This is a genomic window from Chryseobacterium gallinarum (assembly GCF_001021975.1).
GTDB lineage: Bacteria > Bacteroidota > Bacteroidia > Flavobacteriales > Weeksellaceae > Chryseobacterium > Chryseobacterium gallinarum.
Genome location: NZ_CP009928.1, coordinates 2936716 through 2994386 on the forward strand (window position 1 = coordinate 2936716; position 57671 = coordinate 2994386).

Consider the following 57671-nt stretch of genomic DNA (forward strand, 5'->3'; position numbering starts at 1 on the left):
GTAAGAGACGATTATGACTATATCATCATCGATTGTGCACCGAGTTTAGGTCTTATTACGGTAAATGCACTAACGGCTGCAGACTCCGTAATCATTCCGATTCAGTGTGAATACTTTGCATTGGAGGGATTGGGGAAATTGTTGAATACCGTTAAAAATGTTCAGAAGATTCATAATAAAGATCTTGGAATAGAAGGTCTTCTTCTTACCATGTACGACAGCAGGTTAAGACTATCCAATCAGGTCGTGGAAGAAGTGAATTTACATTTCCCTGAAATGGTTTTTGAAACCATTATCAGCAGAAACGTAAGACTGAGCGAAGCACCGAGCTTCGGGGAAAGCATTCTGAATTATGATGCCGAAAGCAAAGGAGCGGTTCAATACATTCAGCTCGCTGAAGAAGTTCTTTTGAAGAACGAAAATTTAGTAAAGAATTAAATTAATAATAAATGGCCAATGGGTGAATGCTGAGCGTCACCCGTCAAACATCATTTATCAATTATATCTATGAAGGACAAAAAAAGAGCTATGGGGCGTGGCTTGGGAGCCATTTTAAGTGCAGAATCGAAAGCGAGTATCAATTCGGCTACCGATGAAGGTGCAGATAAGTTTGTGGGGAATATCGTAGAAGTAGCCCTTGAAGATATCTATCCGAATCCAACGCAGCCGAGAACTTATTTTGATGAAAAAGCATTAAACGAACTGGCACAGTCAATCAAAAACTTAGGAGTAATCCAACCGATTACCCTGAGAAAAGATGGCGAAAAGTTTGAAATCATATCCGGGGAAAGACGTTACAGGGCAACAAAAATTGCCGGTTTAACAACGATTCCCGCCTATATCCGTTTGGTAAACGATCAGGAACTTCTGGAGATGGCTCTTGTTGAAAACATTCAGAGAGAAGATCTTGATGCAATAGAAATTGCACTTACCTATCATAGACTTTTGGAAGAAATAGGGCTTACCCAGGAAAACCTGAGCCAGAGGATAGGAAAGGACAGAAGTACGATTACAAACTCAATCAGGTTATTGAGGTTAAATCCGGATATCCAGAATGCGATCAGAAGTGGTGAGATTTCCGCAGGACACGGAAGAGCCATTATCAGTTTGGAAAATGAAGAAGACCAGCAGGTGCTGTTTGAACTGATCGTTAAAGAAAAATTAAACGTTCGCCAGGCAGAACAGGCTGCAGCTGCCTTGAAAAACCCAAAATCTCCCGCAGCAAAAAAAGCAAAAGCAGAGCTTTCCAATAATTATAAAAGAGCCCAGAAGACCATTGCTGATATTCTGGACGTAAAAGTAGAGATCAAAGCCTCTGGAAACGGTAAAAAAGGTAAAATTGTCCTGGACTTCAAAAACGAAGAAGAACTGGAGTATATTTTGTCTCACATTAAATAATGAAGAACATACTTTTCACATTTTTCCTATGCATCACTGCACTGGCTTATTCACAAGTCAGTCCTGCTGATACTGTTCGTGTACCTGATCTTCCAAAAGAAGAAGTGCCGGCAGTGAAACCTGGGAAAACAGAATCTAAAATTATTGCCGACCTTGAAAAAGCCAATGGCCCCACAAGAAAAACAATAAAATTGAATCCTACCAGAGCAGGATTATATTCTGCAGTTTTACCGGGATTAGGACAGTATTATAACAAAAAATACTGGAAAATTCCCATCGTATGGGGAGCCGTAGGAGCAGGAGTAGGTATTGCAGTCTGGAATGACAATCAGTACAAAAAATACCGCGAATATTATGTCGCTAAATTGAATGGTACCCCTAATGAGTTCGTAGACAGCCATCCCTGGTTGGACAAAAGAGCATTGGGAAATGCCCAGGACAGGGCAAAAAGGCAAAGAGACTATGCGATTGCCATTACGGGATTAATCTATATTCTGAATATTGTAGATGCAGTAGTGGACGCTCACCTTTACGAAAGCCGCCATGACCCGGATCTTACTTTTAAACCCGCGGTTATCCAGGATCAATATGGCTATGACCCTCCTAAAACAGGACTAAGTTTAAGTTATAGATTTTAAATATAAATCATAGCACTATAGGGCTGAACCTTTCGAGTCATTAAAAATAAATATATCCTAAGCAATAATTAGGATCACAGAAATACAAAGAATATATGAGAATAGCATTAGTTGGCTACGGCAAAATGGGTAAGATCATTGATGAGATCGCACAGAAAAGAGGTCATGAAGTAGTTGCCCGCCTGAAGGAAACCCCAACTGCTGAAAATCTTAATAATCCGGATGTTGTAATTGAGTTCTCCCTGCCGGAAGTTGCATTTGATAACATTAAAGCTTGTCTTGAAAATAATATCCCGGTGATCTGCGGGACGACAGGGTGGCTGGAGAAAAAAGCTGAAATTGAAAGACTGACGGTTGAAAATAATACAGCATTCCTGTATGGCTCAAATTTTAGTTTGGGAGTAAACCTGTTTTTTGCTCTTAATGAAAAGCTTGCTGATTTAATGAAAAACGTGGATGAATATTCCTGTCAGCTGGAAGAAATTCACCATATCCATAAAAAAGACGCACCTAGTGGAACCGCTATTTCCATTGCGGAAGGAATTATCAATAATAATCCGAAGTTTGAAGCCTGGAAACTGGAAGAAACACAAGGTAACCAGCTTGGGATTTTTGCCGTACGGGAAGATGAAGTTCCGGGGACACACAGCGTTTTCTACAGAAGTGAAGTAGACGAAATCGAAATCAAACATACCGCTTTCAACAGAAACGGATTTGCATTGGGAGCTGTAGTGGCAGCCGAATGGATTAAAGACAAAAAAGGAAACTTCGGAATGAAAGATGTTTTAGGGCTTTAATTTGTAACAAATTCTTTAAATTGCATACCAATAACAGGAAATGATGAATGGTAAATTGTACATAGCAACGCTGTATCATTTATTACTCATCATTTATATCTAGAATAGGCACAAAAAATTTATGAATTATTTTTTAACTTATACAGTATATGTTCTCATTTTATCCGTATTAATGGGGATTTCAACATGGAAGCTGTTCAAAAAAATGGGTTATAGCCCTTTATTTGCATTTATACCTTTCTATAATTATTTCATTATTCTGAAAGAAACCAAACATCCGAAATGGTGGGCAGTTCTGTCTTATCTTCCGATAGTGGGACCTATCATGATGTCTGTCTTTCATCTTTATTTAATGAAGAAGTTTGGAAAGACCCTTTTCAAAGACCAGTTTCTTACGGTAATCCTGCCGTTTATCTATATGGCTGTTGTAAACTATGCTAAAGATACAGAACTTGAAGACGAAAGTTCAAACGAACTGTTTCTTACCGATGAAGAGAAAAATGCAAAAAAGAAAGATACATTTTTTGGCTCTATTACTTTTGCAGTTGTTTTTGCTACCATCATTCATGTTTTTATCACACAGCCGTTCGGAATTCCTACAGGATCTATGGAAAGAACATTACTGGTAGGAGACTTCCTTTTCGTTAATAAATGGAGCTATGGGTACAGACTTCCGATGCGTCCGTTAGCCATTCCTTTCCTTCAGGGAACAATTATGGATACAGGACAGAAAGGAAATCCTAAGGATGATCCGAAATCTTATGTAGATGGAGTGAAACTGCCTTACACCAGAATATTACAATTTAATAAGCCTCAGAAAAATGATGTGGTTGTTTTTAACTATCCTCAGGATTCCGTACATACCGCGATCGATCGAAAAGATCCTTATGTAAAAAGATGTGTAGCGACTGCGGGTGATACTTTTGAAATGAGAGCCGGAAGACTTTTCGTCAATGGCAAACCGGAAACTGTTTTAGGGGATCAGGAGGTACAGCATAGATATATTGTAAATACGGGAAGCCAACTGGATATCCCGACATTGTACAATACATATGGTTTCTTACCTGTTCAGGAAGTACAGACTGATAAAGGATATCTTTACGCTTTTCAGGGCCTGACGGATAAAACTGCGAAAGAAATCAAAGAACTTCCTCAGGTGATTGATATGAAAGAAGAAGTCTCACCAAAAGGAGAAGCTGCAGTATATTATAGAGACGAAGCCAAAACAAAAATCGATACAACCCAATCTATTTTCCCGATCAACAAACCATGGAATCAGGACTGGTACGGACCGGTTAGAATTCCTAAAAAAGGTGATGTCGTGGCAATTAATGCCGAAACACTTCCAATGTATCAATGGATTATTTCTGAATATGAGCACAACAGTCTCGAAAATAAAAACGGAAAAATTTTCATTAATGGAAAAGAAGCTACTCAATATACTATCCAGCAGGACTATTATATGATGGTGGGAGATAATAGAGATGCTTCTTTAGATGCCAGATTCTTTGGTTTCGTACCGGAAGAGAATATCGTAGGAAAGCCCATGTTTACCTGGATGAGCCTTCAGGGAGCTTTCAAAGACGGTAGTTCCACATATCAGGCACCATTCAAGATCCGTTGGGACAGAATGTTCAAAGCTACCAATACAGGAGAAGCCAACAAAACATCTTACTGGTGGATTGCAGCTATGATCCTGATCCTGTTTTTCGGATGGGAATACTTTGTGAAATTATTCAGAAAGAAAAAGACAGAAGACGAATTATAAAATAAAATTAAACTTAAAATAGAATGAAGTATTTGAAAAAATACTTCATTTTTGCATTATGAATATGAAGAATGTATTATTGCCGGTATTTTATATGCCCCCGGTTTCATGGTTTTCAGTGTTTTTGAATGCTGAGAATGAAATTACGCTGGAACAGTTTGAAAACTTTCCAAAACAGACCTATAGAAACAGAGCCAATATTTATGGTGCGAACGGGAAACTTTCTTTGATAATCCCTATTCATCATAATGGAAAAAGGGAAATGAAAGATATTGAGATTTCCTATCGTGAAGATTGGAGAACCCTTCATTGGAAATCAATTAAAACGGCATATCAGAGTTCTCCCTATTTCGAATACTATGAAGACAAATTCAGGAAAATTTTTGATCTGAAAGAAAAATTTCTTTTGGATTTTAACCTTAAGGGGCTTGAAATTATCCAACAGATATTAAAAACAGAAAAGGCACAGTCTTTGAATGAAGAGTATATCAAAAATCCTGAATGCGTCAATTTAAGGGAAAAATTCTCCGCAAAACTTCCTTCGGAATTTGAAATGGAGGAATATTACCAGACATTCTCTGATAAGTTCGGATTTTTGAAAGATTTATCAGTTCTGGACCTTATATGTAACAAAGGCCCTGAATCTCTTACTTATATAAAAAATGTTAAACAATTATAGAAAGATGAAATCGCACGGAATTTCCTGTATGTATAATCCAAGAAGGGCGATGACATGATTTAATAAAATAAAATATCAATATATGAAACGCCTGTGCTCAATTGACGGTCAAGAGCTATGAGATGTGGCGTTATTCGACTTATAAATAATAATAAAAATATACGAATGAAAAAGGTATTGTTAGCCGCTGTTTTTTTAGCGGGTTTTAGTTTCTCTTACGCGCAGGAAGCTAAAGGAAAAAATACAGATCCGAAAGAAGACAAAGATCTGATGACCTGGTATCATAAAGACTTTTCCGCTACTAAAGTATATGGGGTAAATACAGAAAATGCATACAAATATCTGGAATCAAAAGGATTAAAGCCGAAAACCGTAGTCGTTGGGGTGCTGGACAGTGGAGTGCAGGTAGATCACCCGGGATTGGTGAAAAATATTTGGTCCAATCCTAATGAAGTTCCGGGAAATGGCAAAGATGATGATGGAAACGGATATATCGATGATGTACACGGATGGAACTTTATAGGAGGAAAAAACGGGGATGTTGATATTGATAATATGGAAGTAACAAGAGTAGTTGCTAAATATCAATCTGTTTTTGAAGGTGATGACTCGGTAAAGAACAAAGCCAACCAGGCTAAAATGCCGGAAGAATTTGCGATGTATATGAAGGCGAAAGAGCTTTTCAATAAAAAAAGCATGGAAGCCAAGCAAAACTTCAAAACTTATTCTATGATCAATGAGCTGGTTCCTAATATGGTGAAGTTGTTAGGCGGGAAATCAGTAACTGCCCAGAATATTTCAGCAATAAAAGCACCTACGGACCAGAAAGATGCCATTGCTTTAAATATTTTAGCTCAGGTCTCTCAAAGTCCGGAATTTCAGGGGAAATCATCTGAGGAATTTGAAAAAGCTATTAAAGAGCAGATGAAGGAGGCTATTGATTATTATGCACCACAGGCTAAGCAATACGATCTGAGTTATGACACCAGAAAAGAAATTGTAGGAGATAATTATGATGATTATTCTGAGAAGAATTATGGAAATAATCATTATGAAGGACCTGATGCCGAACACGGAACCCATGTGGCAGGCATTATCGCCGGACTTCCGCAAGGAAAAGAAGTCCAATATGGGGTAGCTTCCAAAGTAGCCAAGATCATGTCTGTAAGAACAGTGCCTAACGGTGATGAAAGAGATAAAGATGTTGCCAATGCTATCAGATATGCTGTGGATAATGGGGCTAAAATTTTAAATATGAGCTTTGGTAAGCCGGTTTCACCAGGTAAAAACGTTGTATGGGATGCTTTTAAATATGCGGAAGATAAAGGAGTGCTTTTAGTAAAAGCCGCGGGTAATGAAAATGAAGATGTTGCAGAGCATTTGGCATTTCCTACCAATTTCAAAAATGCTACCGATGAAAAACCGTTTGTAAGTAATGTTCTTGTAGTAGGGGCAAGTACCAATAAAAATAATGCATTGAGAGCAGATTTCTCCAATTATAACAAGAAAATGGTGAACGTTTTTGCTCCGGGAGAAGAAATTTATTCTACCGTTCCTAAAAATGAATACAAATACCTTCAGGGAACATCTATGGCATCCCCGGTGGTAGCGGGTGGTGCTGCAATATTGCTTGCTTACATGCCTGAGCTTAAACCTTATCAGATTATTGAAGCTCTTGTAAAATCCAGCAACTCCAATACAGAAAACGGATTTGCAGATTATTCCCAGGCTGGAGGTGTTATTGACCTGAAAAAAGCAGCAGAATATGCCTATACTAATTTTTATAATGGTAAGACGTCCAACAGTACAGGTAAAAAAGCTTCGAGACGTATGACCAATGAAGTCAAATCCGTAAAAAAGGCTGTTAAAAAATAATTTATCTTCCTGTGTTTAAGGAGAAACCATAAAAAGTCCGAATTTTTTCGGACTTTTTATTTTTTATTTTCAATTTTGGCACGGTTTTTTGTAACTTTATAATAACAAAATAATAAACAACAAAATGAAAAAGTTACTACTTGCAGGGATGTTAGGAACATCACTTTTTGCAGTGTCTTGTTCCTCCGTGAATAAAGCGGCTACATCTCAAAATCAAAGAGCAGAATTCCTTAAATTAAAAGGAGACTGGCAGATTGTGAGCGTAGATTACGAAAAAGGATATAAAATTAAACCTTTTGATGAAGGTGCAGATGCCCAGTGTTTCGTGGGAAGCCACTGGAGACTGATTCCTAATAACTGGACAGGAGCATATACTTTAAATGGAGGAGGAAATTGTCCGGCCATTACACAGCCTATCAAATTTGAAATAAAAAACGGTGATACGTTTATGTTTAAGAAAATTGCTGCAGGTACTAAAGCCAAACAAAATACAGCAGGGTATACTCTTACAGTAATCAATCAGACTACAGATCAGTTCTCTCTTCAACAAGATGTTCCTTTTGAAGGAGGAAGCGTAAAAGTTGTTTACAACTTCCACAGAACAGGAATGAAATAATTTATAACATAAAAGATAAAAAAATGAAATTTACTAAAACATATGTGAGTGCCCTTTTCTTGTCATCAGCATTATTATTGACAAGCTGTGAAGCGGTTCAGAATTCCAATCACCAACAAAGAGGTACAGCAGTAGGAGCAGCTTCTGGTGCAGTACTTGGAGGTATTCTTGGAAATAATGTAGGCAAAGGAGGTAATGGTGCTATTGGTGCTGTATTAGGAGGAATTATCGGTGGGGTTGCAGGTAATGTTATCGGTAACAAAATGGATAAGCAGGCCAGAGACATTAAAGAAACTTTACCGGGAGCTCAGGTAGAAAGAGTGGGAGACGGTATTAAAGTAACCATGAATGAAAGTATTGTCAACTTTGCATTTGACTCTTCAAACCTTACTTCCGTTGCTCAGGGTAACCTGGATAAACTGGCTAAGGTATTGAGCGATAACCCTGATACCAATATTAATATTTACGGACATACAGATAGTGTAGGTAAAGATGCTTACAATATGGCACTTTCCCAAAGAAGAGCGGATGCCGTAAAATCTTACTTAGTAGGAAAAGGAATTGCCGGAAGCAGAATGTTCACCAAGGGTGAAGGTGAAAACATGCCGGTTGCAAGCAACGATACTGATGAAGGAAGAGCTAAAAACAGAAGAGTGGAATTTGCTATTACAGCCAATGAGAAAATGATTAATGATGCCAAACAAGGGCAGTAATTAATTTTAACATATAAATATTTTCGTAAAAGACCGCCCCGGCGGTTTTTTTTGTATTTTTATGCTGTCAATTTTGAATTCATTATTTTTGTAATGAAACATCATAAGTATAACACAAAAACTATGAGGTTTCTGATAGCAATTAAAATAAATAAGATTTCGCAAGAAATAGCATAAATGAAGAAATATTTAAAACTGCTCCGCGTGGAGCAATGGGTGAAAAACCTCTTTGTATTTGTCCCTCTGTTTTTTTCAGGTAATATTACTAATATAGATCTGCTCACCAAGAGTATTTTTGCATTTATTATTTTCTCACTTGCTGCAAGTGTAGTATATATTCTGAACGATTATAATGATATTGAAGCGGATAAAAAGCATCCGGAAAAAAGAAGACGGCCGTTGGCAAGTGGTGTCATTTCAAAGTCAAAAGCTATAGGAATTCTCTTTACACTTGTTATTGCAGATATTGCCCTTGTATTTTTTGCCCAGCTTTATTTTCATCAGTATTTATGGAAATTCGGAGCCATTATTGCTTTTTATGTTGTGATGAATCTTGCCTATACATTCAGGCTGAAACATGTTCCGATTATTGATATTTTCATTATCGCCATAGGATTTGTATTACGGGTTTTGGCAGGAGGATATATTACCGGGATCAGTATTTCTCAATGGGCTATTTTACTGACTTTTGTTCTGGCATTGGTGCTGGCTATCGGGAAAAGGAGAGGGGAGCTTATCAATGCCCAGGTTTCCGGGAAGACCAGGAGGGCATTGGATGGTTATAACGTTCAGTTTGCAGATATTGCATTGTCTATTTCGGTTACGCTCGCTATTATATGTTACCTGATGTTTACATTATCTCCGGAAGTTCAGGCAAGGTTCCACACAAGAGTGTTTTACACTGTGGTTTTTGTTGTTTTTGCCCTGCTGAGGTATTTGCAGCAGACGCTGGTGTATAACAGGACAGAATCTCCTACAAAAATAGTATATAGAGATCGTTACATTCAGGTTACATTATTGCTTTGGGTAGCTGCATTTTTAATTCAAATTTACTTTAAAAAATGAAGCCGAATTTCACACAGAAAGTTACCAACTGGGGGAATTACCCGGTAGTAGAAAAAGAAATGAGATCTGAGGACAGCTTCAAAAAAATAAAAGAATTTGTACTCAGCCATAATGAGGTGATTGCAAGAGGAAATGGAAGGTGCTATGGAGATGCTTCCTTAGGAGAAACAATATTTTCTACTAAAAAGCTAAATAAATTCATCAGTTTTGACCGCTTAAACGGGATTATAGAATGCGAGTCCGGGGTACTTCTTTCGGATGTACTTGAAATAGCGGTTCCGCAAGGATATTTTTTATATGTAACACCCGGTACCAAATTCATTTCAATTGGAGGTGCTATTGCTTCTGATGTTCATGGAAAAAACCATCATGCCGAAGGCTGCTTTTCAGAATATGTCCTGGAATTTAAACTGATGACGGAGAACGGAGAAATAATAACCTGTTCCCGGGAAGAAAATTCAGAAAAATTCTGGGCAACGATTGGAGGGATGGGACTCACGGGAATTATTCTCACGGCAAAATTTAAGCTTAAAAATATAGAATCAGCTTATATCCGTCAGGAAAGTATTAAAGCAGATAACCTGGATGAGATTTTCAGATTATTTGATGAAAGTGAAAGCTGGACCTATACGGTGGCGTGGATTGACTGCCTTCAGAAAGGTAAAAATATCGGAAGGAGTATACTGATGAGGGGAGAACACGCTTTCCAGCATGAGCTTCCCCAGAGATTGGGAAAAATGCCTTTACGGCTAAAGAAAAAACTTCAGCCTACTGTACCTTTTTATTTTCCGGGATTTGTATTGAATGCCCTGACGGTAAAAATATTCAATTGGTTGTACTATAAAAAGCAATCCAAAAAAGAAGTGAAAAATTTTACCGATTATGAAACATTTTTTTATCCATTGGATGTTATTAATGATTGGAATAAAATCTATGGAAAATCCGGATTTATCCAGTATCAGATGGTAATTCCTAAAGAAGCAGGAAAAGAAGGAATGAAGAGGATTCTTGAAACCATAGCCAAAAGCGGTAATGGTTCATTCCTGGCTGTTTTAAAATTATTTGGAAAAAACAATCCACAGGCTTACAATTCATTTCCTGTGGAAGGATATACACTGGCGCTGGACTTCAAAGTCAATTCAAAACTGAAAAAACTGGTGGATCAGCTGGATAGTATTGTTCAGGAGTTTGGGGGAAGAATTTATCTTACCAAAGACAGCATGAGCAGGTCTTCGCTTACCAATTATCTGAAAAATATTCAAAATTCTAAATTTGTGTCTTTACAGCACAAAAGAATTATAAACAACAACTCATAATGATAGTTCTGGGAAGTACATCCGAAGTGGCTCAGGCATTTGTAGAAAAAGCCCTTCAGGAAGGAGAAAAGTTTGAAAAAATCTATCTTTTTACCTCAAATAAAGAGACTACAGAAAGGTTTGCAAGACATATTGATGTAAAGTTTCTGCAGCAGTCTGAAGTCATAGAACTGGACCTGATGAAAGAAATTGATTATAATAGATTTGATAATATCAATTCAAATGTATTATTTTGCGCCGTAGGATATTTAGGAGAAGGGACAGAGGAAGGACTATATGATAATAAGAATACTGAGCGTATTATTGACATTAATTATTCAAAGCTGGTTCCCGTAATGAATTATTTTGCCCATCGGTTTGAAAGCAAAAGATCAGGTACCATCATCGGGCTTTCTTCAGTGGCAGGAGACCGGGGCAGGCAAAGTAATTTTATCTACGGAAGTGCAAAAGCGGCTTTTACGGCCTATTTAAGTGGGCTGAGGAATTATCTTTTTGATAAAAAAGTACATGTTCTGACCATAAAGCCAGGATTTATGGCGACCAAAATGACGGAGGGGCTACCACTGAATCCTAAACTGACTGCTACTCCTAAACAAGCTGCCGCCTGTATTTACAGAGCTTTTAAAAAGCAGAGAAATGTGGCATATGTTTTGCCGGTTTGGAGTATTATCATGATGATAATCAGGAATATCCCTGAATTTATATTTAAAAAATTAAAGCTTTGAAAAATGAAAAAATTGTATTGTTTTGATTTTGACGGGACCCTTACTTATAAAGATACCATGTTTATGTATCTTAAGTTTTATGATTCTACAAAATACCGGATACAATTTTTGAAACATGTTCCTCTTTTTATTTTGCTGAAGCTTAAATTGGCGGAAACAGAGAAAGTGAAAAAAAGTTTTATAGGGTCTATTCTTAAAGGGCAGACTCAGGAAAAGATCGAACTGAAATCTAAACAGTTTTTCGAGCAGCACTATCCTAAAATTGTCAGGGAGAATGCTTTAGACTTTATAAAAAATATCGATAGGAATAATATACAGAGTTTATTGGTTACTGCTTCGCTGGATATCTGGGTAAAACCCTTCGCTGAAGAACTCCAAATGCAGCTGGTTTCTACCCGGGCAGAGTTTAAAAACGGGGTTTTCACAGGAAACTTTATTGGTAAAAACTGTAACGGAAAAGAAAAACTGATAAGAATAAAAGAAGAAATCAACAATTCCAAGTATGATAAAATTATCGCATTTGGTGATACTTCGGGTGATCGTCCAATGTTGAAATGGGCAAATGAGGGACATTACCAATTTTTTCATTAATTTTGGCTGATAAAAGTGAAAAAAATGAAAAGCCTGTTAATCGTATGGACTGCAATTCTGATAAGCTGTACAAGTACACCTTCCCACACATTGGCGGGTACGCAGAATAATGCTGAAATTCTTGTTTCTGAAGCACAAGGTGGCACAGACCAGATGGGTTTTAGAATAATAAAAGATGAAAAAGATTTCCGAAATACAATTAAAGGAAGTTTTGGCATTATAGGTCCGGAAGGAGATGGATCTTATATCAAATATCCGCAATTTCCTAAAAATAAAAAAGTTGTTTTATACAATCTGGGAACCTTCAGATCAGGAAGCCACACCATTGAAGAGATCAAAAGTGTATCTGTGAAAAATAAAATTTTATATGTAGAAGTTCCGGCCGGAGCACCCTCTGGTGGAATGGAAATTCAGGTGATTTCCAACCCCTGGTTTATTTTTACAGTTCCTGCAGATTACCAATTTACCTCCGTAGAATTAAAATATTCAAAATAATAATGGATAAAATATATTTAGATAATGCCGCAACCACACCTCTTGCAGATGAAGTAATAGATGCAATGGTGGGGACCATGAAGATGAATTTCGGAAATCCGTCTTCAACTCATAGCTTTGGACAGGAAGCAAAAATACTTATCGAGAATGTAAGAAGGCAGGTTGCAGACTATCTTCATGTAACTCCTGCTGAAATCATTTTTACCTCCTGTGGGACAGAGTCCAATAATATGATCATTAAATCATCTGTAGAACATCTGGGAGTAGAAAGGATTATCAGTTCTCCACTGGAACATAAATGTGTGTCGGAAAGTATTCTGGACATGAAAAACCGAAAAGGAGTAGAGGTAAACTATATCCGCCCGAACGAAAAAGGAGATATTGATCTTGCTAAATTAGAAGAGCTTTTAAAAGCATCAGATAAAAAAACTCTGGTAAGCTTAATGCATGCCAACAATGAAATAGGAAATATAATCAATCTTAAAAAGGTTGCCCAGCTATGTAAAGAGCATAATGCGTTTTTCCACTCGGATACGGTACAGACGATGGCTCATATGAACCTGGATTTCTCTGATATCCCTGTAGATTTTGCATCCTGTAGCGCTCATAAGTTTCACGGGCCAAAAGGGGCTGGCTTTGCCTTTATCAGAAAAGCAACAGGTTTAAAAGGCATTATTACCGGCGGACCTCAGGAAAGAAGTCTTAGAGCTGGAACTGAAAATGTCTGCGGTATTGTAGGGCTGGGAAAAGCATTGGAGCTTTCTCTGAATCATATGGAGGAGTATACCCAACATATGCAGGATATCAAAGATTACGCAATTGAAAGGCTTTCTGCAGAAATTGAAGGAATTAAGTTCAATGGAAGAAGTGCTGAAAAGGAAAACAGTCTTTATACAGTTTTAAGTGCGTTACTGCCTTACAAAAATCCATTGATAGGACTTCAGCTGGATATGAAAGGAATTGCAATTTCGCAGGGAAGCGCATGTTCATCAGGAGCGTCAAAACCTTCAATGGTAATGATGATGGTGCTTTCTGAGGATGAAATGGATCACTGTACGCCATTGCGTATCTCTTTCAGCCATATGACGACCAAATCGGATATTGATGCATTAGTAAATGCGCTAAAAGAAATTTCGAGCGATATGGCTATAGAAAAAACTAATGTTGAGCATAGATAGTCTTATGATGTAAAAGTCGTAATTTTGAATACTCAATAAGAAAAAAACAGAAATAATATTAATTTAAAATAAAAGAAACAAAAATGGCTTTAGAAATTACGGACAGCTCATTTCAGGATACGGTTTTAAAATCAGATAAACCTGTATTAGTAGACTTCTGGGCGGTATGGTGCGGACCTTGCAGAACTTTAGGTCCTATCATCGAAGAAGTGGCATCAGATTTTGAAGGAAAAGCAGTAGTAGGAAAAGTGGATGTAGACAACAACCAGGAAATTTCAATGCAATATGGCATCAGAAATATCCCTACAGTTCTTATCTTCAAGAACGGAGAAGTAGTAGATAAATTAGTAGGTGTAGCACCAAAAGAGGTAATCGCTGAAAAATTAAGCGCTCACCTGTAAAAAAATAAGTTTGATAATGAATACCTTCCATTGCTGGGGGGTATTTTTTTTGAAAATAATTTGCAGGGAATAAAAAAAGATGTAATTTTGCAACCACGAAAAAGAAACGAAGTTCTTTAATAATTTGATCCGGTAGTTCAGTTGGTTAGAATGCCGCCCTGTCACGGCGGAGGTCGCGGGTTCGAGTCCCGTCCGGATCGCAGAGTTTTCTCAATTTCTTTAAAAAATTGATCCGGTAGTTCAGCTGGTTAGAATGCCGCCCTGTCACGGCGGAGGTCGCGGGTTCGAGTCCCGTCCGGATCGCAGAGTTTTCTCAATTTCTTTAAAAAATTGATCCGGTAGTTCAGCTGGTTAGAATGCCGCCCTGTCACGGCGGAGGTCGCGGGTTCGAGTCCCGTCCGGATCGCAGAAGTTTTCTCAATTTCTTTAAAAAAATTGATCCGGTAGTTCAGCTGGTTAGAATGCCGCCCTGTCACGGCGGAGGTCGCGGGTTCGAGTCCCGTCCGGATCGCAACTACTATATCAGAATAGTATAAGATGCTGTAAAATAGATGTTTTACAGCATTTTTTGTTTTTATAGCTGTTCCAAAAAGTCGCTAACAAAAGGGGGGATCAAACGCAAAAGTTGTGGTCTTGTAATATTTAGATCTATTTAATTTTTAAAATTCACGTAAAGGTTTCTTTTTGATACTCTTTATTTTAAGTAAGCTAAGAAATGAATCGATTTTTAATTGCTTCTGATGAAGCGAAGACTTTGCATGCGCTTAGCCAGCAGCTATGCTGCCTTCTTTGCCTACTTGAAATAGACATTATTTTTTAAAACTTTGCGTGAAAAACGATCTCAATAATTTTGACGCTAATCAATAATGAACAGAATTTTTTATATTCAGACCCAGTTTATTATGTCCCTAACTTTGCTCCTGGTCCAAAATCCGGGGGCCAGGCAAAAGTTTAGTCAACCTAAATAGAAAAAGCGATTTATCTTTTACCCTTCTGGGCTGCATTCCGAAGTTTTTGATTTTAGCATTAAAAGATTCTGCTGCTGCATTGATATAGTGTCCATAAAGAATACAATTTTTCCAAAATAGTTTATTGCTGAATTATTCCCAAACACAAAATTCTTTTGCGGTTATTAAGAGAGCTTGGAAATATTTTATTTTTAAAAATAGTTTGAAAAAAAAAGTATCTTTGAGAATTTAGCGATCGGCATATATTTAATTTCAGATCCGGTTTTATTAAAAACATTAGTAGGAAATCAGATAACAGGAAGTTAAATAAATATTTTGATTCAGGAATTTTTATCAGAAATTAATTTATAAATGAAGAATTGGTCTTTTAAAAAATGGAATACCGTTTTAGGATGGGTAATGTTCAGTATTGCTCTTATCACGTATCTATCTACTATAGAACATTATTTGAGTTTCTGGGATTGTGGAGAATACATATCTTCTGCAGTGAAGCTGGAAGTAACCCATGCTCCCGGAGCAGCACTTTTTCAGATCGTAGGAGCTGTTGCCAGTATATTTGCTTTCGGAAATGAGGCTAATTACTCCATTGTGATTAATATGGTGTCAGCACTGTGCAGTGCATTTACCATACTATTTTTATTCTGGACCATTACTCATATACTTAGAGATCTGTTAAAAAAAGAATTTGAAGATATTTCCAAAGGCCAGCAGACCGCTATTCTTTTCGCAGGAGTAATAGGATCACTCTGCTTCACATTTTCAGATACATTCTGGTTTTCTGCTGTAGAAGGGGAAGTGTATGCTATGGCGAGTATGTTTATTGCGTTGCTGCTATGGCTCATCACCAAATGGGAAAATGAATATAAAGAAAAAGATAATGAGCGCTGGCTTATTCTGATATTTTATATCATAGGTCTTTCCGTAGGAGTACACATGATGTGTATGCTGGTAATCCCTGCAGTCTGCCTGATCTATTATGCTCGAAACTATACATTTACCTGGAAAAACTTTATCTGGGCGAACCTTATTACACTGCTTATACTGGCTATCGTATTTAAAGGTATTTTCCCGCTGATCATGACCCTGTTTGGTAAACTGGAAATATTCTTTGTAAACGGGTTGGGGCTGCCTTTCCATTCAGGAACTATTGCAGCATTTATTTTAATGGTAGCGATCTGTTATTTCCTGATCAAATATGCAAGGAAAACTAAAAAAGGTATATACCAGACGATTACATTGTCCATTGTTTATATGATGATTGGTTTTTCATGCTGGGTCGTAATTCCTATCAGGGCAAATGCCAATCCGCCAATGAACCTTAATGATCCTGATACCGCCATTGGTATGCTGGATTATTATAACAGAGAGCAGTATGGAGACTGGCCTACCATTTACGGGCAAAACTATACTGCATTCCTTGATGCGAATGGGATTGAGAAAAATGAAGACGGAAGTTTTAAAACACAGAAAACCGGGGAAATCTTTGAAAAAGATGAAAAAACCGGAACGTACAGGAAAATCGGAGACCGTTTTAACTATGTTTTCAGTAAGTCTCAGGTAAGCTTAATGCCTAGAATGTTCAATGAAGATAAGGATGTCATGGCTAATTATATATCAATGTATGGTGCTCCGGATTTTACATTCAATTATGGTAACGAGGACATTGCAGATAACCCTGAAGCCAAAAAAATATTTGATGAATTAAGAGCAAAGTATGAAGATAAAACAATCACGGCTTCAGATTATTTAAAAGTAAAACCTTACAACCTAATTAATGTTCAGAGACCATCTTTTGCCCAGAATATGGAGTATTTCATCAGCTTTCAAAACGGATATTATTTTGTGAGATATCTTATGTGGAATTTTGTAGGAAGGCAGAATGATCTGGAAGGACATATGGAAATTACTAATGGGAACTGGATTTCGGGAATTCCGTTTATCGATAATGCAATGTGGGGAAATCAGGATAAAATGCCTGCAAAATTCAAAAATGAAAGTACGGTTGCCTTCTTTTTTCTACCCCTTATTTTAGGTCTGATTGGTTTCTTTTTCCAGCTCAATAGAGATTTTAACCGTTTTTATGCAATACTGGCGCTGTTCATTACGACCAGTGTAGGGATTGTTTTTTATACAGGAATAAAACCTTTTGAAGTAAGAGAAAGAGATTACGCTATGGTGGGGTCATTCTATGCTTTTGCCATTTGGATCGGATTGGGAGCAGGAGCTTTATTATGGTTCTTACAGTCTAAAATCAAATCCGCCGGTGCTAATATTGCATTGGGAGTTGTATTGTTAGGAATTCCTTTTATGATGGGCTTCCAGAATTATACGGCACATGACCGCAGCCATAAATCCGCAGCTTATGATTATGCTTATTCATTCCTGAAATCACTGCCTAAAAATGATATTGTCTTTTTATACGGAGATAATGATACTTTCCCGGTATGGGCAATTCAGGAAACAGAAAGATTCAGGGATGATGTAAAAACAGTAAACTTTACACTGCTTGCAACGCCATGGAATATAGATCAGGTAAAACGCAAAACCTATAATTCAATGCCTATCCCGGGGCAATTAACCCGTGAAGATTATAAAGATGGAGTAAATGATCAGATCTATCTGGTAAAGAAAGAGGATTGGGAAGGTATTTTTGCAAATCTTAAAGAACAGGGAGCTCCTGAAACTGAACTTCAGCAATTTAGAAAATATCTTACTCAGGATTCAATGACTTTGAAGGAAGCAGTGAATTTTATTAAATATAAATCCCCTGAGAAAGATGAGATCCTGAAAATGATTTTCGGAGAAGAACGATATGAAAAATACAACTTCCTTCCAGTGTCTAAATTTATTCTTCCGGTTAATAAGCAAAATGCTGTAAATGCAGGAATTATGAGTGTTTCTGACGTGGCAATCGCAGCAAACCAGATCATAATTGATTATAAAGGAAGTACTATGTATAAGAATAATCTTATGATGCTGGACATGCTTGCTAATTTTGACTGGAAACGTCCTATAAACTTCTCTTCAGGAGGAATTTATGACAGTGAAAATATTTTTTACCTTGACAATTACCTGCAATTTGATGGTTTTACATACCGTTTGGTTCCTATAAGCACCCCTGCGGGGAGCGGTGGTGAAATGGGACGGGTAGATGGAAATTCATTATATAATATTGTGAAAAACTACAAATGGGGAAATTTTAAAAACAAAAATATTCATTACGACGAAACAGCAACTTCTAATATTATTGGCTATAGAACCTCTGTAAGCAGGGCTGCAGAAGCTTTGGCCATGACAGGGCAGAAGGAAAAAGCAACTGAGCTCCTTGACCTTGCTGTTAAAGAAATTCCGACTGAAAAATATAATGATCCCCGCTCACTAAGCTCTATAGTATATGGATATATTCTTGTAGGTCAGGAAACCAAAGCAGTGAAAATGGCAGAGGATCTCCAAAAAGATATCTTTAAGGAATATGATTATTATCTAAGTCTTGATCCTTCTGACCAGAAATATCTCAGAAAACAGATGCGGGCTAAACCAATGGAATATTCTATGGTAGTTGCAGCCGTAACCAATGCATTTAATAAATTAGGACAAAAAGATAAAGGATATGCTTATCTCGTACGTTCTATAGAACCGATTGACAAAAAGTTCAATGTATTTATTAAGGGACTGCAAATGAAGGAAAAAGCAATCAATAAACCTGAAGATGTACAGAGAATCACACCTTTTTACCAATATTTATTTGATATAATGGGTGAGTATGATTCTACGTATGCCAGAGAAAAAGAAGAACAGATAACCAATGCGATGATAAAAGCAACACAATAATAACCTGCTGTGCATTTTGAAATAATATTATCTTCTTGCTTATCTGGTGATTATTCAACACAAAGGGGCATAAAGAATTACTGAGAAAATATTGAAATTAAGTTGAAAGACGTTCCACATATTGTAAATTTATTTTACAATGAGCAATAAGTAAACAAAGGCTGATCTTAATGTCAGCCTTTGCTTTAAAGTATTTTTATTTTGAATTTAATCCAAAAAAAATTACTGCCGGAAGACAGTAATAAGAAAGATCAGCGATATGGTGTTCGTTCAGTTTGTGATTTTTCGAACAGGGATGAATGTGCTGCTCAAAATAAACTGATCTTTAAACGCTGCTCAATTCGGTAGTCGCATGCAATATTCCTAATCTGAATGAAAACTCATGTCTGAGTTGATTACGATAAAAACTTCATGACGGAATTTATTTAACTTTAACCGGTTATTTATGCAGCTTCTTTATATCATGGTTATTTATTATATTGAAATGAACTCTTCCACTGCCTTATTAAAACTGTTTTGAGTACATTTGATCATAATAGCTCAAAAAGGTACAATCATGCAAATCTTTTTGCAAAAGTATATCACATTGCTTTGAAAATTACTACACTTTTGTGTAGATTTGTGATAGTAAAGCTAAAACTACCTTTTCGTGTAGTAGTATAGTGGTGCTTATAACATTATGGAAGAAATAAACAGGTTTTTTAATGATAAAAATGAAGTCAGTCGCGATGCAGATATTGATTTCAGCCAGTCCGGGGATTATCTGGAAGCGATAAAAGCTCTTTCCAGGACTACTTATCAGAGTCTGTATGTCATTAATTATCAAACCCGCGGATTTGAATATGTTTCTGATAATCCGCTTTTTTTATGTGGAAAAACTTCAGAAGAAGTAAAAGAGTTGGGATATGCTTTTTACTTTCAGAATGTTAAGCCTGAAGATGTAGAAATGCTGATTAAGATCAATGAAGCAGGGTTTGGATTTTATGAAACCATTCCGGTGGAAGAGAGAAAAATGTATTCCATTTCCTACGATTTTAACCTGATCAATAGTAAAAATAATCTGATCCTTGTGAATCATAAGCTTACACCCATGTTCCTGACAGAAGAAGGACAGGTCTGGAAAGCATTATGTGTGGTTTCTCTCTCCAGCAATAGTATGTCCGGAAATGTAGTTCTCAGTAAAGAAGGAGCGGATGAAGTCTGGAAATATGATTTGATAGAAGAAAAATGGGAAAAAAACGAAAAAATAAAGCTGTCATCCAGAGAGTTTGAAATTTTAAGTCTGTATGCCAGTGGAATGACCATCAATGAAATTGCCGGTAAACTTTTTATCACAGCAGATACGGTGAAATTTCACAGAAAAAAACTCTTTGAAAAGATTGGAGTAAATAATATTGCCGAAGCTCTTGCCTATGCAAAGACTAATAAATTACTGTAAAAGATATCGTTATTACCGTTTTTTTACGGTATTTTAAAGAATGTCTTTTATGATTCAATTTTAGGTCTGATATTTGTACTGGGTAGCCAAACTAGATGGCCAATTTTATTTATGAAGAACATATCTGTGAAAAAAACTTTTATTTATACCTGTTTATGTGCAATATTTCTGGTTTCATGTAAAAAAGAAATAGAGAAAATAAGCGATACTTTTAAAGATACAGTTACTGCATCAGAATCTCCTGAAGAAGAAAAAGATACAGTAAAGAAAGACTCCGTACCTGTAGTGAAGAAAGAATCTGTTCCGCCTGTTATACAGGAGAATGGTTTTTATAATGCGTTTGTTATTCCGAAGGATAAGAAAATCAGAGATTCCGTATATGCTGAATTTAGTAAAAAGTATAATGAGAAGGAACGTGCGGCGATTCTTGCTCTCAATAGATTAGATTCTAAAAGCAAATGGAATTCCGATACCCTTGTCGTTCCTGCGAAAATAGATACAACCCTGATGGCGTATTCGCCGTTTCCCATGCAGCTGGATATATTAAGCGGGGTGAAGAAATTTGTGATTTTTTCATATCCTATACAGGCATTTGGAGTGTATTCTAACGGAAGCCTTATAAAATGGGGGCCCACAAGTATGGGAAAAAAATCAGCCCAGACAACGAGAGGCCTTACTTTTGCAAACTGGAAAAAGAAATTATCCATTTCCACCGTCAGCAGCGAATGGAAACTACCTTATAACTTTAATATTCACAATATAGGAGGAATCGGATGGCATGAATATACCCTACCCGGATATCCTGCTTCCCATTCTTGTTTAAGACTGCTGAGAAAAGATGCACAATGGCTGTATTCATATGCAGATACCTGGATCCTGAATCCGGGAGGTGCTACTACAAAAGCCAGAGGTACGGCAGTTATGGTATTCGGGGATTATAACTGGGGAGGAAGAAAACCATGGAGAAAACTTTTAAATGACCCGAACGCCAATAATATTTCTGTGGAAGAGCTGACAAAACTATTGGAGCCGGAAGTTCCCAAAATGCTGAAAGAACAAGCCAACAGGGAAAAAGTAGTAGATTCCATTAAAACGGCTAAAGCAATGGCTACACCCATTCAGAGTGAGCAGACTGCAAAGCCTGTGACTAACTAATTTTTTTTTCAAATTGTAAAGTGGATTCTTCAGCAAATTTCCTGAGCTTAAGCATTTCTTCTTTTCCTTTGTGCTGCCCGAATCTCGCAGCCAGATAAGTAAGGAGAATAAAAAATAACATTACAAAAGAAGCGCTCAATGCCCAGGGGTATTCGGCGCTTTTTATTTGCTTTTCCACATAGTACATGGTGAAGAAAGTCATCCATAAAATAGAAAAAGAAAAATAAAGAAACATAAAAAAGGTCCAGACTGCAGAGCTGGGACCAAAGACTCCCCGGATGGTGGTATGCTCATCTTCAATTTCCACCCGCAAGGAAAGGCGTGGTTTCCAGTAGTTATCATTTGCCGTTTCTACCCAGATTGTAGCAACTTCCTTATTGATGTTACCTGTAAATTCTCCTTTATGTTCCGCAAGATACTTTTTCAGATTTTCAGCATATTCTTCTTTGGTAAGATGGGTGAGCATCTTAAATCTCGGCCGGGTTCTTATTTTATCTATTGTGCTTTCTTCCGTTTTCATACTTTATTCTTGATAAGGAATGGGATCTTCTAATGTGAAATGTAAGGTTAATTTTTCATTTTTCCGTTCAATTACCATAGTAATGTTGCGTCCTTCATAAGATTTCATAAGCTCTAGTATTTTTTCCATTGTCATATTCGAGGCCAGAGTTCCGTTAATGCTGATAATTTTATCCTCTTTTTTCAGCCCGGCATGGTAAGCCGGAGAATCTTTTCTTACCCCTGCGATTAAGAATACGGGCTTTAAGCTAAATTTGTATTGAAAAGAATCTGTATATACTTCATTGCCGGTGAGGGCCGTTTTTTTGGTTTCAATCTTTACAATATCTTCCTTCCATTCCAGTCCGTCCTGTTTAAAGTCCAGTCCACTCATATTAAAATGGAACGGGTCATCAAAGTTTTTGTTTTTTCTCAGATATAGTTTTTCATTGGCATAATCGAAAACAGTGGTAAACCTGCGCATAATTTCTCCTCCTATAGAGCCTTTTCTGCCTTCTACCAGATTGACATGCTGAATAGAAAACTCATCCGGCATAGCAGTAAGGGGTTTCTCAAATCTAAAATCACCCAAATAAAAATTATGAATTCTGCTTCTTTTCCCATAAATATCTCCATTGAATCCGCGTCCGATAAAATCATCAATATTAGGTCTGTTGTACACGAAATTTTTGATAAGGGCAGGGAAGAGCCATATCGCATCACTGTTCCCAAGGTCAATCAGGAGTTTTGAGCTTTTTCTTTCATTAGTCATTTCTACGTCTGCATAGAGATAGGGTTTATATTTTTCAATACTCATAGGAAGCTCTTCATACCTTTTAAGTTTACTGCTTAAAAGTTCGGTGCTTTCATATATTGTTATCTTTTTTGAGGTATAATTTATTGAAACAGGGTGATTTTTAAAAAAATGATAGCCTATAATCCCATTGACAGGAATTCCGACATGAGAAGAGATGTTGAAGCTTTCATCAATAATCAGATAGATAGACATTGAATTATTGACCAGAGATTTCCCTATACGGGCTATATTGTGATCTGATTTGAAGCCATCTATACTTACATTTCCGCCAAGACCGGAGAATTTTACTTTTTCTACATTTTGTAATCTGATCTCTTTATTATCAAGACTGAAAAGAATGGTTTCCGCAACGCCTGTATCCAGCAAAAAAGTAAGTTCGGCACCATTCACGTTAACCGGAATAAAAATAAGGTTATTAATGAATTGAAAAGGAATAACTGCTTTTTTGGTATTAATCAGCTCAAAAGAATTTTGTGCATTTACAAAAATGCTTAAAAATAATCCCAGTAAAAAAAGCTTTAATTTCATTTACTGAATTTACTGAATTTATCCTTACGGAGAATAAAAAAACATTCCAAATACAGGAATGTTTGTATAAACTGCAATAAGCTTCGTTTTTTGTTGAAAATATTTAAAATTGATAAAGCTACTTTGTGAAAAAGTCCATGAGGTCCATATAATTCTTTTGATTAACCCCATGTCCGCTCATATACTCTCTGAAAGTAAAATAGCAGTTGAGGTCATAAAGCAGTTCTGCAGCTTTTCTTCCCCATTCAAGTGGAATAACGGCATCATCTGTACCATGTGAAACAAAAAAGCGGAGCCTCTCAAGTTTCTTTTTATCCTTTACAATTCCGTCAAGAATTTTTTCCTCCGGATAAGCGCTTAAACAGGCTACATTATTAAATAATTCAGGGTGCTTTAACGCCAATGCGTAACACAGTATACCTCCCTGACTGAATCCACATAAGTGAACTTTGCTTTCTGTGAGGCCATAATGATTGATGATTTTTAAAATACTTTCAAGTACCGCGTTCAGCGATTCCTTTGCCTGGGTAACATCAATAAAGTTATCAGGCGTATTAAAATCTATATCGTACCAGGAATACCCCTCAAACTGTGTGTTTTTCGGAGCTCTGAAGCTTATGATAAGCCAGTCATTAGGTAAAGTTTCCCTAAAACTGAAAAGGTCCTGTTCATTACTGCCATAGCCATGCAGCATAAAAAGAACAGGAGTGTTGGATGTTATATTTTCCGGTTCTCTTACTAGATAATCTAAATTCATACAGCAAATATAATTAATAAATCACATTGTCAGCCTTCCCGTTTTATTAACCATGCAAGGAGGTTCGGCAGGAGGTGTTGTTTGTTTAACAATTATTTCTTTATCCTGTGTTTTTATAGAGAATGGGGATATTTTTATTTTTATTGATTTGATATTATTTGTAAATCTTTGTTGGAAAATTTTCATGAAAGTTATTTTTATATTAATAAAAAACTTATATTTGAAACATTAAAAAATCTATTTGGAGAAATGAAGCAATTTTACAATTCAAAAAGTTTACTTAGACTTTCTTTTTTATTCGTCTTATTATTTTCTGTAATTACCGTTGTGAATTCTTGTAAAAAAGATGACGATGAGGAGTTTCAGGATCATTTGGTTCAATTCGAAGTGAAAACATCTGCAGGTGGAGTTATTAAAACCATTGTGACTCAGGTGGGAACTTCCCAGAATACCATGTACAATACGCTGCAGACACCTTTAAACTCACCATGGACAAGTGGAGAATTTTTTGTGAATTCCAGCCAGGCACAGCTTAATCTTGATGCCAACGCTGAACTTCCGGATACAGACTCAGAACTGATCATTAATCTTTGGATTGACGGTTCTATTGTCAAAACCGATAAGAAAGTTGGAAAAGGAACCTTAGTGGCTTCTATTGATTACAGTTTCCTGGAATTGTAAATTTAAATTGATAAAATATAAAAAACCGCTGCAACCAGCGGTTTTTTTATTCATCTATCAGCCGTTGCTGTAATGCACGATTGATAAGTTCCGTAGAATTTTTGGCCTGAAATTTCTGAAGCAGATTCTTACGGTGGGTGTCCACAGTAAGAGGGCTTAAAAACAGCTCTTCAGCAATGAGAACACTCGTTTTCCCTTGTGCTACCATTTGAAGGATTTGCTTTTCCCTTTTGGTTAGCCTTGGCACCGGTAGATCAGTGGGAGAAGGGCGGCTGATGATTTGCTTTGTTTCATTACAGAATACAATATTTCCCGAGAGTGCCCCTTTGATACATACTGCCAGCTCATCGATAGAAGTGTTTTTCAGAATATACCCGCTGGCCCCGTTTTGTATAGATTGCATGATAATGCTTCTTTCTGAGCGATTGCTAAACATAATGACTGAAATATCCGGCGATATTTTCTTGATCTCTCTGCAGAGTTCAGTACCGTTTACATCAGGCAGGGTAATATCCAAAAGAATAATATCTACTTTATTGGACTTGATAAAACTGATAATTTCCGATCCGGAAGTAAAGCTTTCGGAAACATTGAAATGAGGCTGGCTGTTAAGCATCATTTTCAATCCTTCAATGACAATAGGATGATCGTCTACGACAACAATATTGATTTTACTATTCTCCATGGGTATTGAGTTCTATATTAATCGTTGTGCCCTGGCTGTCTGAATTGATTTCCATGATTCCTTTCATATAATCCACCCTGTTTTTCAGATTGCGAAGACCCATACTTTTAGGATTTTGTTCTTTGCTGTTTCCAAATCCTTTTCCGTCGTCTTCAATAGTGATAAAGAAGTTGTCTCCGGTTTGAGAACATTGCAATAATATGTTACTGGCATCAGCATGTTTTATGGCATTGGCCAATAATTCCTGAACGATTCTATAAATATTGAGCTGAATGTTCAAAGGTAACTTTTTATTGATATTCATAGCCTGAAAATCAATAGTAAGATCTTTCCGGGTATAAAATTCACAAAGATCACTCAAAGCGGTTTCCAGCCCGAAATTAAGTAAAGATTCGGGCATTAAATTTCTGGCGACATGGCGAAGCTCACTCACAGAATTATCCAGTTGCCCCAGAATCCTGTAAAAATCACTGTGCTTTTCGGGATGCAGATGGCAGGAAGACCAGGTGGAAAAATTGATTTTAACGCCTGCCAGCATACCGCCGAGGCCGTCATGAAGATCTCTTGCAATACGTTCCCTTTCCCTCTCTTCTCCATCCAGAATAGCCCTGGTGAGTGATAATTCTTCTTTTTGCTTAATATCATTTATTTTTTGCTCAGATATTTTTTTGTTTTTTCTAAAAATAATAAAGAGGAAAATCAAAAGACTTAAAACAAGTAATAAAATAAGGCTTAATCCCCAGAGATAGGAATTTTTCCTGCTGACCTCCAGGTCTTTTTGATTTTTTTCAGCATTAAGGAGTGCTATTTTTCTTTCTTTTTCAGCAGCATTGAATTTCGATTCAATTTTATTGATTTCAAGCTTTACGTTTTCGGTATTTAAGCTGTCGTTGAGTGTAGAATATTTTTGTTCCCATGCCAGGGCCTCCTTGGCATTTCCCATCTCTTCATTAAGTACGGAAAGTTGTTTGTAAATTGTTTTCCTGTTGTTAAGATCTACAGCGAGCGTTTTTTCAGCCAAAACATCTTCTAATGTGTTTTTAGCTTCATTATATTTTTTTAATTTTTTTAAAATATCATATTTATTGAAGTAAAACATCTGAGCCAACAGATTCTGATTAAATTTTTTAGCATAGAAAATTCCTTTGTCTATAACGGGTAATGCCTCCGCGTTTTTTTGTTTGGTGATACAATAAAGTGTTTTAGCGTAGTAATAGGATGCATTAGCTGAAGATTCCGGGTAGGGCGTAATGAGCTTTTCAGCTTTATCTAAAAATTTTTTAGCCTCATCTCCTTTAGCCTGATAGCAAAAATTGCTGGTAGAATTCAGGTAGGCATACAATAGTTCTGCAGAATGGGGTGCATTTTTTTCCAGAATTCCTAATGCTTTATTATTGTAGTTTTCTGCCTTGGCAAACTCAGCATTATACGTAAGAATAATGGCCAGCTGAGTATATAAAAAACCCAGGTTTTTGCTGGTTTCATACTTCTTGATCAGTGGGATGCTCTTTTCAAGAATAGTTTTTACCAGAAAGGGATATCCTTCTTTATCTTTTTGGGTTACTGCATAGTTGTACCAGGCCAGAGACTGCATAAATTCCGATTCTTCATTTCTGAATTCTGCTAATTCTTTAATGGCTTTCAGGTAAGATGCAGCTGCTTTCTTTTTATTACGGTCAAGGTTATACTGTCCTTCGTAATAGTGATATTTGGCGGAAAGAAAAGGACTGTTTTTTATGAATGCTTTCCCGGTTTCCAGGTATTTTTTGCTTAAAAGACTATCTCTGTTTCTGTAATAATTTGATAGAAGAAAACAGGCATTCACTTTTGAAGTGTTGGGAGCTGTATTTTTTATAATGTTTTGCAGGCTGTCTGAATAAGATTTCTCGTCAAGGGGGATGATCTGCTGTGAAGACAGGCTTAAAGACAGCAGTATGCTTAATAGGATCAGGAATCTCTTCATTCTGTATCAGTTCTGTGAAAAAATTTTAACTGCTCAATTTAATTAAAAAAAACAGCATAAAAAATACCTGAATTCCGGTAGAAAAAAAATACAGATTTTTGAGGATTGATTAGGGTTTATGATTCCTATAGCTTTGCACCGACAAGTCACAGTTCATAGAATATTCAATAAAATCACTAAAAATTTAAACAGAAAGTTTATGAGAAAAATGAGAAAGAGTCAGCTACTGAGAGGTATGTTTGTAGTATTGTTGACAACAATGTTTATCGGGTTTGTGTCATCCTGCAGCAAAGATGATGATAATGGCCCTGCAGGAAAAAGCCATAAGGTAGTTTTTAAAGCCATTGCATCTTCGGGAAGCAATATTGATATGGCGGTGTACGGAATAGATGGAAATCCTACAACAGCAACAAGTCTTAGCGGAACAACCTGGTCAAGTCCTGAAATAACTTCTGAGCCGGGCTCCTATAATGCTAATGTAGCAGTCAACGCAATGGGAGCAAATGCATCTTCTACCTTAAAAGTTCAGATCTGGGTGGATGGAGAACTAAAAAAAGAAGGAACTTCCAGTGGTGAGATTTTATCAGCTTCTGCAAGCTATACATTTTAATATCAGATCATTTTCAGAATAAAACATCGGCGCGGGGATTTATCCCGGCGCCGATGTTCGCTTTAAACCGACGGAAGCCTTAATTATTTTGTGTTTTTTATTCATATATATTTATTAATATGATAGTCATAACAATTTAATTTATTTTTAAATAGATATTTATTGAAAAATTTTTATTTTTATGGAAAAATCACACGGAAGTGAAACATCAGGAAACATCACGGTTGATCAGGAAAGAGATTAATCAATCCTATGAACAGCTTAAAGAAGCATACCCTTTATTAAAAAAGCAGAATGGTATAGGACTGGCGATATTTTTAATTGCTGTTACGGCTATTATGGTGACATCTGTTGGCTGGTACAAGGCTGTTATTCCCACCTGGCTTATGATTGTTGTTAATGCTTTTTTCATGGGAATTCTTCATGAGATTGAGCATGACCTTATCCATTGGCTTTATTTTAAAAAACAAAAACCTGTGCATCATTTGATGCTTTTCAGCGTCTGGATCTTACGTCCATTAACGGTTAATCCCTGGATCAGGCGCACATTACATTACCATCATCATAAATTTTCAGGGACACTGCATGATGTAGAGGAACGTAGTGTCACCAATGGTGAGCGTTGGTCTTTCAAAAGGTTGATCACAACTCCTGATATCGTTCTGGGAGGCCTGTTCCGTCTTCATCGTATGTACCATGATATGGACCGGGAAGTGAAAAACGGTAACCTTAAAATGGAAACTTCTGCCACATTGAAACGGATCACATTTTTAAGCATTATCCCCGTAACCGTTTTTGCCCATGTTATACTGTATCTCTTTTTTGCAGATCAGCTATTGGTTTGGATCAATATAAAATTCATGACAGCTTTCAGTTTTCCGTATTATATCGATAGTATGCTGGATAGCCTCAATGTGGTTATTTATACCATTCTTCTTCCTAACCTGTTGCGCCAGTTTTGTTTGCATTTTATAACCTCCAATATGCACTATTTCGGGGATGTGGAAGAAGGGAATGTCATTGAACAAACACAGGTACTCAATGTCTGGTGGACTTTTCCCATGCAGCTGTTCTGCTTCTTTTTTGGCTGGACGCACAGTATCCATCATTTTGTAGTGAATGAAACCTTTTATGTACGTCATATCGGCCGTAAGAAGGCACAGAATATATTACGGAAATATGGAGTACGTTTCAATGATCTGGGTACCTTCAGGAGAGCCAATCGCTTCCGGGAATATACGGAATAACATTCTTTTGAAGTCCCTTTTTATTCCCCATGTATATTGAGCTCTATATTAATCGTTGTACCCTGACTGTCTGAGCTTACTTCCATTGTTCCTTTCATATAATCCACTCTGTTTTTCAGATTCCGGAGGCCCATACTTTTGTTATTCTGTACTTTGCTATTTTCAAATCCCTTTCCGTTGTCTTCAATGGTGATAAAGAAGTTTTCCTGAGATTGGGAACATTGTAACAAAATATTGGTGGCTTCAGCATGTTTTATGGCATTGGCCAATAGTTCCTGTACAATTCTATAAATATTGAGCTGGGTGTTTAAAGGTAACTCTTTATCAATATCAATAGCCTGGAAGTCAATTTCAAGATCTTTCCTGGTGTAGAACTCACAAAGATCACGCAAAGCGATTTCCAACCCAAAATTGAGCAAAGATTCGGGCATCAGATTTCTGGCAACATGGCGAAGTTCACTTACAGAATTGTCCAGCTGGCCTAAAATTTTATAAAAGTCCCGATGCAGGTCCGGGTTTAGATGAGTGGAAGACCATGTTGATAAATTGATTTTAACACCTGCCAGCATACCTCCAAGGCCATCATGCAGGTCTTTGGCCACCCGTTCACGTTCCCTTTCTTCACCCTCTAAAATAGCTTTTGTGAGGGCAAGCTCTTCCTTTTGTTTAATATCTTTAATTTTTTGCTGAAGATTGATCTCTTTCTGTTCAGATAACTTTTTGTTGTTTCTGTAAATAATAAATAAGAAAATTAAAAGACCTGTGAATGATAACAAAGCAAGGCTTAATACCCACAGATAATAATTTTTTTTATTGACTTCCATTTGTTTCTGATTTTTCTCCGCACTAAGGAATGCTATTTTCTTCTCTTTTTCAGAAGTGTTGAATTTAGTTTCCAGTTTATTGATTTCAAGTTTTACATTCTCGGCATTTAAACTGTCATTTAATTGTGAGTATTTCTTTTCCCATAACAATGCCTCACTTGGATTTCCCATGATTTCGTTAATACCGGATAAATGGCTGTAAATAGTTTTTCTGTTATTGAGATCCTGCCCGAGGGTTTTTTCCTTTAAAATTTCCTCCAGAAGGCTTTTAGCTTCCGCATATCTTTTTGATTTTTTAAAAATATCATACTTGTGAAAATAGAACATCTGCATTTGCAGCCTCTGATTAAATTTTTTAGCATAAAACAACCCTTTTTCTATAGTTCGTAACGCATCTTCATGTTTTTGCATGCCTATAAAGTATAGCGCTTTATTGTAGTAGTAAAAAGTATTTGAAGAAGAATCGGGATAAGGTAAAACCATGTTTCCGGCTTTGTCTAAAAATTGTTTTCCTGAACTGCATTTTGCCTGATAGCAATAATTACTGTTGGTATTAAGATAAGCATACAATAATTCTGCGGAATGAGGAGCCTCTTTTTCCAGCATAGTAACTGCTTTAGCATTATAAATCTGTGCTTTTTCAAATTCTGCATTATAAGTAAGCATAAGGGCCAGCTGGGTATATAAAAAACCAAGCACTTTACTGTCACCATATTTTTCGGCAACAGGAATGCTTTTTTCAAGCATGGTTTTGATTAAAAACGGATAACCTTCTTTATTTTTTTGTACAACTCCGTAGCTGTACCAGCATAATGCAATATAAAAATCGGATTTTTTATTTTTTATTTTTGACAGAGCTTCTATAGCTTTCCGGTAAGCTGCTGCTGCCTTTTCTTTGTTGAAATCCTGGTAATATTGTCCCTCATAATAATAGTATTGAGCAGTGGTAAAACTGTCTTTTCCCCCAAGCCTTTTTCCTATCTCCAGATATTTTCTGCTCATCACAGTATCCGTATTCTTGTAGAAATTTGAAAGCAGAAAGTAGGTGTCCGCTTTGGCAACGCTGTTGGCATTATTACTGATACTGATCCGCAGACTGTCCACATATCTTTTTTCATTGAGCGGAAAGAGACCTTGCGCCTGTAAGGTGAAATGGATGAGGATCAATAAAATGCAGCCAAGTCTCTTCATCAGTTTAATTTCAATATAGGTTAAGTTTTTTTATTAACTGTGAATATAATTAAAAATGCAAATACCGGAAATACCTAAAAATCAGTAGAAAAAAATACATTTTTTTTAGGATTGTGTTCTATGGAATTGTGAAATAATTTTGTGATATAGAAACAATAAACATAAAAACTTATTTATCGAATGAAAAAGAGAATCTTTATATTGGGTCTGATTTCCCTTTTCGCAAGTATGAATGCACAAAGAATACAGAAAGGGGAAGCTCAGATCAATGTTGGCATAGGAGTGGCAAACGGCTGGGGAACTCCGGTATCTGTTGGAGTAGATTATGCTGTTCATAATGACATTACAGTAGGTATCGAAGGAAGCTATGCAACAAAGAAATATACTGGAGATATCAAAGGATCCTGGTTTGGGGCAGGCCTCAACGGAAATTATCATTTTAACACCTTGCTTAAAATTCCTAACAAGTGGGATGTATATGCGGGAGCTACACTGGCCTATAATTCTTTTTCATACAAATACAACGGATCAGATTATGACTATTTTGACGGGAAGTCTTCAGGAGTAGGCTTTGCGGGACAAGTAGGAGGAAGATACTTTTTTACAAACAACCTTGCATTCCATGTAGAGTTGGGCGGAGGTACTGTAGCATCAGGAGGAAAAGCAGGTCTTACCTACAAATTCTAAAACAAAGAATATCCTGAGGGTAAAGACACAACACAGTAAACAAAATTATTCTCAATACAATACAGTTTTTTCAGAGCTTTTTATAACAGCCGATAACGATCGTTATAGCTTTTTAAAAAATGATAGCTTTCTCAGGAGCCGTGAATCCTTTCACGGCTTTTTGTGCGTGATATTGCTTTCCTAAAATTAAAAACTGCCTTTTAAAAAAGCAGTTTTTGTTTTATATAGAGAAGAAAGCTGATCCTATTGAACCTTTACAATAAAATAGCTTTTTTTACCCTTTTGAAGCAGAAGGAATTTACCATCGATAAGATCTGTCTCATTAGCTGTATAAGTATCATTTACTTTTTGCTTGTTGACAGAAATAGCATTTCCCTTAATTTCTCTTTGAGCTTCACTTTTAGACTTTAAAAACCCTGATTTTTCAGAAAGCAGATCAATGATATTGACTCCTAATACATCTGCTCTGGCAATTTCTTTTTGTGGAACGCCATCAAAAACTTCAAGGAAAGTTTCCTCATCCAGGTTAACAAGATCTTCTGCTGTAGAACGGCCGAACAGAATTTCAGAAGCTTTCAGTGCTTTTTCATATTCTTCTCTGCCATGAACCCAAACCGTTACTTCTTCAGCCAGTTTTTTCTGCAGCTTTCTTTCATGCGGAGCCGTTTTATGTTCTTCTATTAAAGTTTCAATTTCTTCTTTCCCCAGGAATGTATAGAACTTAATAAATCTTTCAGCATCCTCATCCGTAGCATTAAGCCAGAACTGGTAAAATTTATAAGGTGAAGTTTTCTTCTTATCCAGCCAGTAGTTTTCCCCGCTTTCAGATTTCCCGAATTTGGAGCCATCTGCTTTTGTAATCAAAGGAACTGTTAATGCAAAAGCTTCTCCTTGAGCTTTTCTACGGATCAATTCTGTTCCTGTAGTAATATTTCCCCATTGGTCAGAACCTCCCATCTGAAGTTTTACATTATTGTTCTGATATAAATGCAGGAAATCATATCCCTGGATCAGCTGATAAGTAAATTCAGTAAAGCTCATTCCATCTGCACCTCCTTCTCCTGAAAACCTTTTTTTTACGGAATCTTTAGCCATCATGTAATTGACGGTGATATTCTTCCCGATATTTTTAGCAAAATCAAGGAAAGAAATATTTTTCATCCAGTCATAATTATTTACTAATTCAGCTTTATTAGGCTCATTACCATCAAAATTCAAAAATTTTGAAAGCTGGTTTTTAAGACAATCAACATAGTGTAAAAGGGTTTCTTCATCCAGAAGATTTCTCTCCGCAGATTTTCCTGAAGGATCACCGATCATTCCCGTAGCACCTCCCACCAAAGCAATAGGTTTGTGCCCATGCTGCTGGAAGTGAGCTAAAATCTTGATCTGGATAAGACTTCCGATATGTAAAGAATCGGCTGTAGGATCAAAACCAATATATGCAGTAGTTACCTCTTTATTCAGTTGTTCATCGGTTCCGGGCATCATATCGGCAAACAGACCACGCCATTTTAGTTCTTCTATAAAGGAATTCATTGATTTTTTCTTTAAAATTTTAAGTGGCAAAGATAGTAAATTCATAAGGAAGAGAAAAAGACAAAACTAAAATCGTAAAACAGCAAAACCACAAAATAACAGTACAAAACTCAGTTTAAGCTTTCCCGGTATCTTGTCTTTTTACCTTTGCAATTTACTTTAAATACCCTATATTTGTTATTAATGAACGACGAACAGCTATTTCTGCTCATCCAAAAGGCCAAAGACAAAGATCAGAAAGCCCAGACTAAACTCATTAATATTTTTTGGGTGGATGTTTTCTCTTTTGTGATGAAAAAAGTAAGAGATGAAAATGATGCCGATGAAATTACCGTCAATGTTTTTTCTAAAGTATTGTCCAAGCTGGATATGTTTGATCCGCATTTTCAATTTAAAACCTGGGTTTTAACAATAGCCCAGAATACCGTCATCGATTTCTGGCGGAAAAAGAACCGTGAAAATGAAGACCCTGTTGAAAACCTCGGTGAAGTTAAAAACCAATATGCAAAATCACCTGAAGAATTGATGATCTCTGATGAAGAACAGAAAAAAATCATCAAAACCATTGAATCATTGGATGCTAATTATCAGGATATCATCAAACTAAGGTTTTTTGAAGAAAAAAGTATCAAAGAAATTGCTGAAGAACTGGGAATTTCAGTGGCTAATACCAAAGTAAGGGTCATGCGTGCAAAGAAAGTGCTTGCAGAACTCCTGAAAAATAATGAATTTGAGGACAACTAGACAAATATTCCACGGTCCTTTTATACAAACAAAATATATAAAGAAGGATAATATATTCTTTTTACTAATAAATTTAGATATTTGATGGCACTGATACCGGATTATAAGTTTCATCAATTTTTCCGGTTGATGGTTTCCATTAAAAAATCCTTAACTTTGAACTTCAATTTTAGAAATGGAAAATTCAGTTCAAGACACTACCGTTCAAAAACCAAAATGGATCCGAGTAAAACTTCCTACCGGAAAGAATTACAGAGAGCTGAGAACCTTGGTTGACAAATATAAATTAAATACCATTTGCCAAAGCGGAAGCTGCCCGAATATGGGAGAATGCTGGGGTGAAGGTACGGCTACCTTTATGATTTTGGGAAATATCTGTACCCGAAGCTGTGGATTCTGTGGCGTGAAAACCGGAAAACCACTTGACGTAAATTGGGATGAACCTGAAAAAGTAGCCCGCTCCATCAAATTAATGAAGATCAAGCATGCAGTTCTTACCTCTGTAGACCGCGATGATCTGAAAGATATGGGATCTATTCTCTGGGGAGAAACTGTGAATGCCGTAAGGAGAATCTCACCCGGAACTACTATGGAAACACTAATTCCGGATTTTCAGGGAATTACCAAACATCTTGACAGGCTGGTAGAAGTAGCACCGGAGGTAATCTCCCATAATATGGAAACGGTAAAACGTTTGACCAGAGAAGTAAGAATTCAGGCAAAATACGAAAGAAGCCTTGAAGTACTGAGATATTTAAAAGAAGCTGGGCAGAGAAGAACAAAGACAGGAGTAATGCTTGGTCTCGGGGAAACCAGAGATGAGGTTTTCCAGACAATTGAAGATATCAGAAATGCCAATGTGGATGTTATTACCCTTGGGCAATACCTGCAACCTACCAAAAAGCATCTTCCTGTGAAAAAATTCATTACGCCGGAAGAATTTGATGAGTTTGGAGACTTTGCAAGAAGTCTGGGCTTCAGACATGTGGAAAGCTCACCTCTTGTGAGAAGTTCGTACCACGCAGAAAAACATATTCACTAAAAATATAAACCGTTCAGCAATGAGCGGTTTTTTTTATTGCATCCAGATGATTACCAACAGGAGGGATTTTGCTCTCATTACCGGTTACAGGAAGATTCACGGGTGATAAATCCTATCCGTCCGTTAATCTCAATGGCTTTAAAATGCTTTTTCTTAAATTCTGAAGGCGTTTCTCCTGTATGTTGTTTGAAAAGCTTATTAAAATAAGAAAGACTTTCAAACCCGACCTGGAAACAAACTTCTGTAACGGAATAATCCTTCAGCAGAAATATCTTAGCCTGATTAATCCTGTAATTATTCACAAAATCTGTGAAAGTCATATTGGTTTGTTTCTTAAAATACCGGCAAAAAGCAGGAGTACTTAAGCTCACTATTTTTGCAATTTCATTAACGTCCGGTTTTTTATCATAGTTCTCATGAATGTAATCATAGATAGTACCCATTCTGATCTTATCGTTCAGGAACCACTTAACCCTTGTGTCTTCCTGGTTAAGTTCCTTTACCTCGGAAGAATCTGCGAGAATCTGTAAAATTTCAATCAGCCCTACCAGGGATTCAAAAGAATTTTTTTCTTTAATGAGGGCAAGTTTTTCGATTACAATATGCTTGGTTTCTCCAAAAAATGAGAGACCCAAATAAGATTTTTCCAAAAGCCGTTTAATATTTTCAAATTCGGGTACAGGAAGAATGATATCCTGGAGAAAATTTTCCCGCATTTGTAATACCAGTTGCTTGCATTCAGTTTGTATACCGTAATCGAAATTAAGATGGGGAACGTTGGAACCAATAAGCAGCAGGTCACTTTCCGTAAAGCCGGAAATATCTTTCCCTACATGGCGGATCCCATTTAAAGCTTCCACATAGACCAGTTCTATTTCAGGATGATAATGCCAGAAAAAGCAGTTTTTTAAAGAAGGCGAAAAAATCTTGAAAGATTTCCCTTTTTCAAACTCAATAATTTCTTTCTGGATTTTCATTTTGTTCTCTTTTGATTGTTTAAGGATTTAAAATTAAATAAAAAGGTTAATAAAGAGCAAATATTTATCATTTTAAAAGAAGTGAAATTCAATCTTTCTTTCGATTTTTGCACTTTCATAGTAAAGATGAAATCATTTAATTCAGCTAAAAGACTTAGATACAATGAAGATTGATAAAAGAATAATACCACTGGCAATCGGTGGCTTAGGAATCGGAACGACGGAATTCACCGTAATGGGGTTACTACCTGATATAGCAAAAACATTACAGATTACCATTCCGCAGGCGGGGCATTTAATTTCTGCCTATGCGATGGGAGTGGTCATAGGAGCTCCTATACTTATCGGATATTCAGTGAAATTCCCACCTAAAAAAGTATTGATTGCATTTATGATTTTATTTACTTTATTTAACGGGCTTTCTGCAATTGCTCCTAATTACACCACAATGATGATCATCCGGTTTATGTCCGGGCTCCCTCACGGAGCGTTTTTCGGAGTAGGAACTGTGGTGGCCTCCAAAATGGCAGGAAAAGGGAAGGAAGCGTTTTATATATCCATGATGTTTACCGGTCTCACAGTAGCGAATCTGGCTATGGTCCCTTTGGTGACTTATATCGGACATACCTATCATTGGAGACTGTATTTTGCCATTGTAGCGGTGATTGGAGTTTTGGCTTTATTGTTCTTAAAATTATGGCTTCCGGCGATGGAATCTAACCAGAATACCCATTTCCTGGAAGAACTGAAATTTTTGAAAAATAAGCAATCCTGGCTGGTCCTTGCGATTACAGCAATCGGTTTCGGAGGACTTTTTACATGGTTAAGTTATATTACTCCCCTGATGACCGTCATTTCAGGAGTTCCGGGCAGTCAGATGGCGTATGTCATGGTTCTTGCCGGAGCAGGAATGGTTGTGGGTAATCTTGCAGGAGGTATTGTTTCGGATAAACTGGGGCCGGAGAAAACATGTGTTCTCCTGATTTTCCTGATGATGATTGCTTTAGGCGGTGTATTTTTTCTTTCCGACCATAAGAATATTGCTTTTGTATTAACGTTTATGTGCGGGGCATTATCAATGTCTATTGCAGCACCCATCAATATTATGATGATGAAAGCAGCACCCAAAAGTGAAATGATGGCGGCTGCTTTTATGCAAGCCGGCTTTAATATTGCTAATGCTATGGGCGCCTTTCTGGGGGGAATTCCTTTAGAATACGGATTACCTTACAATTATCCTTCATTAGTAGGAGTAGGAATGACCTTTATAGGATTTGTAATCAGTGTGAGATATATGTATTTGTATGGAACAGGCACTCCGGATGAAAAGGAAATACAGGAATGTGTTTCATGTGATCAATAAATCTGTGCTTATGGTTTGTATAAATCAGCAAAGCGTTGGAAGAAAGCTGTATAATACAATCCACAAGACATAAAAAAGACTGCATCTGAAAGTGCAGTCTTTTTTGTATCCATAATCTATGCCTCTACCTCATTCCCATTCTTACACCAGTATAGGGCATTGTATAAATTTTCTTTAGGAAAGGATTTGAACTCTCCCGGCATCAGGACACTGAAGATATCTGTGAAATCCTGCACACCTTCTTTATCTGTGACAATGGCTGTACGATTCCAGTTTGTCAGGTTCTTTAGACCTAAAAGAGCATCTTGAAGCCATGCACCTATGGTGAATTTATCCAGATCAGTATCCAAATACAATAAGTAATTCAGCTCACCAAATTGGTCTACTTTCTCTTTGACACGCGGAATTACCAGTTTTTCAAAATCTTCTCTCGTTACTTCTCCCGTTGCATTGAATGCTGCAACATTTTCCGGAGCTTCTGGAATAATTGTTATCATAGTAAATATTTTATGGTGGTTTAGTTGTAAGTGCCAACAATAATTACACCATATAATGAAATATAATCGTTAAAATAGTCATAAATATTTCTATTTTTAATGTAAAAAAGTAATATGAATCTGAAATCAAATGAACCTTTCTGGCTTTTAAAAAATGGATTGATAACCTCATATCCCTCGCTGAAAGCTAATGAAGAATGTGAAGTTTTAATTATTGGAGGAGGGATTACCGGGAGCCTTATTGCTCATCAGATGGTGGAAGATGGTTATCATACAATTCTTATTGATAAACGGGAAATCAGCAATGGCAGTACTTCGGCTACCACTTCTATGTTGCAGTACGAAATAGATATTCCTCTTTTTGAGTTGATAGACAAAATAGGAGAGAAAGGTGCTATACGAAGTTATGAAGCCTGCTCCCGGGCTATTGATACAATATCCCAAATATCCCAAAGAATAAAATCAGACGCCGGCTTTACACGGAAAAAATCTTTGTATTTTGCTTCCAAAAAGAAAGATGTACAATGGCTTACAAAAGAATTTGAAGCCAGAAAAAAAGCCGGTTTTAAAGTAAAATGGTTAAGTGCCGAGCAGATTTCAGATCAATTCGGTATTGAAAATACCTATGGTGGAATTCTTTCCGCCCAGGGAGGAAGCATTGATGCATTCAGGTTTGCCCATGAGTTACTCATGTATAATGCTAAAAAAGGATTAAAGATTTTTGATAAGACTGAAATGTTGAAAGTAGAATATCATAAAGGATTTAATATTGCCGTTATGGATAGTGGTTTTCAGATTAAAGCAAAGAAAATAATCTATTGTATAGGATATGAAAGCAAAAATCTGTTGAAAGAAAATTTTGTTAATCTGAAAAGTACTTATGCGATAGTTTCTGAAATAGAAAATGACCCTTCCGGGAATTTAGATAATCTGCTGGTGTGGAATACGGATGACCCTTACCTTTATATGCGAACTACCGATGATGGAAGGCTGCTGGTTGGCGGAGGAGATGAAGATTTTTACGGAGCTGAAAAGAGAGATATTCTATTAGACAAAAAAGAAAAAGAAATCATTAAAGCCCTGAAAAAAATAAAACCGGATTATCATTTCTATACCGATTTTGTATGGGCCGGGACTTTTGGGGAAACCGAAGACGGGCTACCTTATATCGGGGAACATAAAAAATTCAGAAACTCCTACTTTGTATTAGGTTTCGGGGGAAATGGAATTACTTTTTCAGTAACAGGAATGGAAATGTCTTCCTTATTCATGCAAAATAAGAAACATCCCTTGTCCCGGTATTTTAAATTTGGCAGATAATCCTGTTTGGTAAATTACCCAACCCTATTCTAAATCAATAGAGCGGGCTTTAGCCCGCTTGTTATAAGAATCTGATAATCAATTGTATTCTGCGGAAAATAAATGTTGTAAGTTTGATTCTTGAAATAATCTGCAAATTCGCGGGAATTATTCAATAGCAGCGGGCTTTAGCCCGCTTACCAATAATACATTCTGATTCAACGGCTTTAGCCGAAACCTGAAATCCGTCCTTTGCTATAACTCCTGTTGTTTTTACAGGCTATATCCGTTTTTCTTAGCCAAATCCATAATAGAACTTTCAATCGCTTTCCCCAGATCGTCAGAATCATTTGTTCCTCTTTTTTTCATTTCGGTATCAATATAGGACTGACGTTTCCTGGACAATTCTTCAATTTCTTTCTGAATTTTATCACGTTCTGCAGATTTTAAGGAAATTGTTTTTTTAATTTCTTCCCTGCTTTTGCCCTTCAGCTCATCAGGAAGCTCACTTTCCTTTACGGTGGCTATAAAGCCGGCATCTTTTTCGGCTTTGTCCACCAGATCCCAGTGTTCGTTCTTATAGGCATTCTTTTTAGATTTGGAAACCGTTCTTTCTACAAAATTCGAGGCAGATTGTATAGCTGCATTTTTGTCCTGGGCAATCTGTTTAAGTTTATATTCAGAACCATGACTTCCATAATAAATATAGGTGTCGTTCAATTTTGCATTGCATTCTGAAATCCTGATATCATAAGGCGTTTCAATATACATTACTTTTCTGTCACTGTCGATATTGAAATATTTTCCACCCCCTATTACAGCTCCATTCTGCCAGAAACTTTGAATTCCTTCTTCCCGGCTTCCGCAGAAAATAGTGTTGGTATAAATGTTTTTATCTTTTGCCTTTGAAATTACCTCCTTATAATTTATCCTTCCCTGGTTAAAAGGTTCGTTACCGGCAATATAAATAAGCTTCATGCTTTTCTCATTGCCATCCCAGTTGAGATTCGCAGAGGCATCCCGGATTACAGCTCCGCAATATTCACTGCCACCATTGGTCCTCAAAGCAAATAATTTTTCAGATACCAGATCCAGGTCCTGGGTGAGAGGAGTAACCTGCCTGATATAATTTTCATCGCGGATTCCGTCATTTCCATATTCATAAAGGGCAATTTCTACCTGAGGAGCCTGGCCATTATATTTTAAAGTGGTCAGCGTATTAACGATATTCCAGAGCCTGGACTTTGCCTGATCAATAAGACCATCCATACTGTTGGAAGTGTCAAGCAGCAGTGCCACTTGAATTTTATTGTCCTTTGCAATGGTATTTACAGGAAACAAAGAAGCTTTTTGTACCGGAATTGTAGTGTTTTTTGTAATGCTTTCTGAGCAACGTATCTCTGAAGAAGTTCCTGTGCTTACTAAAAATGTACTTGCAGCAAGAGTTAAAATTTTTAAAGTTGTCATTGTATTTTTTTTTAAGGTTTATTTCTAAAATAAAATTACCCTTGTTTCAGTCTGAAAATTTAAAGACTTGGTGGAGTGGCAGTTTCACGGTTTTAAAAAGGAAAACAGCCCGGGAGGCTGTCTTCTCACATCTGCTTTTTTAAAGGATTTCGTATCTCGTTTTGATACTGTATTTCAGTTTGATATTTTCAATATTGTCAAAAGAATAATCTACCGGTGTGTCCGCCATTTCCATTTGTACATTGCTCATTCTTCCTTTGTAAGCAACGGGCATTACCATATCACTGGTATAATCTTCTATTTCTACAATTTCAATGACACTCCCTGTTTTCTTGCCCATACTTTCCAATAGATAATCAGCTTTTTCCTTTGCGGCTTTCAGAGCATTGATTTTAACTGTTTTTCTGAAATCTGCTATTTTAGTATTATTCACTTCGGAAATGTTCAGGCTGCTTACCCATTTTTGGTTCAAATCCTCAAAAATTTTGCTGATGTTGGATTTTGCATTGGCTTTAAACTGAAAGTTTTTGGTAAACTTTACTGTTTTAGAGTAAAGATTCTGGTACATTGATTTAAATTTGATGTCTTCATTTTTTACACCTGCATTTTTCAAAGTCTCAAATAATTTCTTTTCGTTGTCTGCCAGATCATTTTTGTTATCTGCTTTTATTCCGATGCTGAAGGTAATTTCATCCGGTTCTACTTCCATTTCGGCGACACCGGTTACTTCAATTGCGTTTTTCTTTACTTCCTGTGCGTTGATAAAACTTCCCAGGGTTAAAACTCCGATCAATAAAAAATGTTTCAATTTCATAATTTCCTGTTTTTAAATTCTGAAGTAAAATTACCCAGTTCCGAAACCGGAAATCAGAAGACTTGGTGAAATGGAGTTTTGACTTGGTGGATATTAAAAAAGGCAATCCTGAAAAGAATTGCCCTGGCATTTATTGATCCATCTGCAAAGATGAATAGTTGTTTTTTAATAATTCTGCTTTAATACAGGAAATAAACCTTTGAAATTTTATTATTTTTAAATTCATAAATGGCAGTGGCTTCAACTTTCTGACCAGGCCGCATTCCGGAAACACTTTCTTTATCAATCACAGTGTTAAGGTTTACAATTCTCTGTTTAATTTCACAATGCAGGTCAGGAGCCTTGTTGAAGAGGTTTGTATACGTTTTTCTCATTTGCTCTTTTCCTTTGCTTAGCAATGTGCTGGGAAACGAATAGATCTCAACATCTTCGGCGTAAGGCTCCAGAAAAGCATCAATATTTCTTGCATTGTAAGCATTAACCTGTTGCTGTACAAGGCTTTCGGGAGTCATTTTCAGAATACTGGAAGGATCCTGGGGCTGTCCGTTTTTGAATACCATATCAACCTGTGTAAGATGATCCAGGTCTTCAATAGGATTGGCTTTTAACAGGACAAGATCTGCAATTTTCCCTTTTTCAATACTTCCATATTGAGAATCTTTATTAAGAATTTTTGTAGGATTAATTGTTGCTGACTGTAGGATTTGCCAATTGTTCATTCCGCTTTCCTTCATGGCTTTAAGCTCTTCCAGGAAAGAAGAAGCATGCTGTGTTCCGATATTGCCCGCATCTGTTCCGGCAGCAATAGTCACTCCACCGTCTGACAGCTTTTTAAGATTCACTTTTCTGATAGAATCAACCTTAGAAACGTAAGAGCTTATCTGAGGAGAATTGAACCTTGTTTTGTATTTTTTGATCCAGGTAGAATCAGATGTGGCTTCCAGGTGTTTCAGATCATATATCGAACCAATACTTTTAGAATTGGCGGTTTCCAGTTCGTAGGTATTATAATGTTTTTTTTGCCCGTAGGTATCATAATAGTTTTCCGATACAGTCAAAGTAGGGCATAATATTATTTTTTTAGATTGTAATAGCTTTACAAAATCATCGGAAACCACTTCATCCTCTATATCATGAACCAAATAATCGGCCCCGTTTAATACAGCTGTTTCAGCAGTAAAGCGTTCGGTAGCATGTACCGCCACTTTCAGATTATTTTTATGGGCTTCTTCAATAGCTGCTTTGATGACTGGCTCAAGCTTTTTTGCTTTCTCTTTCTTTTCCTGAGGATTTGCCCCTGATACGATATACCATATCTTGATAAAATCAGGATGGTAGGGAAGTTGTTCCTGCACATATTTCCTGGCTTCTTCAACAGTTAGAGAAAGTTTAAATGGTTCATCTTTACCAAGATTTTTAAATACTTCCGGCTCATAGGTTGTAATAAGGGGACCTGCCATATAAACGGAGGGTAGGTTTTGTTTCTTTTTCAAAGCATCACGAAGTAAAAGAAAATTATAGGTAGCACCGGGATCAATAACAGAAGTTATTCCCGCCCTTAAATAATGTTGAAGAAAATTTTCCATATTTTGATGCCCCCATTTAATCTCCTCTTCATAGGGCACATGCTTCCTGAGATCAAGAGCATCCGGTCTGGTATAGATTCCGCCACTCTGGAAAAAATGAATATGGGAGTCTGTCATTCCCGGGATCAGATACTTTCCTTCCCCGTTGATAATCGTAGAGTTCCGGGGAACTTTCACCTGTTTTCCGGATTTTACAGCTGTAATAATACCATTGGTGATGACAACGGTTTGTGCAGGGATCAATTTTTTATGGATTACATCTGCAACCGTTACATTTTCGATATACATCTGAGCCTGGATACCGGTGATGCATAAAACAAAAACAGTAATAAAAAGAAATTTTTTCATGGTTTCTATTAAGTGAGGTAAGAAGACAAAGATAATGAAAAGCACTATTGAGATGGATAATAATGTTTTTATACTTGTTTTATAAATAAATCAGTGATGGGATAACTTGGTGAATTCCGGATTCCACTTGGTAAACAATGGAAGAGTATACATAAAGTTTTAGTTACTTTGCAGTAAAGATCTGAAATCCGTGAAATTAGTTTTTAAAATATTCATCATATCAATACTGGCAGCAGGAAATTTCCTTCCTGCCCAGGATAGCACAAGGGTTTCCAAGGTATTAAAATCCGCTTCAAAGCTGAAAAAAGCAGTTGATAAAAATGATAATAAAGGAGTTGCCGATGCCTATGTAAGTATGGCCAATGATTACTATAGACAGGGAAATTATGCTAAAAGTGAAGAATTTCTGATCAAAGCCAAGGTGATTTATCAAAACCTCAACGATAAGAAGAATCTGGAATCTGTTACCCGAAGACTGGCTCAGGCTCAGGAAAAACAAAATAAAATAACTCCTGCCATCAGCAATTACAGTATGGCGGCGGAGATGGGATATAGCGCCAAAAGTAAAGCCGTTAATTCCAACGATGTGGCAAGGCTCTCTTCTCCCACATCGGAACAAAGGGCGGAAGCTATTCAGAATAATATTAATCTGAGTAAAAAAGAAAATGAACCGGCCGTTCTGGCGGACAGTTACAGCCAGCTTGCTGAGGTGAATATTCAGCAAAAAGATGTTTCCAAAGCTGAAGAAAACCTGAATAATGCCTATAAAATTTCTAAAAAAGAAGCCCCTCAGCAGGCATTGGAAATTAATCAGAAACTGGCTAATCTCTATATTGAAAATAAAAATTTTGATAAAGCCATTGAAGCCAAAAAAAAAGTATTGAAAGAAGACTTTGTCAAAGAAAACTCTCAGGAAAAGGTCAATCAGATTCAGGAACTGGCAGATATCTACATTAAAAAAAATGATCCTGAAGAAGCATTAGGATTATTAAAGAATGCCTACGGAATTGCTTTGGAAAAAGGCCATACCCTCGAAGCACAGAAAAGCGTGAAAAAGCTGGATAGCCTGTACGCAATCTCAGGAAATACAGATGCCTCAGTTCAGCTGTACAGGGATTTTCTGGGTAAGTTACCTGATCTCGTTTCTAAAGACAGAAGCCTTGTAGATAACAAAATTCTTGAAGATACAGAACAAAGAATCGCTCAGCTGGAAAAGGAAAAGCAATTGAAAGATGAGCTTATCCGGAAGAAAAATGTTTTTAATTACGGATTAATCGGGGCTTTAATTCTGTTAACAGGCTTGATGGTTATTATTTTCAGAACCCTGAAAAAGGTACGGGTTAAAAATAAAAAAATAGCTTTACAATCGCTACGTCGGGAGATGAACCCCCATTTTATTTTTAATAGCCTCAACAGTGTCAATCATTTTATAGCAACCAATAATGAATTGGAAGCCAATCAGTATCTGACCAAATTTTCCAAGCTGATGCGCGGTGTGATGGAAAATTCAACCGAAGACTTTATTCCTTTTCAACAGGAACTTGACCTTCTTCAGAATTATCTCGCCCTCGAAAAAACACGTTTTGCCGATAAGTTTGATTATGAAATAAAGGTGGATGAAAGCCTGAATATGCAGAATCTGCAGGTTCCGGGTATGCTTGTACAGCCGTTTTTGGAAAATGCAATCTGGCATGGGCTACGCTACAGGAAAGAAAAAGGACTTCTGAAACTAAATTTTGAAAAAAGCGGACAAAACCTAAAAGTCATCATTGAAGACAACGGAATAGGAATAGAAGAAAGCAAAAAACAGAAAACCCGGCACCAAAAGACAAGGGAAGGAAGAGGAATGAAAAATACGCTGGAAAGAATACAATTGCTGAATGATCTTTATAAAAAAGAAATTAGCTGTTCTGTAAAGGATAAAGAAATGGGCAATGGTGTTTTGGTTACCATTACAATGAACCTATAAAGTACAGGAATGGCAGATTGCATGGTTGGGTAAATATTCCTAATTTGCATCTGCAACCTATTATTCAATGAAAATAAAAGCTGTAATTGTAGACGATGAAGTCATCGCCAGGGAAGTCTTAAGAAGCTACCTTACAAAGTATTGTCCACAGGTGGAGATCCTGGGAGAAGCAGAAAATATCAAAGAAGCTGTACCCCTGATTGCGGAACAACAGCCACAATTGGTTTTCCTCGATGTAGAAATGCCATTCGGGAATGCTTTTGATGTGCTGGAAGCCACCAGGGATTTCTCCTATGAAACGATATTTATTACTGCATTTTCACAATATTCACTACAGGCTTTAAATAAATCTGCCAGTTACTATATTTTGAAACCTATCGATATCCAGGAACTTATTCTGGCTGTTAATAAAGTAATGGAAAGCCTTGAGAAAAAAGAAGAACTTAACCGCAATAAAATACTGCTTGAAAACCTGAAATTAAAACCTGAAAAGCAACAGCTTATCCTGCCTACTTTGCAGGGATTTGATGTAGTGAAAACAGAAGATATTGTCAGGCTTCAGGCAGATGGAAACTTTACTCAGGTTTACCTTACCGACGGCTCAAAGAAGATGGTATGCCGCTTTTTGAAACATTTTGATGATTTACTGGAAAACCCTTTTGTGAGGGTCCATCGTTCCCATATTATCAATACAACTTTTGTGAAATCTTACCATAAAAGCGGAACTGTCATGTTGTCTGATGATACGGAGATTGAAGTTTCCGGCAGTTTTAAAGATAACTTTTTGAAAGTATTCTCTTGAATTTATTGTTTCTTAACAGGTTAAAGGCATTATTTTTGACGTTTCAGGATAACCATACAAATATTTCTGTTATGAAAACTTTTCATAAAATTATAGTTCCCGTCTCACTGGGGGCGCTGGGGCTCGTCATCTTTAGTTCATATTCTGTAGGAATTCCCAGAGGAGCGGTAGCTGTAAAGAACTTTGATATCAAAAAATACCTTGGAAAATGGTACGAAATTGCCCGCTTTGATTACCGTTTTGAGAAAAATATGGATAATGTCACAGCCGAATATTCTGAAAATTCCAATGGAACGGTCCAGGTAAAAAATAAAGGCTATGACTATGTAAAAAAAGTCTGGAATACTTCCATAGGAGAAGCAAAATTTGTAAAAGACCCTACGGAAGCCCGTTTAAAAGTTTCGTTTTTCAAACCCTTTTGGGCAGGATATAATGTGATAGATATCGATGACGAATATCAGTATGCGCTGGTAGTGGGAAGCAGTTTAAAATATCTCTGGATTCTCTCCCGTACAACAGTCCTTCCCGAAAGTATCAGACAAAGGTTTCTGGAAAAAGCAAGGAAAATAGGATATAACACGGATGAACTCATCTGGGTGAAGCATAATCAGTAAACAGATAGAAATCTCAAAAAGGTTAATCAGCGTATTGCAAGCTTTACCCATTAACCTTTTTGATATTTGCTTTAGCTTCCAACATATTCCTTCCACTCCTCAAACCGATAATCAATAACCTGCTTCATCAGATCATAATTTTCGTAAGTGTCTTCGATATGATAAAACGTTTCATATTCATAATCATTTTCTTCCGCTTTGGTATCAAAAAGATTGACATAGTCGTCTGCAAATGAACTGAATCTATTCCCAAAATCTGTGTCATCAGCATAATAATCTTTTGCAAAACTGTTCCCCAGATCATTCAGGTCATACTCGGAAAACTTTCCGTCACAAGAATCCATCACGAATTCTGCCCCGGTAATTTCCCTTCGTTTTAATTTTTCAATTTCCTCCGCACTATCTTCTTTCAGCTGATCAGAAATCAGATCATTATGAATACACCAGTTTAGGAACATTCCTGTATGGGTGGCACCGTTTTTCTCAGGAAGTCCTTCGGGGAAATCACCCCCGTAATGCCATGAGGCATCATCATATTTAGACATACTTATAAACAATTTTCGTCAAAAATAGAAAAAATCAATTTATATTGCCCGTCACCAAGAATTTTCCGTCATTTGTAAAAAGATTTTTTTCGAAGATAGAATATGGAAAAAGCTGTTCTGATCACCATCGGTGATGAAATCCTTTCCGGAAATACGATAGATACCAACTCTAATTTTATTGCTGCCGAGCTCAAAAATATAGGAATAAAAGTTATTCAGATTTTCACAATTTCAGATGAAATCGAAACCATTAAAAATACGTTAAAGATTGCTTTTGAAACAGGAGACCTGGTCATTACAACCGGAGGACTGGGGCCTACAAGAGATGACAAAACGAAAAAAGCGCTGGCAGAGTTTTTCGATGACGAAATTGCTTTGGATGAGGTCACTTTTAATCATTTGAAAGGTTATATGGAAAGAAGGGGACGCGCTGATATTCTGGAGAGAAACAGGGAACAGGCATTTGTTCCAGCAAAGTCCGTGGTCTTTCAAAACCATTACGGGACAGCACCCTGCATGATGATGGAGCAGAACGGAAAGCTGTCTTTTAGCCTTCCGGGAGTTCCCTATGAAGTAAAACCTTTAATCAAAGATCAGATTATTCCTTATTTGCAAGGGAGGTTCAGCCTTCATTATATTCATACACGGATTGTTTCTGTTGTAGGAATTCCTGAAAGTATTCTCGCAGATATCATTGAAGACTGGGAACTTGCTCTTCCCGGGAACCTGGCATTATCCTATCTTCCGGTCGGAACCCGTGTGAAGCTGAGACTTACAGCTTCCGGAGATAATGAAACAATTTTGAAACAGCAGACAGAAGACGAAATCCAGAAGCTATTGCCTTTGGTAAAAGGCCATGTTATTGCAACTTCAGAAGATAAGATAGAACAGATTCTGGCTGAAATGCTTACCGAAAAACAAATGACAATTGCTACGGCAGAAAGCTGTACCGGTGGTGAACTGGCCAAAATGATAACTTCGGTCCCGGGAAGTTCAAAACATTTTCTGGGAGGGGTAGTAGCTTATGCTACAGAGAAAAAGGTGAAAATTTTAAATGTTTCCCAGGAAACGGTAGATCAGTTTACTGTCGTGAGCGAACAGGTAGCACAGGAAATGGCGAAAGGCTGTCAGGAACTATTTGATTCCCACATTTCTTTATCCACTACGGGAGTGGCAGGCCCCGGAAAAGGTGAGGACGGTAAAGAAGTAGGAACGGTTTTCTATACGATAAGGGTCAATGAAAAAGAAGTAACTTCCAAATTGTATCTTCCCCACCTGGAGAGAGTTGATTTTATGGATTTTGTTTCCCAGAAAGTGATTCAGGATCTCGTAGGGCTTTTGATCAGCGGGTAATACCAGGAAAGGATATTTTTAATTTTTTTTTAATTAATTTTTATAGGGTTTTTCACGCTTTTTGAAAATAATTCATCAAAAAGTTCATAAAAGTGGAAAATTCCAAACAGATCTTTCAGACCAACAGCAAAAAACGCTGGAAGAGCGTACAATGGGGAAGCCGTATCTTTATTTTTACCGGATTACTGCTTTTTCTCGCTTTAGGGCTGATGATGGCTCTGGACAAAAGTCCTGAAATTCCTTTTAAAGAAGATTACAAAGCTATAATCACTGCCAATAAACCTTATCTTCAGGAAAATAAAATTTCGAGAGAATATAAAGGATTCAGAAGCTTTATTTCTGAAAAAACGATGCATACCAGCCTGGCCAAGATTGAAAAGGCAAGGGTCGAAAGATTTAAAAATCAAAACAGAAACTGGGCACAATTTCCGGGAGGGATCCGTTCTGCCTTCTACGTAGCGTGGGATCCCCAATCTTTAATGTCGTTAAAACGGAATGTCAGACATGTTAATCTTGTTTTTCCCGAATGGTTCTTTTTGGATCCCAAAACAGGAAATCTGAAAACGAATGTTGATCCGGAAGGATATAAAGTGATCCGGAGAACAGGAGTGGCAACCATGCCTATTTTGAGTAATAATTTTGATAGGGAATTCCGTTCCGAAGGATTAAGAAAAGTACTTACAGATCCGCAGAAGAGAATGAATCTTATTCAGAAAATTACCCGGCAGTGCCAAAAATATCATTTCAAAGGTATTAATATTGACTTTGAGGATATGAATCTGGATTCTGACGAAAACCTGATTGCCTTTATGAAAGAGCTTTCAGAAACATTCAGACAGAACAATATGCTGGTGACTATGGATATCATGACGGATAATGATGACTATAATATCCGAAAACTGGATCCTTATGTAGATTACTTTGTTCTGATGGCCTATGATGAATATTCGGCAGGAAGTGATGCCGGTCCGGTTTCTTCCCAAAAATGGATAGAAGAGCAAACCGGGAAAATTGTAAAGCAAACCTCACCACAGAAAATTATCCTGGGATTGGGGGCGTATGGATACGATTGGAGCTCCAATAAAGATGACAATGCTTCCGTGACTTATATGCAGGCTATTACAAAAGCAAGCGCCAGTAAAGCAATAATCAATTTTGATGATAATACCTTTAATCTGAATTATTCGTACACGGATTCTAAAAATAATACCCATACCGTATTTTTTAACGATGCTGCTTCTATTTTCAATACGATGCGATTTTCATCAGAATACCCGCTGGCGGGAACAGCCTTGTGGAGATTGGGAAGTGAAGACAGCAGGATCTGGAATTTTTATGACAAAGCCCTTACGTTTACCGGACTTTCAAAACTCAATCTCCAAACATTGGAAAATGTCAAAGGACAAACCATGGTGGATTACATCGGTGACGGTGAAGTGCTGGATGTACTGAATACTCCTCATGACGGAAAAATAGCACTGGAAATTGATTCTAAAGAAAAGATCATTACAGATGAAAATTATATTACCTATCCCAGCTCCTATGAAGTGAAAAAATATGGAGGAGCTCCTCAAAAAGAGCTGGTACTGACATTTGATGACGGACCGGATGAAATCTATACCCCGCAGATTCTGGATGTACTGTCTAAATATCATGTTCCGGCAGCCTTCTTTTTAGTAGGGTTAAATGCTGAGAAAAACCTTCCGTTAGTTAAAAGAATCTATCGTGAAGGTCATGAAATAGGAAACCATACCTTTACCCATGAGAATGTAGCTAAAGTAAGCCCGGAAAGAGCTTTGCTGGAATTAAAACTGACCAGACTCCTGATAGAATGTGTAACAGGACACAGCACCATTCTTTTCCGGGCTCCTTATAATGCCGACTCAGAACCCACCACTTCCGAAGAGATTATTCCGGTAGCACTGGCAAGAAAGCAAAATTATCTGGATATCGGAGAAAATATTGACCCGGAAGACTGGCAGCCCGGAATTACATCTGATAAAATTGTAAAACGGATAATGGCCGGAATTAAACAGCAGAGAGGAAATATTATCCTGCTTCATGATGCCGGAGGAGAAACCAGGGAGGAAACCGTGAAAGCCCTGAAAACTTTAATTCCAATGCTTCAGAAACAAGGATATCACTTTACCAATCTTACCAGTATCCTGCATAAGACAAAAAATGAACTGATGCCGGAAGTACCTAAAACAAGATCCTACTATGTGATGCAGCTTAATCTGGTTTTGGCGACCATTATTTATGGGGTTAGCCGTTTTCTCGTTGCGCTGTTTACCATCTTTATTATATTGGGGTTGATAAGATTATTGTTGATGGCCTACTGGGCTTTTAAGGAAAAAAAGAATGAAAGGAAACATGAAGGTTTTCCCGTTCTGAAATCATACCCGAAAGTTTCCATCATTGTTCCTGCCTATAACGAAGAAGTCAATATTGTATCATCCCTGAACAACCTGTTAAAACAGACTTACCCGAATTTTAATATCATCATGGTAGATGACGGAAGTACTGACACCACATATGATAAAGCCAAAGAAGCATTTCCCAATCATCCTAAGCTGGAGATTTTTACCAAAACCAATGGTGGAAAAGCAACGGCTTTAAATTTTGGAATTTCCCAAACTGATGCAGAATATGTGGTGTGTATAGATGCTGATACCAAATTGCAGCAGGATGCCGTAAAATATCTGATTGCCCGATTTTTAAATGCCCGCCCTGAAGAAAAAATTGCAGCGGTAGCAGGAAATGTAAAAGTAGGAAACACAGTAAACTGGCTTACAAAATGGCAGGCTATAGAGTATACGACCAGTCAGAATTTTGACAGGCTGGCTTACGCTCATATCAATGCCATAACAGTAATTCCGGGTGCTATCGGTGCATTCAGAAGATCAGTGATTATGGAAGCGGGCGGATATTCTTCAGATACACTGGCTGAAGATTGTGATATTACTGTGAAAATCTTAAAAGCAGGATATACTGTTGCCAATGAAAACCGGGCCGTAGCAGTAACAGAAGCTCCGGAAACTGTAAAACAGTTCTTAAAACAGCGCTTCCGGTGGACCTATGGAATTATGCAGATGTTCTGGAAGCAAAAACAGACTTTCCTGAGTCCGAAACATAAAGGATTGGGCCTTTGGGCAATGCCTAATATCTTATTATTTCAATACATTATTCCGTTTTTTTCTCCATTGGCAGATCTTATCATGTTTTTTGGAATCTTATCCGGAAATGGAAGTAAAATATTTACCTATTATCTGATTTTTCTTCTGGTAGATGCTTCTTTGGCACTGGTTGCATTTATTATGCAGCGGGAGAAATGGGTTAATCTGATATATGTTGTTCCACAGAGATTCGGGTACAGATGGCTGATGTATATTGTATTGTTTAAAAGTTTAAGAAAAGCATTGAAAGGCGAAATGCAGTCCTGGGGATTCCTGAAAAGGACAGGTAATGTAAAAGAGATAGCAGCTTCTAATATGTAATCAGAGTTAGTTGAGAAAATTAAAAGATGGGTGATGGGAGATGGAAGGTGGAAGTCATGAATGTCATAAAAATGACTGCCACAACCTTTTTTACCTTTACTCTTGGTAATGGTCAGCTAAAAGTTACTTCCAGCCTCATTCTCCGGCTTCGGACCCGCTTAAATTCTTATGATACTCTGACGTTATTTGTTTAAATTTGTTTTCATAAAAGTAACAAATAGTAAATAAATCATACATATTGTATAAATTGTTATCATAATGAAAAAAATAACGCTTTCTTTGTTTTTAATAGCAGGGATCTGCTCTCAGAATACCATGAGTGCACAGGCTAAAGCTGCTAAAGTAGCAGTGAACAACACAGATAAAGGCTTAGACCTTAGCTTGATGGATACTTCAGTACGTCCACAGGATGACTTTTATAATTATGTGAGTGGAACCTGGATGAAAACAGCCAAAATTCCATCTGATAAGCCGACCTGGGGAAGCTTTAATAAACTGGCGGAGGATACGGATAACAATTCAATGACGATCCTGAACTCCCTTTTGAAAGATAAATTCGCTGACGGAAGCGAAGGCAAGAAGATCCAGGATTTATATGCAACCTTCATGAATGTGGAGAAAAGAAATGCTGACGGAATTAAGCCTATCCAGGAAAATCTGAATAAAATTGACGCCATCAAAAACCTTGCTGATCTTCAAAACTACCTGGCTTCTGTAACGAAGGAAGGAGAAAATGTTTTTTACGGATGGGGAATTGATGCAGACCTTAAAGATTCTAAAATGAACGCTGTTTATTTAGGAAATGCCTCTTTAGGATTAGGAAGAGATTATTACCAGAAAGTAAACGAAAAAAATACGGAAGCAATTGCAGAATATCAGAAATATGTAGCTTCCATGTTAAAAGAACTGGGATACAAAAATGCTGATGAAGCAGCAAAAGGTATCGTTAATTACGAAAAAAGCATTGCACAAACTTATCTGACAAACGAGCAGAGCCGTGACAACACCCTTCAGTACAACCCTCAGACAATGGCAGAATTGTCAACGCTGGTAAAAGGAGTTGATATTCCGGGATACCTTAAAAAAGTGGGTGTGAATACAGATAGGGTAATCATTGGAGAACTTGGCTATTATAAAAACTTTGATAAATTAGTAAGTGCTCAGAACCTTCCTGTAATTAAGGATTATCTTAAATTCCACATGATCAACGGAAGTGCTTCTTACCTGAGTGAGAAACTGGGAGACATGAAATTTGCTTTTTATGGAAAATACTTAAGAGGCCAGCAGGAACAAAGAGCCCTGAATAAGAGAGGCTTTGAATTGATCAACAGAAACCTGGGTGAAGCTTTCGGAAAATTATATGTAGAGAAATATTTCCCGGCAGAAGCTAAAGCTCAAATGGTGGAACTGATTGATTACCTGAAGAAAAGTTTTGCCGTTCATATCAATAACTTAGCCTGGATGTCTGCTACAACGAAGGAAAAGGCGATGCAGAAATTGAATAAATTCACCGTAAAAGTAGCCTATCCGGATAAATGGAAAGACTATTCTAAGCTGAACATTATTTCTGAAGCAAAAGGAGGCACACTATACCAGAATCTTCAGAATGTTTCAGAGTGGCAGTATAATAAAGACCTGGCTAAAATCGGAAAACCGGTTGATAAAACAGAATGGGGAATGACTCCACAAACGGTAAATGCTTATTACAATCCGGTAAATAACGAGATTGTATTCCCTGCAGCCATTCTTCAGCCGCCATTTTTCAATCCTAAGGCTGATGCAGCCGTAAACTTCGGTGGTATCGGGGCTGTTATCGGTCACGAAATGAGCCATGGATTTGATGATTCAGGAGCTCAGTTTGATGCTGATGGTAACCTGGTAGACTGGTGGACTCCGGAGGATAAGGCGAATTTTGAAAAAGCAACAAAAGCTTTAGCCTCTCAATACGACAAATATGAGCCGGTAAAAGGAACTTTCGTAAACGGAACATTCACAAACGGTGAAAACATCGCCGATTTAGGTGGAGTGAATATTGCTTACGATGCCCTTCAGATGTACCTGAAAGATAAAGGAAACCCGGGTAAGATCAGCGGATTTACCCAGGATCAGAGATTCTTCTTAAGCTGGGCAACCGTTTGGAGAACGTTATCCAGTGAAAAATATATGATTAACCAGGTGAAAACAGACCCACATTCTCCTGGATATTTCAGAAGCTTTGGACCGTTAATCAATGTTGATGCTTTCTATAAAGCATTTGATGTGAAAAAAGGAGATAAACTTTACAAAGCTCCGGAAGACAGAATCAAAATCTGGTAAAATATATAAACCGCTCAGCAATGGGCGGTTTTTTGTTTTCGGGGATGGTCTACCCAAAACCTGAAAATCCAATATTATTTTATCGGTTACAAGAAAAATATTGTCCTGAACCTGTCCCTGTCTTCCGTATTCCGGAACACCATTACTGAATACTTTCCATCATTTTCCAATTATCCTTCATCACTTATCATTAAAGTTTGTATATTTGATACGTTTGTGTTAAATCAAAAATTATCTTTAATGAAAAAGCTAAATATTGGGATACTTGCCCTTTCGGGTATTGTATTTCTGAATTCGTGTGGTACGGCAAAAACTGCAGGCGCAGATGTAAAAGCAGAAGCTGCAGCAGCTGTTGAAAAGCCGGTGAAAGAAGAAATAAAAGACGAGGGGATCAACCTGTCCTACATGGATACCAATGTCCGTCCGCAGGATGACTTTTTTAGCTATGTAAACGGAAATTGGGTGAAAACTACCCAGATTCCTTCCGACAAGGCAAGCTGGGGATCTTTCAATGCATTGAGAGAAAATGTAGATGATGCTTCTCTGGATATATTAAATAAAATTTTAACGGAATCTTATCCTGCAGGATCTGAAGGTCAGAAAATTCAAAACCTGTATGCTTCTTTTATGGATACCAATAAGAGAAATGCAGAGGGCTTAGCACCCATCAAAGGAGATTTGGCAAAGATTGATGCTATTAAAAGCCTTAATGATCTTCAGAAATACCTTTTGGAAGCTACAAAATTAGGAGACAACTCTTTTTATGGCTGGAGAGTAGGGGCAGATATGAAAAACTCTAAAATGAATGCAGTATATCTTGGAGGCCCTGATCTTGGTTTGGGAAGAGACTACTATCAGAAAGTCAATGAAGCCAATACAAAAACGTTGGCAGAATACCAGTCATATGTTGGAAAACTATTTGGTGTTTTAGGATATAAAAACTCAACACAGGCGGCCCAAAATGTAGTGGATTTTGAAAAACAACTGGCTAACTATCTGCTGACCCTTGAGCAGAACAGGGATGCTAATCTGAGATATAACCCTAAAAATGTTTCAGAACTGTCTGGATTGGTCAAAAATATTAATCTTGCCCAATACCTGAAAGACGCAGGAGTAAATACGGACAGGGTAATTATCGGAGAATTGAAGTATTATCAGAATATGGATCAGTTCCTTACCCAGAAAAACCTTCCTTTATTAAAAGATTATTTAAAATATCATGTTATTAATGGAAATGCGAGTAATCTTGATGATGGATTGGAACAGATCAGGTTTGATTTCTATTCAAAATACCTGCAGGGACAGAAAGAGCAGCGTCCTATGAACAAAAGAGGGCTTTCCCTTGTAAACGGTGTTTTGGGAGAGGCTTTCGGAAAATTATATGTAGAGAAATATTTTACTCCTGAAGCCAAACAGCAGATGGAAACCTATATTGACTATTTATTAAAATCATTCAAAACACATATTGCCAATATAGATTGGATGTCTCCTGAAACGAAAGTAAAAGCACAGGAGAAACTGTCTAAGTTTACAGTGAAAATTGCTTATCCGGATAAATGGAAAGATTATTCCAAACTACAGGTGGAGGCACCAAAACAAGGGGCTACCTTATATTCCAATCTTCAGAATGTATCAGCCTGGCAATATCAGAGAAGCCTGGATAAGGTAGGAAAGCCGGTTGATAAAACAGAATGGGGAATGACACCACAAACGGTAAATGCATACTATAGCGGATCAAATAATGAAATTGTATTCCCGGCTGCAATCCTTCAGCCTCCTTTTTATAATCCTAAAGCAGATGCTGCTGTGAATTTTGGGGGGATTGGAGCGGTAATCGGACATGAAATTTCCCATGGTTTTGATGACAGTGGCTCCCGTTTCGATGGAGATGGAAACCTGAATAACTGGTGGACGGATGCCGATCGTAAAAACTTTGATGCAAAAGTAGGGCAGTTAGCGGCACAATATAGTGCTTATGAGCCTGTAAAGGGAAGCTTTGTAAATGGTAAGTTTACAAGTGGAGAGAATATCGGAGACCTGGGAGGCGTGGCTGTAGCTTATGATGCCCTTCAGATGTACCTGAAAGATAAAGGCAACCCGGGGAAAATCAGCGGATTTACCCAGGACCAGAGATTCTTCATGAGCTGGGCAACCGTCTGGAGAACAAAAGCCACCGATCAGTATATGACCAATCAGGTAAAAACAGACCCACATTCCCCGGGAGTATTCAGGGCATTCGGCCCGTTGGTGAATCAGGATGCATTTATCAAAGCATTTGACATCAAACCGGGAGATAAAATGTATAAAGCTCCTCAGGACAGAATAAAAATTTGGTAGCCTTACCAAAAATTGTTAGAAAAGAAAGAATCCGTCTCGCGTTAAGTTGAGATGGATTCTTTTTTAATATTCTTTTTTATAATTCCGGAGGACAAACTTTATTCCGGTTTCTATAATGTCTCCCATCGTTTTACAATACTTGAAATTGATATCGTAGGTGAATTTCTGTAAAGTCGTCTTAAGTTCTACGACATTCGTTTCCGGCGCGATATTGTCTTTTTTCATAATAGAAATGAGTTCATCGAATCGGTTTTTGCTGCTGGTCACTCTTTTTACGATTTGAGAACGTACTTCCTTACGGTATTGCTCTATAGAACTGGGCTTCAGTTTTTCAAGTACCATATTGACCATTGGGTTGTTTTCCTTGAAATATTGGGGAAGATAGACCTTCAGATTCCCTTCATACGTTTGCTGATCAAAATCAATA

49 protein-coding genes and 4 tRNA genes (2 of these 53 only partly in view) are annotated in these 57671 nt (G+C 37.2%); 38 read left to right on the plus strand and 15 right to left on the minus strand.

The window, feature by feature from the left end; translation table 11 throughout:
* The 23 genes from OK18_RS13195 to OK18_RS13305 all read left to right on the plus strand — a co-directional run.
* Positions 1–438, plus strand: partial view of a ParA family protein gene (locus OK18_RS13195; protein ID WP_053328280.1) — the 3' portion only. The gene continues 336 nt to the left of window position 1, outside the view; 438 of the gene's 774 nt are visible here — the last part of the coding sequence; its start codon lies beyond the left edge, outside the window; it ends in the stop codon at positions 436–438.
* Between the two features lie 69 nt (positions 439–507).
* Entirely contained in the window at positions 508–1398 is an 891-nt protein-coding gene (locus OK18_RS13200; RefSeq protein ID WP_053328281.1) for a ParB/RepB/Spo0J family partition protein, read from the plus strand.
* Positions 1398–2036, plus strand: coding sequence for a DUF5683 domain-containing protein (locus OK18_RS13205; RefSeq protein WP_050021986.1), 639 nt, complete (start codon positions 1398–1400; stop codon positions 2034–2036). Before OK18_RS13200 ends, OK18_RS13205 begins: the two co-directional genes overlap by 1 nt.
* Before the next feature lie 95 nt (positions 2037–2131).
* Positions 2132–2833, plus strand: a complete 702-nt coding sequence (gene dapB / locus OK18_RS13210; RefSeq protein ID WP_050021987.1) for a 4-hydroxy-tetrahydrodipicolinate reductase — start codon at positions 2132–2134, stop codon at positions 2831–2833.
* A gap of 121 nt (positions 2834–2954) precedes the next feature.
* Positions 2955–4601, plus strand: coding sequence for a signal peptidase I (lepB, locus tag OK18_RS13215; RefSeq protein ID WP_053328282.1), 1647 nt, complete (start codon positions 2955–2957; stop codon positions 4599–4601).
* Positions 4602–4659: 58 nt separating this feature from the next.
* On the plus strand, positions 4660–5280 hold the full coding sequence (locus OK18_RS13220; RefSeq protein ID WP_394331954.1) for a WbqC family protein: 621 nt from the start codon (positions 4660–4662) through the stop codon (positions 5278–5280).
* A 165-nt stretch (positions 5281–5445) separates the two neighbouring features.
* The gene (locus tag OK18_RS13225) at positions 5446–7155 is read left to right on the plus strand and encodes a S8 family serine peptidase (protein ID WP_053328283.1); all 1710 of its coding nucleotides are present in this window, start codon (positions 5446–5448) and stop codon (positions 7153–7155) included.
* Positions 7156–7279: 124 nt separating this feature from the next.
* Complete coding sequence (locus tag OK18_RS13230; RefSeq protein WP_053328284.1) at positions 7280–7771, plus strand: lipocalin family protein; 492 nt, start codon at positions 7280–7282, stop codon at positions 7769–7771.
* A gap of 23 nt (positions 7772–7794) precedes the next feature.
* Positions 7795–8484 (plus strand): OmpA family protein, encoded by a 690-nt coding sequence (locus OK18_RS13235; RefSeq protein ID WP_050021989.1) that lies wholly within the window; start codon positions 7795–7797, stop codon positions 8482–8484.
* Between the two features lie 177 nt (positions 8485–8661).
* Positions 8662–9549, plus strand: coding sequence for a decaprenyl-phosphate phosphoribosyltransferase (locus OK18_RS13240; protein WP_053328285.1), 888 nt, complete (start codon positions 8662–8664; stop codon positions 9547–9549).
* The gene (locus tag OK18_RS13245) at positions 9546–10865 is read left to right on the plus strand and encodes an FAD-binding oxidoreductase (RefSeq protein WP_053328286.1); all 1320 of its coding nucleotides are present in this window, start codon (positions 9546–9548) and stop codon (positions 10863–10865) included. Before OK18_RS13240 ends, OK18_RS13245 begins: the two co-directional genes overlap by 4 nt.
* Entirely contained in the window at positions 10865–11590 is a 726-nt protein-coding gene (locus OK18_RS13250) for an SDR family NAD(P)-dependent oxidoreductase (protein ID WP_053328287.1), read from the plus strand. The genes OK18_RS13245 and OK18_RS13250 overlap by 1 nt, the downstream gene beginning before the upstream one ends.
* A 3-nt stretch (positions 11591–11593) precedes the next feature.
* Positions 11594–12181: an HAD family hydrolase gene (locus OK18_RS13255; RefSeq protein WP_053328288.1), complete on the plus strand. Its 588-nt coding sequence runs from the start codon at positions 11594–11596 to the stop codon at positions 12179–12181.
* A gap of 24 nt (positions 12182–12205) precedes the next feature.
* Positions 12206–12676 carry a hypothetical protein gene (locus tag OK18_RS13260; protein ID WP_050022048.1) on the plus strand — a complete coding sequence of 157 codons (471 nt, stop codon included), beginning with the start codon at positions 12206–12208 and terminating at the stop codon, positions 12674–12676.
* 2 nt (positions 12677–12678) lie between these two features.
* Positions 12679–13854 (plus strand): cysteine desulfurase family protein, encoded by a 1176-nt coding sequence (locus OK18_RS13265; protein WP_053328289.1) that lies wholly within the window; start codon positions 12679–12681, stop codon positions 13852–13854.
* 83 nt (positions 13855–13937) lie between these two features.
* Positions 13938–14255 (plus strand): thioredoxin, encoded by a 318-nt coding sequence (gene trxA / locus OK18_RS13270; protein ID WP_027374941.1) that lies wholly within the window; start codon positions 13938–13940, stop codon positions 14253–14255.
* 126 nt (positions 14256–14381) lie between these two features.
* Positions 14382–14455 (plus strand) — tRNA-Asp (locus tag OK18_RS13275).
* 29 nt (positions 14456–14484) lie between these two features.
* Positions 14485–14558 (plus strand) — tRNA-Asp (locus OK18_RS13280).
* 29 nt (positions 14559–14587) lie between these two features.
* Positions 14588–14661 (plus strand) — tRNA-Asp (locus tag OK18_RS13285).
* A 31-nt stretch (positions 14662–14692) separates the two neighbouring features.
* Positions 14693–14766, plus strand: a tRNA-Asp gene (locus OK18_RS13290).
* An 808-nt stretch (positions 14767–15574) separates the two neighbouring features.
* Entirely contained in the window at positions 15575–19054 is a 3480-nt protein-coding gene (locus OK18_RS13295) for a protein O-mannosyl-transferase family (protein WP_053328290.1), read from the plus strand.
* A 679-nt stretch (positions 19055–19733) separates the two neighbouring features.
* Complete coding sequence (locus tag OK18_RS13300) at positions 19734–20492, plus strand: response regulator transcription factor (RefSeq protein ID WP_053328291.1); 759 nt, start codon at positions 19734–19736, stop codon at positions 20490–20492.
* Between the two features lie 111 nt (positions 20493–20603).
* Positions 20604–21647, plus strand: a complete 1044-nt coding sequence (locus OK18_RS13305; RefSeq protein WP_053328292.1) for a L,D-transpeptidase — start codon at positions 20604–20606, stop codon at positions 21645–21647.
* On the opposite strand, the gene OK18_RS13310 is transcribed toward OK18_RS13305, so the two are convergent.
* The 4 genes from OK18_RS13310 to OK18_RS21475 form a co-directional block, all read right to left on the minus strand.
* Positions 21640–22167, minus strand: a complete 528-nt coding sequence (locus OK18_RS13310) for a hypothetical protein (protein WP_053328293.1) — start codon at positions 22165–22167, stop codon at positions 21640–21642. The two genes, OK18_RS13305 and OK18_RS13310, sit on opposite strands and share 8 nt — an antisense overlap.
* Before the next feature lie 3 nt (positions 22168–22170).
* Entirely contained in the window at positions 22171–23490 is a 1320-nt protein-coding gene (locus tag OK18_RS13315; RefSeq protein ID WP_053328294.1) for a PDZ domain-containing protein, read from the minus strand.
* Between the two features lie 118 nt (positions 23491–23608).
* On the minus strand, positions 23609–24247 hold the full coding sequence (locus tag OK18_RS13320) for an alpha/beta hydrolase (protein WP_050019695.1): 639 nt from the start codon (positions 24245–24247) through the stop codon (positions 23609–23611).
* Between the two features lie 21 nt (positions 24248–24268).
* A complete protein-coding gene (locus tag OK18_RS21475) occupies positions 24269–24433 on the minus strand; it encodes a hypothetical protein (RefSeq protein WP_167336342.1) in 165 nt (54 codons plus the stop codon).
* Positions 24434–24574: 141 nt separating this feature from the next.
* On the opposite strand from OK18_RS21475, the gene OK18_RS13325 reads away from it, so the two are divergent.
* Positions 24575–24928, plus strand: a complete 354-nt coding sequence (locus tag OK18_RS13325; RefSeq protein ID WP_228377610.1) for a hypothetical protein — start codon at positions 24575–24577, stop codon at positions 24926–24928.
* 46 nt (positions 24929–24974) lie between these two features.
* Here OK18_RS13325 and OK18_RS13330 read toward each other — a convergent pair whose 3' ends face one another.
* The gene (locus OK18_RS13330; protein WP_050019696.1) at positions 24975–25613 is read right to left on the minus strand and encodes a response regulator; all 639 of its coding nucleotides are present in this window, start codon (positions 25611–25613) and stop codon (positions 24975–24977) included.
* Entirely contained in the window at positions 25603–27576 is a 1974-nt protein-coding gene (locus OK18_RS13335) for a tetratricopeptide repeat-containing sensor histidine kinase (protein WP_053328296.1), read from the minus strand. The genes OK18_RS13330 and OK18_RS13335 overlap by 11 nt, the downstream gene beginning before the upstream one ends.
* Before the next feature lie 199 nt (positions 27577–27775).
* Here OK18_RS13335 and OK18_RS13340 point away from each other — a divergent pair, with 199 nt between their 5' ends.
* Positions 27776–28186, plus strand: a complete 411-nt coding sequence (locus OK18_RS13340) for a hypothetical protein (RefSeq protein WP_053328297.1) — start codon at positions 27776–27778, stop codon at positions 28184–28186.
* Between the two features lie 200 nt (positions 28187–28386).
* The gene (locus tag OK18_RS13345; protein ID WP_082129192.1) at positions 28387–29433 is read left to right on the plus strand and encodes a fatty acid desaturase; all 1047 of its coding nucleotides are present in this window, start codon (positions 28387–28389) and stop codon (positions 29431–29433) included.
* A gap of 20 nt (positions 29434–29453) precedes the next feature.
* On the opposite strand, the gene OK18_RS13350 is transcribed toward OK18_RS13345, so the two are convergent.
* Positions 29454–31448: a sensor histidine kinase gene (locus tag OK18_RS13350; protein WP_053328299.1), complete on the minus strand. Its 1995-nt coding sequence runs from the start codon at positions 31446–31448 to the stop codon at positions 29454–29456.
* 180 nt (positions 31449–31628) lie between these two features.
* Here OK18_RS13350 and OK18_RS13355 point away from each other — a divergent pair, with 180 nt between their 5' ends.
* Positions 31629–32135: an outer membrane protein gene (locus OK18_RS13355; RefSeq protein WP_050019708.1), complete on the plus strand. Its 507-nt coding sequence runs from the start codon at positions 31629–31631 to the stop codon at positions 32133–32135.
* 243 nt (positions 32136–32378) lie between these two features.
* Here OK18_RS13355 and tyrS read toward each other — a convergent pair whose 3' ends face one another.
* A complete protein-coding gene (tyrS, locus tag OK18_RS13360) occupies positions 32379–33674 on the minus strand; it encodes a tyrosine--tRNA ligase (RefSeq protein WP_050019709.1) in 1296 nt (431 codons plus the stop codon).
* 183 nt (positions 33675–33857) lie between these two features.
* Here tyrS and OK18_RS13365 point away from each other — a divergent pair, with 183 nt between their 5' ends.
* Entirely contained in the window at positions 33858–34418 is a 561-nt protein-coding gene (locus OK18_RS13365) for an RNA polymerase sigma factor (RefSeq protein ID WP_053328300.1), read from the plus strand.
* 175 nt (positions 34419–34593) lie between these two features.
* Positions 34594–35460: a lipoyl synthase gene (gene lipA, locus OK18_RS13370; RefSeq protein ID WP_027374985.1), complete on the plus strand. Its 867-nt coding sequence runs from the start codon at positions 34594–34596 to the stop codon at positions 35458–35460.
* A 77-nt stretch (positions 35461–35537) separates the two neighbouring features.
* Here lipA and OK18_RS13375 read toward each other — a convergent pair whose 3' ends face one another.
* Positions 35538–36437, minus strand: a complete 900-nt coding sequence (locus OK18_RS13375; RefSeq protein ID WP_053328301.1) for an AraC family transcriptional regulator — start codon at positions 36435–36437, stop codon at positions 35538–35540.
* A 163-nt stretch (positions 36438–36600) separates the two neighbouring features.
* Between OK18_RS13375 and OK18_RS13380 the strand changes: the two genes are divergently transcribed.
* A complete protein-coding gene (locus tag OK18_RS13380) occupies positions 36601–37800 on the plus strand; it encodes an MFS transporter (RefSeq protein ID WP_174441960.1) in 1200 nt (399 codons plus the stop codon).
* A gap of 116 nt (positions 37801–37916) precedes the next feature.
* Here the strand turns inward: OK18_RS13380 and OK18_RS13385 are convergent, their stop codons facing one another.
* Positions 37917–38297 carry a SpoIIAA family protein gene (locus OK18_RS13385; RefSeq protein ID WP_053328302.1) on the minus strand — a complete coding sequence of 127 codons (381 nt, stop codon included), beginning with the start codon at positions 38295–38297 and terminating at the stop codon, positions 37917–37919.
* Positions 38298–38411: 114 nt separating this feature from the next.
* Here OK18_RS13385 and OK18_RS13390 point away from each other — a divergent pair, with 114 nt between their 5' ends.
* Positions 38412–39617 (plus strand): NAD(P)/FAD-dependent oxidoreductase, encoded by a 1206-nt coding sequence (locus tag OK18_RS13390; protein ID WP_053328303.1) that lies wholly within the window; start codon positions 38412–38414, stop codon positions 39615–39617.
* Between the two features lie 252 nt (positions 39618–39869).
* Here OK18_RS13390 and OK18_RS13395 read toward each other — a convergent pair whose 3' ends face one another.
* The 3 genes from OK18_RS13395 to OK18_RS13405 all read right to left on the minus strand — a co-directional run bounded on the left by OK18_RS13395 (position 39870) and on the right by OK18_RS13405 (position 43811).
* Positions 39870–41063 carry a vWA domain-containing protein gene (locus tag OK18_RS13395; RefSeq protein WP_053328304.1) on the minus strand — a complete coding sequence of 398 codons (1194 nt, stop codon included), beginning with the start codon at positions 41061–41063 and terminating at the stop codon, positions 39870–39872.
* Between the two features lie 139 nt (positions 41064–41202).
* Positions 41203–41877 (minus strand): SIMPL domain-containing protein, encoded by a 675-nt coding sequence (locus OK18_RS13400; protein ID WP_053328305.1) that lies wholly within the window; start codon positions 41875–41877, stop codon positions 41203–41205.
* Between the two features lie 179 nt (positions 41878–42056).
* The gene (locus OK18_RS13405; RefSeq protein WP_053328306.1) at positions 42057–43811 is read right to left on the minus strand and encodes an amidohydrolase family protein; all 1755 of its coding nucleotides are present in this window, start codon (positions 43809–43811) and stop codon (positions 42057–42059) included.
* A gap of 190 nt (positions 43812–44001) precedes the next feature.
* On the opposite strand from OK18_RS13405, the gene OK18_RS13410 reads away from it, so the two are divergent.
* The 3 genes from OK18_RS13410 to OK18_RS13420 all read left to right on the plus strand — a co-directional run bounded on the left by OK18_RS13410 (position 44002) and on the right by OK18_RS13420 (position 47196).
* Positions 44002–45780: a histidine kinase gene (locus tag OK18_RS13410; RefSeq protein ID WP_228377611.1), complete on the plus strand. Its 1779-nt coding sequence runs from the start codon at positions 44002–44004 to the stop codon at positions 45778–45780.
* Between the two features lie 67 nt (positions 45781–45847).
* Positions 45848–46582, plus strand: a complete 735-nt coding sequence (locus OK18_RS13415) for a LytR/AlgR family response regulator transcription factor (protein ID WP_053328308.1) — start codon at positions 45848–45850, stop codon at positions 46580–46582.
* Positions 46583–46653: 71 nt separating this feature from the next.
* The gene (locus tag OK18_RS13420; RefSeq protein ID WP_053329372.1) at positions 46654–47196 is read left to right on the plus strand and encodes a lipocalin family protein; all 543 of its coding nucleotides are present in this window, start codon (positions 46654–46656) and stop codon (positions 47194–47196) included.
* Between the two features lie 71 nt (positions 47197–47267).
* Here OK18_RS13420 and OK18_RS13425 read toward each other — a convergent pair whose 3' ends face one another.
* A complete protein-coding gene (locus tag OK18_RS13425) occupies positions 47268–47741 on the minus strand; it encodes a DUF7832 domain-containing protein (RefSeq protein ID WP_050021576.1) in 474 nt (157 codons plus the stop codon).
* A gap of 102 nt (positions 47742–47843) precedes the next feature.
* Here OK18_RS13425 and OK18_RS13430 point away from each other — a divergent pair, with 102 nt between their 5' ends.
* The 4 genes from OK18_RS13430 (at position 47844) to OK18_RS13445 (ending at position 57244) form a co-directional block, all read left to right on the plus strand.
* Entirely contained in the window at positions 47844–49094 is a 1251-nt protein-coding gene (locus OK18_RS13430; RefSeq protein ID WP_050021575.1) for a CinA family nicotinamide mononucleotide deamidase-related protein, read from the plus strand.
* A gap of 92 nt (positions 49095–49186) precedes the next feature.
* On the plus strand, positions 49187–52591 hold the full coding sequence (locus OK18_RS13435) for a glycosyltransferase (protein WP_053328309.1): 3405 nt from the start codon (positions 49187–49189) through the stop codon (positions 52589–52591).
* Positions 52592–52849: 258 nt separating this feature from the next.
* Complete coding sequence (locus OK18_RS13440; protein ID WP_050021574.1) at positions 52850–54907, plus strand: M13 family metallopeptidase; 2058 nt, start codon at positions 52850–52852, stop codon at positions 54905–54907.
* 240 nt (positions 54908–55147) lie between these two features.
* Entirely contained in the window at positions 55148–57244 is a 2097-nt protein-coding gene (locus OK18_RS13445; RefSeq protein WP_053328310.1) for a M13 family metallopeptidase, read from the plus strand.
* A gap of 63 nt (positions 57245–57307) precedes the next feature.
* Here OK18_RS13445 and OK18_RS13450 read toward each other — a convergent pair whose 3' ends face one another.
* Positions 57308–57671: the end of a hypothetical protein gene (locus tag OK18_RS13450; RefSeq protein ID WP_053328311.1), read on the minus strand. 683 nt of this gene lie beyond the right edge of the window; the window shows 364 of its 1047 coding nt (coding positions 684–1047); its start codon lies off the right edge, out of view — the gene reads right to left on this strand; the stop codon is at positions 57308–57310.

What these genes read in the sequence shown, in the direction of transcription:
- OK18_RS13440 (WP_050021574.1), top strand. Translation starts at nt 52,850, where the DNA reads ATGAAAAAAATAACGCTTTCTTTGTTTTTAATAGCAGGGATCTGCTCT.
- OK18_RS13385 (WP_053328302.1), bottom strand. Translation starts at nt 38,297, where the DNA reads ATGATAACAATTATTCCAGAAGCTCCGGAAAATGTTGCAGCATTCAAT.
- OK18_RS13330 (WP_050019696.1), bottom strand. Translation starts at nt 25,613, where the DNA reads ATGGAGAATAGTAAAATCAATATTGTTGTCGTAGACGATCATCCTATT.
- OK18_RS13350 (WP_053328299.1), bottom strand. Translation starts at nt 31,448, where the DNA reads ATGAAGAGACTTGGCTGCATTTTATTGATCCTCATCCATTTCACCTTA.
- OK18_RS13295 (WP_053328290.1), top strand. Translation starts at nt 15,575, where the DNA reads ATGAAGAATTGGTCTTTTAAAAAATGGAATACCGTTTTAGGATGGGTA.
- OK18_RS13205 (WP_050021986.1), top strand. Translation starts at nt 1,398, where the DNA reads ATGAAGAACATACTTTTCACATTTTTCCTATGCATCACTGCACTGGCT.
- OK18_RS13225 (WP_053328283.1), top strand. Translation starts at nt 5,446, where the DNA reads ATGAAAAAGGTATTGTTAGCCGCTGTTTTTTTAGCGGGTTTTAGTTTC.
- OK18_RS13305 (WP_053328292.1), top strand. Translation starts at nt 20,604, where the DNA reads ATGAAGAACATATCTGTGAAAAAAACTTTTATTTATACCTGTTTATGT.
- OK18_RS13260 (WP_050022048.1), top strand. Translation starts at nt 12,206, where the DNA reads ATGAAAAGCCTGTTAATCGTATGGACTGCAATTCTGATAAGCTGTACA.
- lipA (WP_027374985.1), top strand. Translation starts at nt 34,594, where the DNA reads ATGGAAAATTCAGTTCAAGACACTACCGTTCAAAAACCAAAATGGATC.
- OK18_RS13400 (WP_053328305.1), bottom strand. Translation starts at nt 41,877, where the DNA reads ATGAAATTGAAACATTTTTTATTGATCGGAGTTTTAACCCTGGGAAGT.
- lepB (WP_053328282.1), top strand. Translation starts at nt 2,955, where the DNA reads ATGAATTATTTTTTAACTTATACAGTATATGTTCTCATTTTATCCGTA.
- trxA (WP_027374941.1), top strand. Translation starts at nt 13,938, where the DNA reads ATGGCTTTAGAAATTACGGACAGCTCATTTCAGGATACGGTTTTAAAA.
- OK18_RS13340 (WP_053328297.1), top strand. Translation starts at nt 27,776, where the DNA reads ATGAGAAAAATGAGAAAGAGTCAGCTACTGAGAGGTATGTTTGTAGTA.
- OK18_RS13320 (WP_050019695.1), bottom strand. Translation starts at nt 24,247, where the DNA reads ATGAATTTAGATTATCTAGTAAGAGAACCGGAAAATATAACATCCAAC.
- OK18_RS13365 (WP_053328300.1), top strand. Translation starts at nt 33,858, where the DNA reads ATGAACGACGAACAGCTATTTCTGCTCATCCAAAAGGCCAAAGACAAA.
- OK18_RS13300 (WP_053328291.1), top strand. Translation starts at nt 19,734, where the DNA reads ATGGAAGAAATAAACAGGTTTTTTAATGATAAAAATGAAGTCAGTCGC.
- OK18_RS13245 (WP_053328286.1), top strand. Translation starts at nt 9,546, where the DNA reads ATGAAGCCGAATTTCACACAGAAAGTTACCAACTGGGGGAATTACCCG.
- OK18_RS13375 (WP_053328301.1), bottom strand. Translation starts at nt 36,437, where the DNA reads ATGAAAATCCAGAAAGAAATTATTGAGTTTGAAAAAGGGAAATCTTTC.
- dapB (WP_050021987.1), top strand. Translation starts at nt 2,132, where the DNA reads ATGAGAATAGCATTAGTTGGCTACGGCAAAATGGGTAAGATCATTGAT.
- OK18_RS13240 (WP_053328285.1), top strand. Translation starts at nt 8,662, where the DNA reads ATGAAGAAATATTTAAAACTGCTCCGCGTGGAGCAATGGGTGAAAAAC.
- OK18_RS13310 (WP_053328293.1), bottom strand. Translation starts at nt 22,167, where the DNA reads ATGAAAACGGAAGAAAGCACAATAGATAAAATAAGAACCCGGCCGAGA.
- OK18_RS13220 (WP_394331954.1), top strand. Translation starts at nt 4,660, where the DNA reads ATGAATATGAAGAATGTATTATTGCCGGTATTTTATATGCCCCCGGTT.
- tyrS (WP_050019709.1), bottom strand. Translation starts at nt 33,674, where the DNA reads ATGAATTCCTTTATAGAAGAACTAAAATGGCGTGGTCTGTTTGCCGAT.
- OK18_RS13390 (WP_053328303.1), top strand. Translation starts at nt 38,412, where the DNA reads ATGAATCTGAAATCAAATGAACCTTTCTGGCTTTTAAAAAATGGATTG.
- OK18_RS13425 (WP_050021576.1), bottom strand. Translation starts at nt 47,741, where the DNA reads ATGTCTAAATATGATGATGCCTCATGGCATTACGGGGGTGATTTCCCC.
- OK18_RS13415 (WP_053328308.1), top strand. Translation starts at nt 45,848, where the DNA reads ATGAAAATAAAAGCTGTAATTGTAGACGATGAAGTCATCGCCAGGGAA.
- OK18_RS13395 (WP_053328304.1), bottom strand. Translation starts at nt 41,063, where the DNA reads ATGACAACTTTAAAAATTTTAACTCTTGCTGCAAGTACATTTTTAGTA.
- OK18_RS13445 (WP_053328310.1), top strand. Translation starts at nt 55,148, where the DNA reads ATGAAAAAGCTAAATATTGGGATACTTGCCCTTTCGGGTATTGTATTT.
- OK18_RS13255 (WP_053328288.1), top strand. Translation starts at nt 11,594, where the DNA reads ATGAAAAAATTGTATTGTTTTGATTTTGACGGGACCCTTACTTATAAA.
- OK18_RS13250 (WP_053328287.1), top strand. Translation starts at nt 10,865, where the DNA reads ATGATAGTTCTGGGAAGTACATCCGAAGTGGCTCAGGCATTTGTAGAA.
- OK18_RS13315 (WP_053328294.1), bottom strand. Translation starts at nt 23,490, where the DNA reads ATGAAATTAAAGCTTTTTTTACTGGGATTATTTTTAAGCATTTTTGTA.
- OK18_RS13430 (WP_050021575.1), top strand. Translation starts at nt 47,844, where the DNA reads ATGGAAAAAGCTGTTCTGATCACCATCGGTGATGAAATCCTTTCCGGA.
- OK18_RS13200 (WP_053328281.1), top strand. Translation starts at nt 508, where the DNA reads ATGAAGGACAAAAAAAGAGCTATGGGGCGTGGCTTGGGAGCCATTTTA.
- OK18_RS13420 (WP_053329372.1), top strand. Translation starts at nt 46,654, where the DNA reads ATGAAAACTTTTCATAAAATTATAGTTCCCGTCTCACTGGGGGCGCTG.
- OK18_RS13355 (WP_050019708.1), top strand. Translation starts at nt 31,629, where the DNA reads ATGAAAAAGAGAATCTTTATATTGGGTCTGATTTCCCTTTTCGCAAGT.
- OK18_RS13230 (WP_053328284.1), top strand. Translation starts at nt 7,280, where the DNA reads ATGAAAAAGTTACTACTTGCAGGGATGTTAGGAACATCACTTTTTGCA.
- OK18_RS13380 (WP_174441960.1), top strand. Translation starts at nt 36,601, where the DNA reads ATGAAGATTGATAAAAGAATAATACCACTGGCAATCGGTGGCTTAGGA.
- OK18_RS13335 (WP_053328296.1), bottom strand. Translation starts at nt 27,576, where the DNA reads ATGAAGAGATTCCTGATCCTATTAAGCATACTGCTGTCTTTAAGCCTG.
- OK18_RS13235 (WP_050021989.1), top strand. Translation starts at nt 7,795, where the DNA reads ATGAAATTTACTAAAACATATGTGAGTGCCCTTTTCTTGTCATCAGCA.
- OK18_RS13265 (WP_053328289.1), top strand. Translation starts at nt 12,679, where the DNA reads ATGGATAAAATATATTTAGATAATGCCGCAACCACACCTCTTGCAGAT.
- OK18_RS21475 (WP_167336342.1), bottom strand. Translation starts at nt 24,433, where the DNA reads ATGAAAATTTTCCAACAAAGATTTACAAATAATATCAAATCAATAAAA.
- OK18_RS13405 (WP_053328306.1), bottom strand. Translation starts at nt 43,811, where the DNA reads ATGAAAAAATTTCTTTTTATTACTGTTTTTGTTTTATGCATCACCGGT.